The 49,623-nt window shown below is 60.5% G+C and carries 37 protein-coding genes; 26 read left to right on the top strand and 11 right to left on the bottom strand.

Translation table 11 applies throughout. The features are described from left to right. Positions 1 to 233: 233 nt before the first annotated feature. The 3 genes from B3Q33_RS06955 to B3Q33_RS06965 all read right to left on the bottom strand — a co-directional run bounded on the left by B3Q33_RS06955 (position 234) and on the right by B3Q33_RS06965 (position 5,050). A complete protein-coding gene (locus tag B3Q33_RS06955; RefSeq protein ID WP_035245662.1) occupies positions 234 to 2,048 on the bottom strand; it encodes an acyl-CoA dehydrogenase C-terminal domain-containing protein in 1,815 nt (604 codons plus the stop codon). Positions 2,049 to 2,416: 368 nt separating this feature from the next. Beyond that, on the bottom strand, positions 2,417 to 3,226 hold the full coding sequence (locus tag B3Q33_RS06960) for an SDR family NAD(P)-dependent oxidoreductase (protein WP_272963007.1): 810 nt from the start codon (positions 3,224 to 3,226) through the stop codon (positions 2,417 to 2,419). 123 nt (positions 3,227 to 3,349) lie between these two features. After that, complete coding sequence (locus B3Q33_RS06965) at positions 3,350 to 5,050, bottom strand: potassium/proton antiporter (RefSeq protein WP_272963006.1); 1,701 nt, start codon at positions 5,048 to 5,050, stop codon at positions 3,350 to 3,352. 274 nt (positions 5,051 to 5,324) lie between these two features. Between B3Q33_RS06965 and mnmG the strand changes: the two genes are divergently transcribed. The 21 genes from mnmG to B3Q33_RS07070 all read left to right on the top strand — a co-directional run bounded on the left by mnmG (position 5,325) and on the right by B3Q33_RS07070 (position 29,647). Then, positions 5,325 to 7,220: a tRNA uridine-5-carboxymethylaminomethyl(34) synthesis enzyme MnmG gene (gene mnmG, locus B3Q33_RS06970; RefSeq protein ID WP_272963005.1), complete on the top strand. Its 1,896-nt coding sequence runs from the start codon at positions 5,325 to 5,327 to the stop codon at positions 7,218 to 7,220. Continuing rightward, on the top strand, positions 7,217 to 7,849 hold the full coding sequence (rsmG, locus tag B3Q33_RS06975; RefSeq protein ID WP_272963004.1) for a 16S rRNA (guanine(527)-N(7))-methyltransferase RsmG: 633 nt from the start codon (positions 7,217 to 7,219) through the stop codon (positions 7,847 to 7,849). Before mnmG ends, rsmG begins: the two co-directional genes overlap by 4 nt. 34 nt (positions 7,850 to 7,883) lie before the next feature. Then, on the top strand, positions 7,884 to 8,681 hold the full coding sequence (locus B3Q33_RS06980; RefSeq protein ID WP_035245651.1) for a ParA family protein: 798 nt from the start codon (positions 7,884 to 7,886) through the stop codon (positions 8,679 to 8,681). 13 nt (positions 8,682 to 8,694) lie between these two features. After that, on the top strand, positions 8,695 to 9,615 hold the full coding sequence (locus B3Q33_RS06985; protein WP_272963003.1) for a ParB/RepB/Spo0J family partition protein: 921 nt from the start codon (positions 8,695 to 8,697) through the stop codon (positions 9,613 to 9,615). Positions 9,616 to 9,646: 31 nt separating this feature from the next. Beyond that, positions 9,647 to 10,750 carry a hypothetical protein gene (locus tag B3Q33_RS06990; protein ID WP_272963002.1) on the top strand — a complete coding sequence of 368 codons (1,104 nt, stop codon included), beginning with the start codon at positions 9,647 to 9,649 and terminating at the stop codon, positions 10,748 to 10,750. Positions 10,751 to 11,003: 253 nt separating this feature from the next. Next, positions 11,004 to 11,432 carry an ATP synthase subunit I gene (locus tag B3Q33_RS06995; protein ID WP_272980109.1) on the top strand — a complete coding sequence of 143 codons (429 nt, stop codon included), beginning with the start codon at positions 11,004 to 11,006 and terminating at the stop codon, positions 11,430 to 11,432. Between the two features lie 35 nt (positions 11,433 to 11,467). Beyond that, positions 11,468 to 12,376: a F0F1 ATP synthase subunit A gene (gene atpB / locus B3Q33_RS07000; protein ID WP_272963000.1), complete on the top strand. Its 909-nt coding sequence runs from the start codon at positions 11,468 to 11,470 to the stop codon at positions 12,374 to 12,376. A 56-nt stretch (positions 12,377 to 12,432) separates the two neighbouring features. Further along, on the top strand, positions 12,433 to 12,654 hold the full coding sequence (gene atpE, locus B3Q33_RS07005) for a F0F1 ATP synthase subunit C (RefSeq protein ID WP_007151035.1): 222 nt from the start codon (positions 12,433 to 12,435) through the stop codon (positions 12,652 to 12,654). Between the two features lie 64 nt (positions 12,655 to 12,718). Beyond that, on the top strand, positions 12,719 to 13,189 hold the full coding sequence (locus B3Q33_RS07010; RefSeq protein WP_035245638.1) for a F0F1 ATP synthase subunit B: 471 nt from the start codon (positions 12,719 to 12,721) through the stop codon (positions 13,187 to 13,189). Positions 13,190 to 13,204: 15 nt separating this feature from the next. After that, positions 13,205 to 13,741: a F0F1 ATP synthase subunit delta gene (locus B3Q33_RS07015; protein WP_272962999.1), complete on the top strand. Its 537-nt coding sequence runs from the start codon at positions 13,205 to 13,207 to the stop codon at positions 13,739 to 13,741. A gap of 16 nt (positions 13,742 to 13,757) precedes the next feature. After that, on the top strand, positions 13,758 to 15,302 hold the full coding sequence (gene atpA / locus B3Q33_RS07020) for a F0F1 ATP synthase subunit alpha (protein ID WP_272963053.1): 1,545 nt from the start codon (positions 13,758 to 13,760) through the stop codon (positions 15,300 to 15,302). A 23-nt stretch (positions 15,303 to 15,325) separates the two neighbouring features. Beyond that, a complete protein-coding gene (gene atpG, locus B3Q33_RS07025) occupies positions 15,326 to 16,186 on the top strand; it encodes a F0F1 ATP synthase subunit gamma (protein WP_035245635.1) in 861 nt (286 codons plus the stop codon). Positions 16,187 to 16,244: 58 nt separating this feature from the next. After that, the gene (atpD, locus tag B3Q33_RS07030) at positions 16,245 to 17,627 is read left to right on the top strand and encodes a F0F1 ATP synthase subunit beta (protein ID WP_272974851.1); all 1,383 of its coding nucleotides are present in this window, start codon (positions 16,245 to 16,247) and stop codon (positions 17,625 to 17,627) included. 21 nt (positions 17,628 to 17,648) lie between these two features. Further along, entirely contained in the window at positions 17,649 to 18,071 is a 423-nt protein-coding gene (locus B3Q33_RS07035) for a F0F1 ATP synthase subunit epsilon (RefSeq protein ID WP_273009176.1), read from the top strand. Between the two features lie 156 nt (positions 18,072 to 18,227). After that, on the top strand, positions 18,228 to 19,595 hold the full coding sequence (gene glmU / locus B3Q33_RS07040) for a bifunctional UDP-N-acetylglucosamine diphosphorylase/glucosamine-1-phosphate N-acetyltransferase GlmU (RefSeq protein WP_273009174.1): 1,368 nt from the start codon (positions 18,228 to 18,230) through the stop codon (positions 19,593 to 19,595). Between the two features lie 90 nt (positions 19,596 to 19,685). Continuing rightward, positions 19,686 to 21,515 (top strand): glutamine--fructose-6-phosphate transaminase (isomerizing), encoded by a 1,830-nt coding sequence (gene glmS / locus B3Q33_RS07045; RefSeq protein WP_273009172.1) that lies wholly within the window; start codon positions 19,686 to 19,688, stop codon positions 21,513 to 21,515. Positions 21,516 to 21,609: 94 nt separating this feature from the next. Then, entirely contained in the window at positions 21,610 to 22,029 is a 420-nt protein-coding gene (locus B3Q33_RS07050) for an RDD family protein (RefSeq protein ID WP_063509869.1), read from the top strand. Positions 22,030 to 22,061: 32 nt separating this feature from the next. Beyond that, positions 22,062 to 22,685, top strand: coding sequence for a YceK/YidQ family lipoprotein (locus B3Q33_RS07055; protein ID WP_146063395.1), 624 nt, complete (start codon positions 22,062 to 22,064; stop codon positions 22,683 to 22,685). 209 nt (positions 22,686 to 22,894) lie between these two features. After that, a complete protein-coding gene (locus B3Q33_RS07060) occupies positions 22,895 to 24,379 on the top strand; it encodes a carotenoid oxygenase family protein (protein WP_272963051.1) in 1,485 nt (494 codons plus the stop codon). A gap of 262 nt (positions 24,380 to 24,641) precedes the next feature. After that, positions 24,642 to 27,911, top strand: a complete 3,270-nt coding sequence (locus tag B3Q33_RS07065) for a carboxyl transferase domain-containing protein (protein WP_272963050.1) — start codon at positions 24,642 to 24,644, stop codon at positions 27,909 to 27,911. Positions 27,912 to 28,321: 410 nt separating this feature from the next. Continuing rightward, positions 28,322 to 29,647 carry a Na+/H+ antiporter NhaC family protein gene (locus tag B3Q33_RS07070; RefSeq protein ID WP_272963049.1) on the top strand — a complete coding sequence of 442 codons (1,326 nt, stop codon included), beginning with the start codon at positions 28,322 to 28,324 and terminating at the stop codon, positions 29,645 to 29,647. Here the strand turns inward: B3Q33_RS07070 and msrB are convergent. Further along, on the bottom strand, positions 29,630 to 30,691 hold the full coding sequence (gene msrB, locus B3Q33_RS07075) for a peptide-methionine (R)-S-oxide reductase MsrB (protein ID WP_272963048.1): 1,062 nt from the start codon (positions 30,689 to 30,691) through the stop codon (positions 29,630 to 29,632). The two genes, B3Q33_RS07070 and msrB, sit on opposite strands and share 18 nt — an antisense overlap. A 151-nt stretch (positions 30,692 to 30,842) precedes the next feature. Here msrB and B3Q33_RS07080 point away from each other — a divergent pair, with 151 nt between their 5' ends. The 4 genes from B3Q33_RS07080 to B3Q33_RS07095 all read left to right on the top strand — a co-directional run bounded on the left by B3Q33_RS07080 (position 30,843) and on the right by B3Q33_RS07095 (position 34,822). Further along, on the top strand, positions 30,843 to 31,733 hold the full coding sequence (locus B3Q33_RS07080) for a DNA ligase (RefSeq protein WP_272963047.1): 891 nt from the start codon (positions 30,843 to 30,845) through the stop codon (positions 31,731 to 31,733). Between the two features lie 128 nt (positions 31,734 to 31,861). Further along, entirely contained in the window at positions 31,862 to 33,256 is a 1,395-nt protein-coding gene (locus B3Q33_RS07085) for a phospholipase D family protein (RefSeq protein WP_272963046.1), read from the top strand. 149 nt (positions 33,257 to 33,405) lie between these two features. Continuing rightward, positions 33,406 to 33,849 (top strand): acyl-CoA thioesterase, encoded by a 444-nt coding sequence (locus B3Q33_RS07090; protein WP_272963045.1) that lies wholly within the window; start codon positions 33,406 to 33,408, stop codon positions 33,847 to 33,849. Positions 33,850 to 34,381: 532 nt separating this feature from the next. Continuing rightward, positions 34,382 to 34,822 carry an acyl-CoA thioesterase gene (locus tag B3Q33_RS07095; protein WP_272963044.1) on the top strand — a complete coding sequence of 147 codons (441 nt, stop codon included), beginning with the start codon at positions 34,382 to 34,384 and terminating at the stop codon, positions 34,820 to 34,822. Positions 34,823 to 34,987: 165 nt separating this feature from the next. On the opposite strand, the gene pta is transcribed toward B3Q33_RS07095, so the two are convergent. The 7 genes from pta to B3Q33_RS07130 form a co-directional block, all read right to left on the bottom strand. Then, positions 34,988 to 37,084 carry a phosphate acetyltransferase gene (gene pta, locus B3Q33_RS07100; RefSeq protein WP_272963043.1) on the bottom strand — a complete coding sequence of 699 codons (2,097 nt, stop codon included), beginning with the start codon at positions 37,082 to 37,084 and terminating at the stop codon, positions 34,988 to 34,990. Between the two features lie 245 nt (positions 37,085 to 37,329). Continuing rightward, complete coding sequence (locus tag B3Q33_RS07105) at positions 37,330 to 38,529, bottom strand: acetate kinase (RefSeq protein WP_035245602.1); 1,200 nt, start codon at positions 38,527 to 38,529, stop codon at positions 37,330 to 37,332. 192 nt (positions 38,530 to 38,721) lie between these two features. Further along, positions 38,722 to 39,702, bottom strand: a complete 981-nt coding sequence (locus B3Q33_RS07110; RefSeq protein WP_272963042.1) for an NADPH:quinone oxidoreductase family protein — start codon at positions 39,700 to 39,702, stop codon at positions 38,722 to 38,724. 202 nt (positions 39,703 to 39,904) lie between these two features. After that, entirely contained in the window at positions 39,905 to 42,994 is a 3,090-nt protein-coding gene (locus B3Q33_RS07115; RefSeq protein WP_272963041.1) for a penicillin acylase family protein, read from the bottom strand. A 363-nt stretch (positions 42,995 to 43,357) separates the two neighbouring features. Next, complete coding sequence (locus B3Q33_RS07120; RefSeq protein WP_035245599.1) at positions 43,358 to 44,203, bottom strand: MerR family transcriptional regulator; 846 nt, start codon at positions 44,201 to 44,203, stop codon at positions 43,358 to 43,360. A 229-nt stretch (positions 44,204 to 44,432) separates the two neighbouring features. Further along, positions 44,433 to 46,178 carry an SDR family oxidoreductase gene (locus tag B3Q33_RS07125; RefSeq protein ID WP_273009169.1) on the bottom strand — a complete coding sequence of 582 codons (1,746 nt, stop codon included), beginning with the start codon at positions 46,176 to 46,178 and terminating at the stop codon, positions 44,433 to 44,435. Beyond that, positions 46,178 to 46,861: a hypothetical protein gene (locus tag B3Q33_RS07130; RefSeq protein ID WP_272963039.1), complete on the bottom strand. Its 684-nt coding sequence runs from the start codon at positions 46,859 to 46,861 to the stop codon at positions 46,178 to 46,180. Before B3Q33_RS07130 ends, B3Q33_RS07125 begins: the two co-directional genes overlap by 1 nt. Positions 46,862 to 47,103: 242 nt before the next feature. Between B3Q33_RS07130 and B3Q33_RS07135 the strand changes: the two genes are divergently transcribed. Then, a complete protein-coding gene (locus B3Q33_RS07135; protein ID WP_272974417.1) occupies positions 47,104 to 49,401 on the top strand; it encodes a mechanosensitive ion channel domain-containing protein in 2,298 nt (765 codons plus the stop codon). Positions 49,402 to 49,623: the final 222 nt, after the last annotated feature.

Raw genomic sequence — 49,623 nt, forward strand, 5'->3', positions numbered from 1 at the left:
CGCCGCTTGAGGCGCGAACCGAGCGCAGCGAGGCGACAAACCCATCCAGACGCGGACGAGTATTTCTGGAGAAGAGCGGGCGTGCCTTACTCGCTTCGCGAGGTTCGCGCCTCAAGCGGCGCTCCTACAGGGGCTATGTGATCGCGTATCAGAGTTGGCCACAAAAAAAGGGCGACCCGAAGGCCGCCCTTTTTTTGCGTCTGACGTCCGTGTTGCGACGTCCGACCTTCTCCTTACTCGTAATCGAAGGAGAAGTGTTCCGGCTTCAGCTGCATGGTGCTCTTGGTCGGCTTCAGCGCGGCATCCGCGTGGGCCTTGGCAGAGGGCAGCATGCGATCGAAGTAGAACTCGGCGGTGGCCAGCTTGGCCTGGTAGAACTCCGCCGGCTCTGCGCCGCCATTTTCCAGCTTGTCCTGGGCAACACCGGCTTGCAGGGCCCAGAAGTAGGCCATCATGGCGTAGCCGCTGTACATCAGGAAGTCGTAGCTGGCGGTGGAAACGATATCGCGGTCCTTGGAGGCCACCAGCATGATGCGGGTAGTCAGGTAGTTCCACTCGGCGGCGATCTTCAGCAGCTTCCAGGCGAACGGACGCAGCTTGGGATCACGCAGGTTCTTGGTGCCGAAATCCACCAGCTTCTTGCTGAAGTCACGAACACACTTGCCCTTGGTCAGCAGCAGTACCTTGCGGCCCAGCAGATCCAGTGCCTGGATGCCGGTGGTGCCTTCGTACAGGGTGGAGATGCGCGCGTCACGGACGATCTGTTCCATGCCGTGCTCTTTGATGTAGCCGTGGCCACCGAATACCTGCATGCCGTCGTTGGCCACTTCCAGACCTTTCTCGGTCAGGAAGCCTTTCAGGATCGGGGTCAGGAAGCCCAGCTCGTCATCCCACTTCTGGTACTCTTCATCGTTGTCAGCCTGGGCTGCGCTGATCATCTTGTCCGCGTACTGGGCGGCGAAGTAGATCATGGCGCGACCGCCCTCGGCGATGGCCTTCTGCTTGAGCAGCATGCGGCGTACGTCACCGTGGTGAATCAGGCTGTCGGCGATGGCATCCGGCTCTTTCTTGCCAGACAGAGCGCGCATGGACTTACGCTCCTTGGCGTAGGTCAGGGCACCCTGATAGGACAGCTCGGCGTGAGCCAGACCCTGGATGGAGGTACCGATACGCGCGGTGTTCATGAAGGTGAACATGCACTCCAGGCCCTTGTTCTCGGGACCGATCAGGAAGCCGGTGGCTTCGTCGAAGTTCATCACGCAGGTGGCGGACGCCTTGATGCCCATTTTCTTTTCCAGGGAACCACAGTGCACACCGTTATCTTCACCGATCTTGCCCGGCAGGTACTTGGGCACGATGAACAGGGAGATGCCGCGGGTGCCTTTCGGCGCATCGGGCAGGCGGGCGAGAACGATGTGGACGATGTTCTCGGTCAGGTCGTGCTCACCGGAAGAGATGAAGATCTTGGTACCGGAAATCTTGTAGGAGCCATCTTTCTGCGGCTCGGCCTTGGTTTTCACCTGGCCCAGGTCGGTACCGCACTGCGGCTCGGTCAGACACATGGTGCCGCCCCAGGTACCTTCGGTCATGGGGACCATGTAGTCCTGGAGCTGCTGCTCGGAACCGTGCATCTGGATGGTGTTCATGGCACCCATGGACAGGCCCGGGTACATGGTGAAGGACCAGTTAGCGGTTGCCATCATTTCGGATTTGATCAGACCCAGGGACGCGGGCAGGCCCTGGCCGCCGAATTCCACCGGGTGGCTGAGACCTTGCCAGCCGCCGGCCACGAACTCGTCGTAGGCTTCCTTGAAGCCTTTCGGCGTGGTCACCACACCGTCTTCAAACTTGCAGCCTTCTTCGTCACCGCTCTGGTACAGGGGCGCGAGGGTGTTTTCACACAGCTTGGCCATTTCGCCAATAATCGCTTCGACCATATCCGGGGTGGCTTCTTCGCCTTCCGGGAAAGTCTTGTAGTGGCTTTCGAAATCGAGCACTTCGTTCATCAAAAAGCGCATATCGCGCACGGGAGCCTTGTAAGTCGGCATAACAGTTACCCTCGTCAGGCAGAAATCGATTCAACTGTCAGTAACGGACAGCGCAACAGGGCGGGCATTGTTGGGCAATTCAAGGGCAAACACATTGACTGCCAAGGCGGGCGCGGGCGGGCGTTAGGGTGAATGGGCGTTCACGGGACATTGAGCGGCAAGCAACGGGATTGCTACGGAGCCACTGTAGGAGTTCCCTTCCAGGGGACGAACCGCACGCAGTGCGGAATCGACCGCAGGGCGGGCAGGGGGTTCGGGTTTCTGGAACGACTTTCTGGGAGCGGGGCGAGAAGCCCCACCGATTTCCTCGCTGCCGCTCGGTTCGTCCCCTGGAAGGGAACTCCTACGACAGACGACAGATCCTGCTCCTACTTCTTCCCCTTCCAGCTATACATGGAGGTGGAGACGCCCATGCGCAGCGCCACTTCGTCCCAAACCCCCTGGGGTAAAACCGCCTTGAGCAGTTCGGTGGATTTGGCGATGGGCGGCTCGATAACAAAGCTGTCCTTTTTCTGCATGCCCCTGATGATGCTATTGACCACTTTCCCAGGCGTGAGCATGGGCGTGAACATCGGGGTTTTCACGCCATCAAACATGCCGGTGGAGATATAGCTGGGGCAGACCGTGGTCACATGCACATGTTTGATCTTGCGCACGTCCAGCTCCAGGCGGATGGATTCGGAGAAACCGACCACCGCCCATTTGCTGGCCGCATAGGTGCTGCCATAGGGCAGGCCCACAAAGGCAGAGGCGCTGGCAATATTGACCAGATAACCTTCCTTCGACTGGATCAGGTCTTCGATAAAGGCATGGCTGGTGGCCATCAAGCCTTCGGTGTTGATGCGGAAGGTGTTCAGGTGCTGCTCCAGCGAAACCTGCTCGAACTCGCCACCGAACACCACGCCGGCATTATTGATCAGACCGGTGATGGGGCCGACCTCCGCATGAAGCTTGTCGCGAAACTTGGCAATGGAGGCAATCTTGCTCACATCCAGCACATAGGGGTGCGCCTTGCCACCGGCAGCCTTGATGCGATCGGTGACTTCGCGAGCTGCACTGATGCGCCGGGCGGTAACGATCACTTCTGCGCCCTGTTTGGCAAATTCCTCTGCCATCAGGGCGCCAATCCCGGCACCGGCGCCAGTGATCAGAATGCGATGATTATCAAAACGGGCCATGAGTCATCCTTGTGTGAGTCAGAGATTCAGTGAGGAGTTGCGAGTAACGAGTTTCGAGTTGCGAAAAGCCAAAACGGTTTTGCTTTTCGAAACTCGCTTCTCGCAACTCGACACTTACATGTCTTACCCCGGCAGCTTCAAGCCGACCAGCACCACCTTGCCATCTTCCACCGAGCGGGCCCGCAAGCGCAGGCCGCTGACACGAACCGTATCACCGACCACGGTCTGCTTCCCTACCTGTTTGGTGAACATCTCGGCCACGGTGAGTCCCTGCCAGAGGGGCGGCGGTGCTTCCACACCATAGATGGCAATCAACTGCGCCACCGGCGTCTTGCCGAGCACGGTGAAATCGCCGTAATAGCGTTTCTCGTCGTTGCTCATCTTGTGGCACAGGTCGGACAGGGCGGACTTGTGGGACAGGGGCGCGAGCCAGGCGATCAGATCGCCGGCTTCGATATCCGGGTTATCACTGAGACTGAGCACCTGCTGGTTGCGGTACAGGATCAGCGGGGTGCGTTTGTCCTCGCTCAATTCGCCCATTGGCTTGCCCACGGCCCGGGCGCCGGCCTCTACCTCGAACTGCATCAGATAACGATCACGGGGGGCGGCCAGCGGGACGGTCTGTTTGGGTTCGGTGGTGGGCGGCACCGACACTTTCAGTTTGCGCGCTACATAGCGCAGGCTGGCGCCCTGGCCGAGCAGGGAAATCAGCACCACCACCAGGGTGATATCGAACAGCAGGTAGGTCTGCTCCACTCCGGCCAGCAACGGGAACACCGCCAGGACAATGGGCACCGCGCCGCGCAGGCCGGTCCAGGCGATAAAGGTTTCCTCGCGCCAGGTAAAACGGAATGGCAGCAGGCTCACCCACACGGCGATGGGGCGCGCCAGCAGCATCAGGAAGGCGGCGACCGCCAGCGCCCAGGGCAGGTTTTCGGTGAGTCGGGAGGGCGTCACCAGCAGGCCAAGGATCAGGAACATGCCGGACTGGGCCAGCCAGGCCATGGAATCCATTGCCTTGAGCACGTTATCACCGGTACCGCCACGGCGATTTCCCGCCACCAGGCCGGTGAGATAGATGGCCAGAAAGCCGGAGCCACCCACCAGGTTGGTGAGGGCAAACACCATGGCGCCACCACTACACAGCAGCAGGGCATGCAGGCCTTCGTTGCTGCGCACCCGTAACAACAGCTCACTGATCACCGCACCCAGCAGCAGGCCGAGCAGGGCGCCCAGGCCGAACTGTTGCAGCAGAGTCCACAGCATGCCGACACCCCAGTCGGCAGCGGGGTCCACCAGCATCCCCACCAGCATCAGGGTGATAAAGATGGCCATGGGGTCGTTAAGGCCGGATTCGATCTCCAGGGTGCTGGCCACCCGTTCATTCAGCGTCACCCCGGCGCCCTTGATCACGCTGAACACCGCCGCCGCATCGGTGGAGCCAATAATGCCGCCCAGCAGCAGCCCCACCCGCCAGTCCACGCCCATCATCCAGGTGGCAAAGGCGCCCACCAGGGCGGCGGAAATGGCGACGCCAAAGGTGGCCAGGCTGAGAGCCGGCTTCAGACCCAGCCTGAAGGTACTGAGGCGGGTACGCAGGCCGCCGTCGAGCAGGATGACCGCCAGGGCAATATTGCCGATCACATAGGCGGTGGAGAAGTCATCGAACTGGATACCGCCGATGCCGTCCTCGCCGGCGAGCATGCCCACCACCAGGAAAATCAGCAAAGACGGCACCCCGAACCGGGCACTCAGGGAGCCCAGCAGCAAGCCGGTAAACATCAGGCCGGTGCCGATAAGAAGAAACAGGTTCAGAGAGTCCAAGCGGAATCCATGCCAAGAGAATCAGGGTTCTATAGTAGAATAGCTTACACGCAACGCGCTGCGCGCTACATGACGGGACGATGATCTTTGCGTAGGAGCGGCGCTTGAGCCGCGAAGGGCATTGGGAAAGTGTTCGCGAGCAGGTTCGCGGCTCAAGCGCCGCTCCTACGGTAAATCGCGTGCGCGGAGCTTGCAGCGTGTGATGTTGGCATTATACTAGCGCGCCCTTCTGGCTATATTTTGAACAGCAGACCCCTGCAAGGCGAGTGTTGAGATGGATTTTTCCCAGCGATTTGGCGTGATTGTGATCGGCGGCGGCCATGCCGGCACCGAGGCGGCGTTGGCGTCCGCCCGCATGGGCGTCTCCACCCTGCTGCTGACTCACAACATCGAAACCCTGGGTCAGATGAGCTGCAACCCGGCCATCGGCGGCATTGGCAAGAGTCATCTGGTGCGCGAAATCGACGCCCTGGGCGGCGCCATGGGCCGGGCCACCGATAAAGGGGGCATCCAGTTCCGAGTACTCAACGCTCGCAAAGGTCCCGCGGTGCGCGCTACCCGCGCCCAGGCGGATCGGGTCCGTTACAAGGCTGCCATCCGTGCCACCCTGGAAAATCAGCCCAACCTGACCCTGTTCCAGCAGGCCGTGGACGACCTGATCGTGGACAACGGTCGCTGTGTGGGGGTGGTCACCAATATGGGCCTGCGCTTTGTGGCCGATGCGGTGGTGCTCACCGCCGGCACCTTCCTGGGCGGCGTCATTCATATCGGCCTGGATAACCACCAGGGTGGCCGTGCCGGCGATCAGCCCTCCAATGCGTTGGCCCGTCGCCTGCGCGAACTGCCGTTCCGGGTCGACCGCCTGAAAACCGGCACGCCGCCGCGCATCGACGGCAAGACCGTGGATTTTTCCGTGATGCAGGAGCAGTGGGGCGACAGCCCGCTGCCGGTGATGAGCTACCTGGGCAAGGTGGAAGAGCACCCGCAACAGGTGTGCTGCTATATCACCCACACCAATGCCCAGACCCACGACATCATCCGCAGCGGCTTTGATCGCAGCCCCATGTTCACCGGGGTTATCGACGGGGTCGGGCCGCGCTATTGCCCGTCCATCGAGGACAAGGTGAACCGCTATCCGGACAAGGACAGCCACCAGATCTTTGTGGAGCCGGAAGGGCTGGATACCCACGAGCTGTACCCCAACGGCATCTCCACCAGCCTGCCGTTCGATGTGCAGCTGCAGGCGGTGCGTTCCATTCGTGGTTTCGAGAATGCCCATATCACCCGGCCGGGCTACGCCATCGAATACGACTATTTCAATCCCCAGGATCTCAAGCACAGCCTGGAGACCAAGCACATGCCGGGCCTGTTCTTTGCCGGCCAGATCAATGGCACCACCGGTTACGAAGAAGCTGGCGCCCAGGGGTTGCTGGCGGGCCTGAATGCGGCGCGGTTAAGTCAGGAGAAAGAGGCCTGGACGCCCCGTCGCGATGAAGCCTACATCGGCGTGCTGGTGGATGACCTGATCACCATGGGCACCCAGGAGCCCTACCGCATGTTCACCAGCCGGGCGGAATACCGCTTGCTGCTGCGTGAAGACAACGCCGACCTGCGCCTCACCGAAAAAGGCCGTGAGCTGGGTCTGGTGGACGATGAGCGCTGGGCCGCCTTCAATGCCAAGCGCGAGGGCATGGTGAAAGAAGAGCAGCGCTTGAAAAGCACCTGGGTGCAGCCGAAAACGCCTCAGGCCGAAGCGGTGAACACCCTGATCGAGAAGCCGCTGACCCACGAATACAGCCTGTTGGATCTGCTCAAGCGCCCGGAGTTGAGCTATGCCACCCTGGCGGACGCGGTGGCGCTGGAAGATCGTCCGGACGCGGCGGTGATCGAGCAGATGGAAATCCTCGCCAAGTATGCCGGCTATATCGATCGTCAGAGCGACGAAATCGAGAAGCTGCGGGCGGCGGAAACCACCCGGCTGCCGGACGACTTCGATTATGGCCAGGTGAAAGGCCTGTCCAACGAAGTGAAGCAGAAGTTGGGGGATATCCGCCCCGAAACCCTGGGGCAGGCCGGCCGGATTCCCGGGGTCACCCCGGCGGCGATTTCCCTGCTGATGATCTATCTGAAGAAACACCAGCACCAGCAGAAGTCGGCCCAGCAGGCATGAGCCTTTCCACAACCTTATCCGACACCCTGGCCCGGGGCGTCGATGCCCTGGGCCTGTCCCTCAGTGATGACCAGCAGCGCCTGCTGCTGGCGTACGTGGACCTGCTGGTGAAGTGGAACCAGGCCTACAACCTCACCGCCATTCGCGATCCGGCAGAGATGGTCACCCGTCATCTGCTCGATTCCCTGGCGGTGCTGCCCTACGTGGCAGACACCGACACCCTGGACGTGGGCACCGGTGCCGGTATACCAGGGATTATTCTCGCCGTATCGCGGCCGTATCAGGCCTTTACCCTGCTGGATTCCAACGGCAAGAAAACGCGCTTCGTGCGCCAGGCCCGCCGTGAGCTGGGGCTGGATAACGTGGAGGTTGTGCACGCCCGCGTGGAACAGTACGGTAAGAGCCCATCACAGATAATTTGCCGTGCCTTTGCCTCCTTGTCGGACATGCTGGCACTCATGGCGCCGATAATTACCGATAATACCCGGGTACTGGCCATGAAAGCGGCCAGCACAGAGCGGGAATTGGCGACCATGCCGCCGCACTGGCAAGGCAACCACCATAGTCTGAACATTCCCGGGCTCGATGAGCCCAGGACACTGGTGGTGGTACAACAGCGCAGCGATTGAAGGCCATCTCAGTGGCCTCCATAAGGAGACAGCAGTGACCACCGTATTTGCCGTAGCGAACCAGAAAGGCGGCGTGGGGAAGACCACCAGCAGTGTGAACCTGGCGGCGTCGCTGGCAGCCACCCGCAAGAAAGTGTTGCTGGTGGATATCGACCCCCAGGGCAATGCCACCACCGGCTCCGGGGTAGACAAGTTCGAGACGGATTACACCATCTACGATGTGCTCTGCGATGATGTGCCCATCGAGCAGGCGGTGACCGGTACGCCGGAAGAATCCGGCTTCGCCCTGATCGCCGCCAACGGCGACCTGACCGCCGCCGAAGTCCAGTTGCTGGACCTGAAGTCCAAGGAATTTCGCCTGCGTAATGCGCTGGCGCGGATCCGCGACGACTATGATTACATCCTCATCGATTGCCCGCCGTCCCTGAACATGCTCACCGTGAATGCGTTGACGGCGGCGGATTCGGTGATCGTGCCGATCCAGTGCGAGTACTACGCCCTGGAAGGTCTGACCGCGCTGATGAACACCATCGAAAAGATCCGCTCGGTCCTCAATCCCAAGCTGCACATCGGCGGCCTGCTGCGCACCATGTACGACCCGCGCAACAGCCTGTCCAACGATGTGTCCAACCAGTTGATCAGCCACTTCGGGGACAAGGTGTATCGCACCATCATTCCGCGTAACGTGCGGCTGGCGGAAGCCCCCAGCCACGGCGCGCCGGTGATCACCTACGATCCGAAATCCCGCGGTGCGGTCAGCTATCTGGCATTGGCCGGTGAGATCCTGCGTCGTGAGCAGGCGCTCAAGGCCCAGCCTGCAGCAGCTTCATAAGGAACGAAACATCATGGCGGCAAAGCGTAAACGCGGTCTCAGCAAGGGCCTGGATGCCCTGCTCAGCAGCAGCGAATCCTACCAGCAGCACCAGGACGAAGTGCGGATCCAGCAGCAGGAGGAAGACAGGGTCAGCGGTGTGGAGTATCCACCTCGTGATGGCGAGTTGCGCCACCTGCCGGTGGACTGCATGGAACGCGGTCGTTACCAGCCGCGCCGTGACATGTCCCCGGATGCCCTGGAAGAGCTGGCCGAGTCCATCCGTGCCCAGGGGGTGATGCAGCCCATCGTGGTGCGCCCGCTCGGAGAAAAGCGCTACGAGATCATTGCCGGTGAACGCCGCTGGCGTGCCGCCAAGATGGCCGAGCTGGACACCATCCCGGCGGTAATCCGCGAGGTGCCCGACGAAGCCGCCATCGCCATGGCGCTGATCGAGAACATCCAGCGGGAAAACCTCAACCCCATGGAAGAGGCCATCGCCCTGGGCCGCCTGAAGGAAGAATTCGGCCTTACCCATCAGCAGGTGGCCGACGCGGTGGGTAAATCCCGCGCCATGGTGACCAACCTGCTGCGCCTGATGAGCCTGGAATCCGACGTCAAGAAGCTGCTCGAGCACGGCGACCTGGAAATGGGCCATGCCCGTGCGCTGCTGGCGCTGACCGGTAATAAACAGGTGGAAGCGGCCCGCACCGTGGTGGCCAAAGGGCTGTCCGTGCGCCAGACCGAAGAGCTGGTCCGTGACTTCGAAAAAGCCAAACCCGCCAAACCGGCACCGCCCAAGGAAGACCCCAACGTGAAAGCGTTGATCGGCGACTTGTCCGATCGTCTGGGGGCACCGGTGCAGATCCAGCAGGGCCAGGGCAACAAGGGCAAGCTGGTGATCAGCTATAACAACCTGGATGAACTGGACGGCATCCTGGCCCATATCAAGTAACACGTCCGACGCAGGATCCATGGAGGGTGTAGTGGGGCGGTTTCTTTACCGGGCCGAGGCCGACGGTAAACCGGTTTCCGGTATTCAGGATGCGGCTAGCGCCGCTGAAGCACTGACCTTGCTCAAGGAGCAGGGTCTGCAGTCCGTGCGTCTGCAGAACGATGCCATGACCGCCGCCATGCCTCTGGATACCGGCGGACTGGCAGATCGGGACTACGCCGAACTACGCCACTATTTCCAGGCCCGCCACGGGCTGCGCCCCTTCCTGTTGATGCTGCTCAAGCAAACCTGGCTGCTCTGGCTGTTGGCCGTGCCCGGGGCGGTGTTCCTGTGGCTGGCCGACTATCGACTCTGGGCCGGTCTGTTGTTGCTTCTGCCCCTGACAGCGGCGGCCATCGGCCTGTGGAAATACCGCGACGCCCGGGATTTTGATGCCATGCTGTCCGCCATTGCGCTGGGCCACTGGCAAAAGGCCAGCTCCCTGGCTGACCGCCTGAGTCGCCGTATCCGTGATGAATCCGTGGCCATGGAGCTGTCCGTCCAGAGGGCCTGTCTGCAGGCCCGGAGCGGGGATCTGGATCGCGCCCTGGCGGAACTGACGCAGTGGCAGCCGGTAATGGATATGCTGATGCCGGGCATGTTTTCTGCTCAGCAGGCGCGGGTCTACCTGGCAGCCCGGGACCATGACAGGCTGCTGCGCTGCCATCGCGATGCGGTGGCGGCCTCAGACCAGGACCCCAGCCAGACCCTGGACTATGCGTTGATGGAAGCCCGTTATGGCTCCGCTCCCCGTGCCCATTGTCTGCTGCTGGAGGTGGACCCGACGTTGCTGCCGGAATATGGCGATGGTTTTGTGCCCTGGGTGGAAGGTGTCGTGGCATTGCGCCAGGGCCGGAATGAAGCCGCGATAGTCTGTCTTCGCGACGCCCTCGACCGGCTGCAGTCGCTAGCCAGTAATCCAGCGGTGTGGTGCACGCTGGCCATGGTCGGGGGTGATGCCGCCTGTGCCCTGTTGCGGCTGAGGCACACCGATGAAGCCGCAGCCATGGTGGAGGCCGTCTGGCCGGTGTTATCTGTCCATGGCGATAAGGAACAGCTGGCAGCGTTGGCGCCGGTTTTGCCCGCAAGGGCATAGGCGATGGCTCCTGCCGCAGGGTAAACAAAAATATTTTAATGTTTATTTCTTTTTGTGAATTGAATTCACAAAGCGCATGGCCCCGCTCTCATCACTTTTCCATCTCGTGTTTACACTGACATTGACGAACAATCCGCCATGCACGGTTGCCAGTAGCGCGCCAACTACATATACTTCGCCGCGCTAAAGATCAGGGGTGCCATGACCTTGCGCCTGGTGCGGCATCAACTTGCATCGGCCCAGAGGCTTTACGGTGACCAGCAACGAATTTCAGCCCAACAGAACCTTGTTCTGGGGCTTAATGCGCGCCCAGCTCGTAACGCTGGTGCTATTCGCGCTGCTGGTAACCTCCCTGGCCGGTACGCTGGCCGGTCTGGTAGCGGCCTGGGGAGGCACTATCAGCCTGATCGCATACGCCTGGGGCGGCTTTCAGTTATGGCTGCACCCCGGTAACCGCGCACCGAAACGCATGGCGACGGCAGCGATTCGGGCAGAGATGGGCAAGATCGCAATTATGTTGTTGCTGTTCTGGCTCACTTTCTCCAAGGTCCCTGAAGCGCGGGAAATGAAAATCGCAATGGTTCTGCTGCTGGGCTTCATGCTGACCCAGATTGTGGGCTGGGTTCAGGTGGCACGCCTGGACGGGCAAGCAGCGGCAGAACAAGACAGTCAAGACGACTGAGACTGTAGGCATCGGCTCTCTAACAGAGGTTTGACATGGCAGCGAACTCCGCCGGCGAGTATATCAAGCACCATCTGGGTAATCTGACCTATGGCAAACTGCCCGAAGGGTATGTCCGTGAATGCCATGGTCACGCGGAGACGCTGACCGAGACTACCTGGACCTTCGCCTGTAACGGTAACGAAGCCAAAGACATGGGCTTTGCCGCCTTTCACGTGGATTCCCTGGTCTGGTCTGGTGGCCTGGGCATTATCATGTGCCTGCTTTTCTGGCTGGGCGCTCGCAAGGCAACTGCCGGCATTCCTTCCGGTTTCCTTAATTTCGTAGAAATCATTATCGAGTTCATTGATACCCAGGTTCGCGACTCTTTCCATGGCAAGAGCAAGCTGATCGCCCCGCTGTCACTGGTGATCTTCTGCTGGGTCTTCCTGATGAACCTGATGGATCTGGTCCCCGTGGACTTTATCCCGAAGACATTCGAGTGGGTAATGGTGAGCTTCTTCGGCTGGAGCGCTCACGAAGCCTACTTCAAGATTGTTCCGACCACCGATCCGAACATTACTCTTGGCATGTCATTTAGCGTAATGTTCCTGATCATCTTCCTCACCATCAAAACCAAAGGTGTGGGCGGATTTGTCGGAACTCTGGCACTGCATCCTTTTGAATCCGGCAACCCGGTGGTCAAAGCACTTCTGATCCCGGTGAACCTGCTGCTGGAAACCATTGCTCTGCTGGCCAAGCCGGTATCTCTGGGCCTGCGACTGTTCGGTAACATGTACGCGGGTGAGTTTGTGTTTATTCTGCTGGCAGCCATGATGGGCACCTGGCAGTTCATAGGTGCCTGGCCCTGGGCGGTATTCCATATTCTGGTAATCACCCTGCAGGCATTTATCTTCATGGTTCTGACCATCGTGTATCTGAGCATGGCGGTCGAAGAGCACTAAGTTTTTTTAAACCGGTTTTTAATTAAACCAACCAAGCACTTAACGGGAGTGTAAAGATGGAAGGCATTCAATTTCTTGCTGCTGCTATCGTAGCTGGCCTGGCGGCCATCGGCGCAGGTCTGGGCTTCGGCATGATGGGTGGTCGTTTCCTGGAGTCTGTGGCTCGTCAGCCTGAACTGGCTCCGATGCTGCAAACTCGCATGTTCATCATCGCCGGTCTGCTGGATGCTGTGCCGATTATCTGTATCGCCATCGCGTTCCTGCTGATTTTCCAGTAAATCGCGCTTTACTTTTTAAGCCCCGATTTTGGGAAATCTAAGCAACGCGGATTGAGGTGTTGGCATGAATATTAATGCGACACTAATTGGCCAGGCCATTTGGTTTGCCCTGTTTGTGTTCTTCTGCATGAAGTTCGTTTGGCCTCCGATTTCTCGGGCGCTCGAGGAACGTAAGCAGAAGATTGCCGAGGGCCTGAGTGCCGCGGATCGGGCAGAGCGTGATCTGGAACTGGCGCAGGAAAAGGCGACCGCCAATCTCAAAGAAGCGAAAGAGAAGGCGGCCGAAATTATTGATCAGGCCAATCGCCGGGCTAATCAGATTGTGGAAGAGGCTAAAGATGCAGCGCGCACCGAAGGTGAGCGTCTGGTAGCCAAAGCCCATTCTGAGATTGACCAAGAGGTTAATCAGGCTCGTGAGCAACTGCGGAAAGAAGTGGCGGCCCTGGCGCTGAGCGGTGCCGAGAAGGTACTGGCTGGCGAAGTAAACCAGGACGCGCACAAGCAGATGCTTGAGCAGCTGGCGGCTGAACTCTGAGACTACGGGTAACCCATGGCTGAACTGACCACCATCGCACGCCCCTACGCCAAGGCCGCCTTTGTTTTTGCAAAGGAACAAGGCGACCTGGGTAAGTGGGAAAAGATGCTGGGCTTGGCAGCGGCAGTGGCAGGTGATGCCACCATGCGTGCCTACCTTGACCAGCCGGAACTGGATGACGCTGCCAAGGTTTCTGCTTTTGCAGAAGTCTGTGGCGATGAACTCGACGAAAGTGGCTGCAACTTTGTTGCCCAGCTGGCGCAAAACAAGCGCCTGCCGCTTTTGCCGATCATCCTGCAACTGTTCCACGAGCTTCTGGCCCAGGAGCAGCGGTTCACCGATGTGGAGCTTATCTCCGCATTCGATCTGGACGACGCTGCAACCGAGAAGCTGGTAACAGCGCTGAAGAAACGCCTTGGCACGGATGTGAATGTCACCACGTCCGTGGACCAATCCCTGATTGGGGGCGTGCTGGTGCGAGCCGGCGATACCGTAATTGATGGCAGTGTGCGCGGCCGACTGAATCGTCTGGCAGAGCAACTGAACTCTTGAGTTTGAGGGATTAGAGATGCAGCAACTCAACCCGTCCGAAATCAGCGAGATTATCAAATCGCGCATTGCGAAACTTGATACCTCCACCGAAGCACGCAACGAGGGCACGGTCGTATCCGTATCCGATGGTATCGTGCGTATTCATGGTCTGGCCGACGTGATGTTCGGCGAGATGATCGAGTTTGAGGGCGGCATCTTCGGCATGGCCCTTAACCTGGAGCAAGACTCTGTGGGTGCCGTGGTCCTGGGTGATTACCTGGGTCTGGCCGAAGGTCAGAAGGTACGTTGTACCGGCCGCATCCTGGAAGTCCCTACTGGCCCGGAACTGCTGGGTCGTGTTGTGGACTCCCTGGGTAACCCGATCGACGGCAAAGGCCCGATCGATGCCAAGCAGACCGACGCAGTTGAAAAGGTAGCGCCTGGCGTTATCTGGCGTCGTGAGGTTAACGAGCCTGTCCAGACCGGTTACAAGTCCATTGATGCCATGGTGCCGATCGGCCGTGGTCAGCGTGAGCTGATCATTGGTGACCGTCAGATTGGTAAGACCGCGGTAGCGGTTGATGCGATCATCAACCAGAAAGACTCCGGCATTAAGTGTGTCTACGTCGCCATCGGTCAGAAGCAGTCCACCATTGCCAACGTGGTGCGCAAGCTGGAAGAGCACGGCGCGATGGAAAACACCATCATCGTTGCGGCCTCCGCTTCCGATCCCGCTTCCATGCAGTTCCTGGCACCGTTTGCCGGTTGCACCATGGGCGAGTACTTCCGTGATCGCGGCGAAGATGCACTGATCGTTTATGATGATCTGACCAAGCAAGCCTGGGCATATCGTCAGATTTCCCTGCTGCTGCGTCGTCCTCCGGGTCGTGAAGCTTATCCTGGTGACGTGTTCTACCTGCACTCCCGTCTGCTGGAACGCGCCGCCAAGGTAAACGAAGATTACGTTGAGCAGTTCACCAACGGTGAAGTGAAAGGCAAAACCGGTTCTCTGACCGCACTGCCGATCATCGAAACCCAGGGTGGTGACGTTTCCGCTTTCGTACCGACCAACGTAATTTCCATTACCGATGGTCAGATCTTCCTGGAAACCGACCTGTTCAACTCCGGTATTCGTCCGGCGATGAACGCGGGTGTATCCGTATCCCGTGTAGGTGGCTCCGCGCAGACCAAGATCGTTAAGAAGCTCGGCGGCGGTATTCGTCTGGCTCTGGCTCAGTACCGTGAACTGGCGGCATTCGCCCAGTTCGCATCCGACCTGGATGACTCCACCCGCGAACAGCTGGAGCATGGTCAGGCGGTTACCGAGCTGATGAAACAGAAGCAGTACAGCCCCATGAGCGTTGCCGAAATGGGTGTTGTTCTGTACGCAGCGAACGAAGGCTACCTGAAAGGGATGGAAGTCGAGAAAATCGGCGCCTTCGAAGCGGCTCTGCTGGATTACATGAACAGCGAAAAGAAAGCGTTGATGGACAAAATCAACGAGAAGGGTGACTACAACGGCGAGATCGAAGCCGAGATTAAAGAATCTCTCGATCAGTTCAAAGCCACCCAGACCTGGTAATTCGCTGAAAAAGGGTACTTCCTATGGCCAGCGGTAAAGAGATCAAAGGCAAAATTGCCAGCGTCCAGAGCACGAAGAAGATTACCCGTGCAATGGAAATGGTGGCAGCCTCCAAGATGCGTAAAGCGCAGGAGCGTATGGCGGCAAGCAAGCCCTACGCAACTCGTATGCGTCAGGTGGTTGCACATCTGGCCAATGCCGATCTGGAATACCGGCACAGCTACCTGCAAGAGCGGGAAGTGAAGAACGTTGGCTACATCGTAGTGACCTCCGATCGGGGTCTCTGCGGTGGCCTCAACGTAAACCTGCTCAAGAATGTCGTCAAAAGCTCGCGAGAGTGGGAAGAAAAAGGCGCCAAGGCCCAGTACTGCGTAGTGGGCTCCAAGGGTGTTTCTTTCTTCAAGAGTGTTGGCGGCAATGTGGAAGCGACAGTGTCCGGTCTGGGGGATTCCCCGCACCTGAACGACCTGATCGGTTCCATCAAGGCGATGCTGGATGCCTACGATAATGGTGAGATCGACCGCTTGTACATCGTGTACAACGAGTTCGTGAACACCATGACCCAGGCGCCCAAGAACATTCAGATGCTGCCGCTGGAAGCAGCAGATGATGAAGAGTTCAAGCGCCACTGGGACTATATTTACGAGCCGGCTCCGAAAGCACTGCTCGACGAGTTGCTGGTGCGGTTCATCGAGTCCCAGGTGTATCAGGGCGTGGTAGAAAACAATGCCTGTGAGCAGGCAGCGCGAATGGTAGCGATGAAAGCGGCCAGTGATAACGCCGGCGACATCATTCGTGATCTGCAGCTGGTGTACAACAAAGCACGCCAGGCTGCTATTACGCAGGAAATCTCCGAAATCGTTGGTGGTGCTGCTGCGGTCTGATTTGTCAGCAGACTGGTAGAAAGAACGCGGCAAAAACGCAAGTTAAGAGGATGCAAGCATGAGTAGCGGTCGTATTGTTCAGATCATCGGTGCTGTGATCGACGTGGAATTCCCGCGCGACGGCGTACCGAAGGTATATGACGCCCTCACCGTGGACGGTACTGAAACCACGCTGGAAGTTCAGCAACAGCTGGGCGACGGCGTTGTCCGTACCATTGCCATGGGCTCCACCGAAGGTCTGAAGCGTGGTCTTGACGTGGTCGACACTGGTGAGCCGATTCAGGTTCCGGTGGGCACCAAGACCCTGGGCCGTATCATGGACGTGCTGGGTCGACCCATCGACGAAGCCGGCCCGATCGGTGAAGAAGAGCGCATGCCGATTCACCGTGCTGCTCCTACCTATGCGGACCAGGCAGCCACCAACGAACTGCTGGAAACCGGCATCAAGGTAATCGACCTGGTTTGTCCTTTCGCCAAAGGCGGTAAGGTTGGCCTGTTCGGTGGTGCGGGTGTAGGTAAAACCGTAAACATGATGGAGCTGATCCGGAACATCGCGATCGAGCACTCCGGTTTCTCCGTGTTTGCCGGTGTGGGTGAGCGTACTCGTGAGGGTAACGACTTCTACCACGAAATGAAGGACTCCAACGTACTGGATAAGGTATCGCTGGTTTACGGTCAGATGAACGAGCCGCCAGGTAACCGTCTGCGTGTAGCGCTGACCGGTCTGACCATGGCCGAGAAGTTCCGTGACGAAGGCCGTGACGTACTGTTCTTCGTGGATAACATCTACCGTTACACCCTGGCGGGTACCGAAGTATCTGCACTGCTGGGCCGTATGCCTTCAGCGGTAGGTTACCAGCCGACCCTGGCGGAAGAGATGGGCGTTCTGCAGGAGCGTATTACTTCCACCAAGACCGGTTCCATTACTTCCGTTCAGGCCGTATACGTACCTGCGGATGACTTGACTGACCCGTCTCCGGCAACCACCTTTGCTCACTTGGATGCCACCGTGGTACTGAGCCGTGACATCGCCTCCAAGGGTATCTACCCGGCGATCGATCCGCTCGATTCCACCTCTCGTCAGCTGGATCCGCTGGTGATTGGTCAGGAACACTACGACGTGGCCCGTGGCGTGCAGTCTGTACTGCAGCGCTTCAAGGAACTGAAGGACATCATTGCGATCCTGGGCATGGACGAACTGTCTGAAGAAGACAAGACCATCGTTGCCCGTGCTCGTAAGATCGAACGTTACCTGTCCCAGCCGTTCTTCGTGGCCGAAGTATTTACTGGCTCTCCGGGCAAGTATGTTTCCCTGAAGGACACCCTCACCGGTTTCCGGGGCATCCTTGACGGTGATTACGATCACATCCCGGAGCAGGATTTCTACATGAAGGGTTCTATCGACGAAGTGGTAGAAGCCTACAACAAACGTAGCAAGTAACCTGCACCGGGAGACAAGCAAATGGCGATGACCGTGCATTGCGACATTGTTAGTGCAGAACGCCAGCTGTTCTCCGGTCTGGTTGAAATCGTGGTGGCCTCCGGTGTGGAAGGCGATCTCGGTATCATGCCGGGCCACGCCCCACTGCTGACCCGGCTCAAACCGGGTCCGGTACGGGTGAAGAAGCAGAATGGTGACGAAGAAGTGTTCTACGTATCCGGCGGCTTCCTGGAAGTGCAGCCGAAGCTGGTAACTGTGCTGGCCGATACCGCAGAACGTGCCGACAACATGGACGAAGCTGCTGCCGAACAGGCAAAACAGCGCGCCAAGGAAGCATTGGAAGGGAAGAACTCCGAAATGGATTACTCCCGTGCCGCCGCCACCCTGGCCGAGTCCGTGGCTCAGTTGCGAGCAATACAACAGTTGAAGAAGAAAGGGCGGTAAGCACCTTTTGCAATTCTTCAACACAGAAGGGGGTAGCCAAGTGCTACCCTTTTTTGTTTCTGTCATGGATTCAGGTCAAGAGACAGAAATGTCACGATGTGATGCTATAAAGCCGCACGGTACATCGCGACAAGGGTAAAAACATAAGGACAGGGTATGAGTTCAGGGTCTATTGCAGTCGTTATTCTCGCCGCCGGCAAAGGCACCCGCATGAAAAGTGCGTTGCCCAAGGTGCTGCATGAAGTGGCCGGCAAGGCCATGGTCCAGCATGTGGTGGATGCCGCCACCAGCCTGGCTGCCGACAACACCATTATCGTTTACGGCCACGGTGGCGATCAGGTCAAGCACATCGTCAACGGCGATCACCTGCAATGGGCAGAGCAGGCCGAGCAGCTGGGTACCGGCCATGCGGTGGCCCAGGCCATGCCCCTAGTGAAGGAAGATATCGTACTGGTGCTGTACGGCGACGTGCCCCTGATCCGCCCGGAAACCCTGCGGGATTTTGTCGCCTCCGTGGATGACAAAACCCTGGCACTGATGACCCTGACCCTGGATGACCCCAGCGGCTATGGCCGCATAGTCCGTGATGGTCAGAACAACGTGCAGCGTATCGTCGAGCAGAAAGACGCCAGCGAAGCGGAGCTGGGTATTCCGGAAATCAACACCGGCATCCTGGCCTGTACCCGTAGTTTCCTGGATGACTGCCTGCCGAAGCTATCCAGCAATAATGCCCAGGGCGAATACTACCTGACCGACGTGATCGCCATGGCGGTGCAGTCCGGCCTGACGGTGGAAACCCTGCAGCCGCAATTCGCCTGGGAAGTGGATGGCATTAACGACCGGGTGCAGCTGTCCCGCCTGGAGCGTATTTACCAGTTGGCCCAGGCCGAATCCCTGATGCGCGACGGTGTCACCCTGCGCGACCCGAACCGCCTGGATGTCCGCGGCAGCGTGCAGATCGCCACGGATGTGATCATCGATGTGAACGTGGTGCTGGAAGGCGATGTCACCATCGAGGAAGGCGTGGTCATCGGCCCCAACTGCATTATCCGCGATACCAACATCGGTGCCGGCACCGTCATCGAAGCCAACAGCCTGGTGGATGGCGCCATCGTCGGCGAGCAATGCACCATCGGCCCCTACGCCCGCCTGCGCCCCGGCACCGAACTGGCCGACAACGCCAAGATCGGCAACTTTGTGGAAACCAAGAAGTCCTATGTGGGCGAAGGTTCCAAGGTGAACCATCTGACCTACATCGGCGACAGCCAGATCGGCAAGGGCGTCAATGTGGGCGCCGGCACCATCACCTGCAATTACGATGGCGCCAACAAATTCCAGACAGTGATGAAAGACGGTGCCTTCATCGGCTCCAATTCGTCACTGGTGGCACCGGTTACCATCGGCGAAAATGCCACCGTGGGCGCCGGCAGCACCATCACCAAGGACGTGGACGACAACGGCCTGGCTGTAGCCCGTGGCCAGCAGCGCAACGTCAGCGACTGGAAACGCCCGCAAAAGAAGTAATCGAATTCGTTGGAGCCATGCTCGCATGGCGAATAGACACGGCAGAGAATCCGCAAAGACTGCCGGCAAGCCATATTCAAGGAAACCAACATGTGTGGAATCGTCGGGGCCATTGCCCAGCGTAATGTGACCAATATCCTGATCACTGGCCTCAAGCGCCTGGAATACCGGGGCTACGACAGTGCAGGTGTGGCGCTGCTCAACGATTCCGGCATTACCCGGGTGCGTCGCCAGGGTAAAGTCGCTGGCCTGGAAGCCGCCACCACGGAAGAGCATGCCAGCGGCTTTACCGGCATCGCCCACACCCGCTGGGCCACCCACGGCAAGCCCTCCGAAGCCAATGCTCACCCGCACATGTCCGGCAGCGATCTGGCCCTAGTGCACAACGGCATCATCGAAAACTTCCAGGAACTGAAAGACGAACTGGAAGCCGCCGGTTATGACTTCCAATCCCAGACCGACACCGAAGTCATCGTGCACCTGCTCCACCAGGTACTGGCCACCGGCGTGGATCTGTTCACCGCCGTGCAGCAAGTGGTGAAGAAACTGGATGGCGCCTACGCCTTGGGTGTCATCCACAAGGACGAGCCCCACAAACTGGTCGCCGTACGCTCCGGCAGCCCGCTGGTCATCGGCCTGGGCATCGACGAAAACTACATCGCCTCCGACCAGCTGGCCCTGCTGCCGGTGACCAACCGCTTCATCTTCCTGGAAGAGGGTGACCAGGCGGAAATCAGCACCGACAACATCCGCATCGTCGATGCACAGGGCAAGCCGGCCAACCGTGACACCCACGAATTCGACGGCAGCCACGAAGACGCGGAAAAAGGCGAGTACCGCCATTACATGCAGAAGGAAATCTTCGAGCAGCCGGCGGCGATCCAGAAAACCCTGGAAGATCGCATCGACAGCCCGGCGAGCCTGATCGACGCCTTCGGCGAAAAAGCCCCGGCCATTTTCGACAAGGTGAAAACCGTCCAGATCGTCGCCTGTGGCACCAGCTACCACGCCGGCATGGTGGCCCGTTACTGGCTGGAAGATATCGCCGGCATCCCCTGCCAGGTAGAAGTGGCCAGCGAATTCCGCTACCGCAACCATGTGGTACCGGAAGGCACCCTGTTCGTCACCATCTCCCAGAGCGGTGAAACCGCCGACACCCTGGCCGCCCTGCGTGACACCGCGTCCCCCAACTACGTGGGCCGCCTGGCCATCTGCAACGTGGACAGCTCCTCCCTGGTGCGCGAATCCGAACTGGTGTTCCTCACCAAGGCCGGCCCGGAAATCGGCGTGGCCTCCACCAAGGCCTTCACCACCCAGCTCACCGGCCTGCTTATGCTGGTGCTGGCCCTGGGCCGCCAGAAAGGCCTGGACGATGCCCGCATCGAAGGCATCCTCGACGAACTGCGCCAGCTGCCCAACCTGATCGAACAGACCGTTGCTTTGGACAAGCCCATCGAAAAACTGTCCGAAGCCTTCGTGGAAAAACACCACACCCTGTTCCTGGGCCGTGGCGTGCAATTCCCGGTGGCCCTGGAAGGCGCCCTCAAGCTCAAGGAAATTTCCTACATCCACGCCGAAGCCTACCCGGCCGGCGAACTCAAGCACGGCCCCCTGGCGCTGGTAGACAGCGACATGCCGGTGGTGTCCGTGGCACCCAACGACGAACTGCTGGAAAAACTGAAATCCAACCTGCAGGAAGTCCGTGCCCGCGGTGGTGAGCTCTATGTGTTCGCCGACAAGCACGCCCACGTGAAAGAAGGCGAAGGCATCCACGTGCTGAACATGCCCGCCGTGCCGGAAACCATTGCCCCCATCGTCTACACCGTGCCGCTGCAGCTGCTCAGCTATCACGTGGCTGTCTTGCGCGGCACCGATGTGGATCAGCCGAGGAATTTGGCGAAGTCGGTGACGGTTGAATAAAAACAGTTAACAGTTAATAGTGAATAGTTAACAACGAGCCCGGCGTCGCCGGGCTTTTTATTGTCTTGAACAAAGAATAAAAAGGAATCGGCATATGGAAATGAAGACAGCGCTGCTCAGGATCCCGGCATTCATCATTGATTTGGTGCTGGTTGCAGGCGTGATCATGCTAGGCAATAAAATCGCCGTGGACGCCGGGCTAGTGGCAGGTTTCATGCCTGCTGAAGCCCTGATGCTGCTGGCTATACCCCTGGGCTTCTTTGTGTACTGGTTGACAGGTCTGCATCTGGGGAAACGGCTATTTGGCTTGAAGGTTGTGGATGCGCAAACCGGCCAGCCTCCATCCGGCTTTCAATGGTTCCGCCGCTGCTTGCTGTTCTCGCTGGTGGTGTCTCTGAATGTCTTCCTCTTTATTCCCGTGCTTGTTTCCCGGGAGCAGAAAGGGTTTCATGACATGATCGCTGGGACACGGGTTGTCTGCGCGGGGGAACCCGCCGATAAAAAGAAAGAATAGTAATCGGGGACACGCATGAATTGGGGGATATCTTGCGAAAGTTAATTTATCTGGTTTCTTTTACGCTTATGCTTCTGTCCGGATGCGCGACAAAGTCTGTTTATTTCAAAGATGGAACTGAGAAAAGCGTTAACAGCGCACGATATAAGGTAATGGCTCCGGGCCTTTATGCTGCTACACAACAGAATTTTCTATGGTTTGGTGATGCTGCAACAACTGATTCAGAGTTTGGCGGACTCTTTATGTTCTGGCTCCCATTCAATCTTGTAGATGTTCCAATAAGCCTTGTTTCAGATTCTTTCGCGCTGGCTATTCCAGGAACATGGATAAATCAAAGTCGGAAAGAGACTGAGGGGGGATGGGGACCATATATCACGTATGTTAACCCGAACTATGAAGCTCGCTTCGAGTCATTGGCGGAGTTTAATGAATTTATCAGAGCTGTTAATGACACTAGTGGGAAAGGAGGAATGGGCGGTGCTGCGGAGCTGTTGTTTCATGGTTTTGAGTGTGTTGATTGTAGCGATCATACAGACGTCAAATTCATACGTTATGTAGGCCATGGAAGGTGTTCACAGAAGCAAACTATTTATGTTAGTAAGCAGTATTATTCAGGATTTGAATATGAGATCTCGATGAATGAAATCTGTCAGTGAAATGGCAGAAACCAACGACACGCATGAATTACCAAGGATCACGGTGGTCAGGTCTTCCCTCGTATCCAACAGCACAACCGTCCATCCCAACCCCCCCCCATCATCCACACAGTGAAACACCAAACAATTAGCTGTTTAACCCACCTTGCACACCACCCCATCGAGGCTTAGAAAGGGAGCTCTGACAAGAAAAATGCAGGGGTTATCCCATGACGGCAGAAGTGAGTTCGCTACGGACGTCTCCCGGTAAGCCGGTAACGCATCACGGTGGTTTTGAAGCGCTCAACGAAGAGCTGGACTACCTTGTTCCTCTCAACGCAGTAAAGGGCACGATCCCGGATGCCGTGAGCGGCACCTTTTTCCGTATCGGCCCGGGGCGCAACAAGATCGGGGGGCAGGAGTTCGGTCACTGGTTTGATGGCGATGGCATGCTGCATTCCGTGTCCTTCACGAGTTACGGTGTGGTCTACCGCAACCGTTATGTGCGCACTCCCAAGTACCTGGCGGAAACCAGGGCCAACAAAATCGTCATGCGAAGCTTCGGCCACAATGCGCCCGGTGGCATCCGCAAAAACATGGGCCGCCTGCCGGCCAACTGTGCCAACACCAACCTGATCTATCACGGCGGCAAGCTGCTGGCGTTGTGGGAAGGCGGTCGTCCGTGGCAGCTCGACCCGGCCACCCTGGAGACTATTGGCGAGTACGACTACGACGGCAAGCTGGGCAAGTTCAATGCCTTCAGTGCCCATGGCAAGGTCAATCCGCGCACCGGTGTCTGCTACAACTTCGGTATTCGCCCGTCGTTCAATCCAAAGGGCATGCTCACTGGCAAGGGCGCCATTGATCTCTACAAGATCGCCCCGTCCGGGCATCTGGTGGAGAAGGGGTTTTTTGAGGTGGATTTCCTCAGCTTCTGCCACGACTTCGCGCTTACTGAAAACTATATGGTCTTCTTTCAGTCCCCCATCGCCATGACGTCACCGGTCCCCTGGCTGGCGGGACTGATTCCGTTCGATCAGGCCATTGCCTGGCGCCGGGAGCTGGGCATGAAAATCTATGTGGTGCGCACAGCAGATTTTCAGGTGGAAAAGGTGTTCACCGTTGACGATCCCTTTGTGGCGATTCACTTCTCCAATGCCTGGGAAACCGACGACGGAAAGATCGAAGTGGATCTGACCCGCTACGAGGATTTTTCGGTGAATGAGCAGTTGCGCAATGTGCTCCACAGCAATGGCGATACCGCTGCCGGGCGATTCATGCGCTACCGCCTGGATCTCCACAGTGGCACGATTGAGGCCAACGAATACAAGGAGGCCCTGGGCGGCGAGTTTCCCCAGTGGGATCAACGCTACACTACCCAGCCCACCTCGGTGATGTATGCCGCCTGCATGATGAGTGGCAATTCTACTTTCTTCGATGGCGTGGAACGAATTGATCTGCAAACCGGCAAGGTGAAGGCGCACGCACTGGGTGAAGGCCGTTATACCTCTGAAGCCATGCATGTGCCGCCCCGTGAGCAAGATGAAAATCAGGAAGGCTGGCTGGTGAGCATGCTCTATGATGCCCGAGATCACAGCAGCGAAGTGGTGATCTTCGATGCCCGCAATCTGGAAGAAGTGGCCGTGGTGCCGCTGAAGAACCATGTGCCGTTTGGTTTTCATTGTGGTTACAGCCCGGAGTCGTTTGTGGGCTAGGCGGGTGATGGCAGAGGTCTGTCGCGAGAATAGACAAGGGTTGTGGGAGCGTGCCTGCACGCGAATTTCCCACCGCCGGTTTCCCGTGTAGGTACGCTCCCACAGAAATCCTTCCTTTCTTGCTGGCGCCGGCGGTGAAGGGCAGTAAGGTCACGAAGCCCGATTAACCGGATGCATGGCGGCCCATGCATGCCAATCAATGTCATCCCCCCTGCCAGCTGGCTACACTGTGGTCTTCGCGTTTCACCGCCTGGAGTTCGCCGTGTCTGTTTCGTTTACTGCCATCCTCATCGCCAACCGTGGCGAGATTGCCATTCGTATTGCCTCTGCCTGCGCGGATCTGGGGGTGCGTTCCGTGGGTGTGTATGCCCAGGACGATGCGGCCTCTCTGCACGCCCGTCAGGCGGATGAAGCGGTGGCGTTGCCGGGCCGGGGTGTGCCTGCCTACCTGGATGGGGTGCAGTTGATTGCCATTGCCAGGGAGCAGGGTTGCGAGGCGATTCATCCCGGTTATGGCTTTCTGGCCGAGAATGCGGACTTTGCTGAGCAGTGTGCTGAGGCGGGCATTACCCTGATCGGGCCGGGGGCAGAGACATTGCGCCTGTTTGGCGACAAGGCGGCGGCCCGGGCGCTGGCAGCGCGCTGTCAGGTGCCGCTGGTGCAGGGCACGGCGCAGGCGGTGTCGCTGGAAGCGGCGAAAGCGTTCATGGCGTCACTGCAGGGGAGTGGGGTAATGATCAAGGCGCTCAGCGGTGGCGGCGGGCGTGGTATGCGAGCGGTGACTGACCCGGCAACGCTTGAGGCGGCCTATGCCCGTTGTCAGTCGGAAGCCAGGGCTGCCTTTGGTAATGACGCCGTTTACGTGGAGCAACTGGTCGAGTCTGCCCGGCATATCGAAGTGCAGGTATTGGGCGATGGAAGTGGCGTGGTGAGCCATTTGTGGGAGCGGGACTGTACCCTGCAGCGCCGTCATCAAAAGCTGGTGGAATTCGCGCCGGCGCCGGGTCTGGATCCCGCCCTGCGTGATCGCATTATCGACAGCGCCATGACCCTGGCTGCGGCGGTGAACTATCGGGGGATCGGCACCTTCGAATTTCTGGTGGAGCCAGACCAGGACCGCTTCTATTTCATGGAGGCCAACCCGCGGGTGCAGGTGGAGCATACCGTCACCGAGCAGGTCACCGGGGTGGATCTGGTGCAGACGCAGATTCATCTGGCGGCGGGGGCGAGTCTCGCAGACCTGAATCTGGAAACCGCCCCGGCCTGTGAGGGCATGGCAGTTCAGCTGCGCCTCAACCTGGAAACCCTCGCGGCCGATGGTAGTACCGCGCCGGCGGCGGGCACCCTCACCGCCTATGAGCCGGCCAGTGGCCCGGGCATCCGCGTGGACGGTTATGGCTACGCCGGGTACCCGGTGAGCCCGGCCTACGATTCCCTGCTGGCCAAGCTGATCGTCACCGGTTCGGATTACGGGTCAGTATTGCAGCGGGCCCGCCGGGCGCTGAAACAAACCCGCATTGACGGTGTGCAAAACAATCTGCCGCTGCTGCAGGCCTTGCTGGCCAGTGACGCGGTGCAGGCCAATGCGATAACCACGGGCTATGTGGAAAGCCATCTTGCCGAGTTGCTGGCGGCCCTGCCCGATGCGTCTGCGGCATTACCTGCGTCTGCCTCGGCTCTAGCCATGGAAACCGTGGCGACGCCGACAGGCTGCGATGTCTTGCTCAGCCCCACCACCGGAGTCTTGGTGTCCCTGCTGGTGCAACAGGGTGACACCGTGCAGGTGGGTCAGGTGGTGGCGGTGCTGGAAGCCATGAAGATGGAATTCGAGGTGCGCGCTGCCACATCCGGTCGGGTGCATAGCCTGGCCGCCGCAGAGGGGGATGCCCTGAACGACGCTACGCCGCTGCTGTTTGTGGAACCCGGTGAAGTGGAAGGCGATGCCATCGCCACGGAAGAAAGCGTGGATCTGGATCATATCCGCAAGGATCTGGCGGAGGTGCTGGATCGCCATCAGGCCATCAGCGATGAAGGCCGTCCCCAGGCGGTGGCAAAGCGCCACCGCAAGGGCAAGCGAACTGCCCGGGAAAATCTCGACCATCTGCTCGATGCGGGCAGCTTCCAGGAATATGGCGCCATGGCCCTGGCGGCCCAGCGCCGCCGTCGCAGTGCCGAGGAACTGCAGGCCATGAGTCCGGCGGACGGGTTGGTTGGCGGCACCGGCACGGTCAACGCGGATCAGGTGGGCGAGCAGGCCGCGCGGGTGATGGCCATGAGTTACGACTACACCGTGTTTGCCGGTACCCAGGGAATGATGAATCACAAGAAGACCGATCGCCTGTTGCAGTTGGCCGGTCAGTGGAAGATGCCACTGGTGCTGTTTGCCGAGGGCGGCGGCGGGCGCCCGGGGGATACGGATTTTGTCGGCGTGGCCGGACTGGATTGCCATACCTTTGCAGCCATGGCGGCGCTGTCTGGTCAGGTGCCACTGGTGGGTATCGGTTCGGGCCGCTGCTTTGCCGGTAACGCCGCCCTGTTGGGCTGCTGCGATGTGATCATCGCCACCGAAGATGCCTCCATCGGTATGGCCGGGCCGGCCATGATCGAAGGCGGTGGCCTGGGGCGCTTTACCCCGGAAGAGGTGGGGCCGGTCAGTGTGCAGGCGGCCAACGGGGTGGTGGATGTGCGAGTCCGCGATGAAGCCGAGGCGGTGGCCGTGGCCAAACAGTACCTGTCCTATTTCCAGGGCTCGGTGGCGGCCTGGCAGGCGGCGGACCAGCGCGAGCTGCGTCACCGCATTCCGGAAAAACGTACCCGCGTGTATGACATGCGTCGGGTCATCGAGACGCTGGCTGATACCGGTTCAGTGCTGGAACTGCGGCGGGCGTTTTCCCCCGGCATGATCACCGCGCTGGTGCGCATCGAAGGCAAGCCGTTCGGCCTGATCGCCAACGATCCTCAGCACCTGGGGGGTGCCATTGACGCAGTGGGCGGCGACAAGGCGGCGCGCTTTATGCAGCTGTGCGAAGCGTTCGGGTTGCCCATGGTGTCCCTGTGCGACACCCCCGGTTTCATGGTCGGGCCGGAAGCAGAAAAGCAGGGCACGGTGCGCCATGTGTCGCGCATGTTCGTCACCGCCGCCAGCCTTACCGTGCCGTTCTTTACTCTGGTGCTGCGCAAGGGCTATGGGCTGGGCGCCCAGGCCATGGCGGCGGGCAGCTTTCATTCGCCGTTGTTCACCGCCGCCTGGCCCAGCGCCGAGTTCGGCGCCATGGGGCTGGAAGGGGCGGTGCGATTGGGCTTTGCCAAGGAGTTGGCGGCCCAGCCGACCCCGGAGAAACAGCAGCGCCTGTTCGACAAGCTGGTGGCCAAGGCCTACCAGCAGGGCAAGGCGCTAAACATGGCCAGCTTCCTGGAGATCGATGCGGTGATCGATCCCATGGAAAGTCGCCAGTGGTTGTTACGCGGGTTGAATGCGTCCGGCTTCAAGACCGGCCACCACGGCGGCCGGCCGTTTGTGGATACATTCTGAAAAGACCAGCAGCGAGCCACGAGTTTCGAGCTGCGAAAACATGGATACGATGCCGCTGTAGGAGTTCCCTTCCAGGGGACGAACCGAGCGTAGCGAGGCGACAGAGATTCGAGCGGCAGCAATAATTTTGAAACCTGTCGAGCTCTGCCGTCCCTGATCGCCCTGCGGTCGATTCCGCGTTCGCACGCGGTTCGCCCCTCAAGCGGGGTTATTCGCTTCGCTCACCCTTCGGGCCGCACGGAACTACGTGCGTTACTCCGCTGCGCTCCGTTCCTACAGCGGCTTCGTAGATGACACCGGGACATCCTCCGGCTTTCGCTTGCAGGCAAGCTCCTACAGGTAGCGCAGGTACCGCCCCCGAGCGGGAATCTCTACACTGTGCGGAATTCACCGCTGATCCGGATTGATCCATGACTCAAGCCCCTGCCCGCGCCTGGCCCTTGCTGCCGCTGCTGTTCTTTATGGCGGTGTTTTTCGGTAGCGGCATTTACTACAGCCTGCAGGGCACCGAGTTCGCCTTCTACCAGATCAAGGCGCCGGTGGTGGCCATGGCGGCCATCGTGCTGGCCTGTGTCCTGGCGCGGCAGGCATTGAGCCGCAGTGTGGAGCGCCTGCTGGCGGGGATCGGCCACCCCAATATCATTCTCATGTGCCTGGTGTTCCTGCTGGCCGGGGCGTTTGCCAGTGTCAGCGAGAGCATCGGCAGTGTGGATGCCACCGTACAGTTCGGTCTGCGCATCATTCCTTCCGACTGGGTGCTGCCGGCCCTGTTTCTGATCGCGGCCTTTATCGCCACGGCCATGGGCACCTCCATGGGGACCATCGCCGCCACCGCGCCCATCGCCGCCGGCTTTGCCCAGGCCACCGGGCTGCCCTTGCCGCTGGCGGTGGGGGCTGTGGTGGGCGGCGCCATGTTCGGTGACAACCTGTCGATGATTTCCGATACCACCATCGCCGCCACTCGCAGCCAGGGCGTTTCGTTGAAGGACAAGTTCCGGGTGAATATCTGGATTGCCCTGCCGGCGGCGCTGGTGACCGTGGCGGTGCTGGTGATGCTGGGCGGCGGTGAGCATCAGGTGCAGGCGGAGCCATTACAGCCCTGGCTGGTGCTGCCTTACCTGCTGGTCTTCGCCCTGGCCCTGAGCGGCCTGAATGTGTTGGCGGTGTTGGTGATCGGTATCGTCGTGGCCGGTGTCACCGGCATGGTGCAGGGGACGGACTACGGGCTGGCCCAGGTGAACGGGGCGGTCTACAGCGGTTTCGAAAGCATGTTCGAGATCATGCTGCTGTCCATGCTGATCGGCGGCCTGTCGCAACTGATGACGGATCAGGGCGGCACCCGCTGGTTGATCGAGCGCATTCACGGCCTGACCCGCTGGCTTAAACTACCGCTGCAACGGGCGGGGGAAGTGGGCATTGCCTTGCTGGTGGTGGTGGCCAATGTGTTCGTGGCCAACAACACCGTGGCCATCGTACTCACCGGCGAGATGGCCCGGGACATCGCCGAAGACCATGGCGTGGACCTGCGTCGTTCCGCCAGTGTGCTGGATATCTTTTCCTGCGTGGTACAGGGGCTGATTCCCTACGGCGCCCAGGTGCTGCTGGCCTGCTCCATTGCCGGGCTGTCGCCGCTGGCGCTGGTCGGTGCCATCCATTACTGCTGGGCGCTGGCGGTGGCCGGGGTGATCGCCATTGTCATCAACCGGCCACGGCTGCCATCACTCAAACAGGGATAGGTATTCCCCGTAACCCTGTTTCTCCATTTCGGCCTTGGGCACAAAGCGCAGCGCGGCGGAGTTCAGACACCAGCGCTGGCCGGTGGGCTCCGGACCGTCACTGAACACATGGCCCAGGTGGGAATCCGCGTAGCGGCTGCGCACTTCCGTGCGGGTGGCCCATAGCTTGTTGTCTTCCGCCAGCGTTACGAATGCCTTGTCGATGGGCTGGGTAAAGCTGGGCCAGCCGGTGCCGGATTTGTACTTGTCCGTGGAGGAAAACAGCGGCTCACCGCTGATCACATCCACGTAGATCCCCTCGGCTTTATGATCGAAGTATTCATTCTGGAAGGCCCGCTCGGTGGCGTCTTCCCGAGTCACCTGGTAGACCAGCTTGGGCAGGGATTTTTTCAGCACCTCATCGCTGGGCCGCTGGAACTGGTCCGCTCCCTGCCAGCGCTGGGTGACCTGGTCGGTGAGCCAGGGGCGATGCTTCGGGTCGTCCCAGTGCTCTTGCAGAAACTGGTCGCGACCGGAGCGGTAGCGGTAGTACTTGTACTTGAGGCTGTGGGTCTTGTAGTAATCCTGGTGGTAATCCTCCGCCGGGTAGAAAGCGTCCAGCTCGGTAATCTCGGTGATCACCGGTTTGTCGAAGCGGCCGCTTTCCTCAAGTGTATTGCGGGAGGCCAGGGCAGCGGTTTTCTCTGCCTCGGTCTGATAGAAAATCGCGCTGCGGTATTGCTGGCCGCGATCCACGAACTGGCCGTTGGGGTCGGTAGGGTCCACGTGCTGCCAGAACCAGGTGAGCAGGTTGTCATAGCTCACCATCGCCGGGTCATAAATGACTTTTACGACTTCCGTATGGCCGGTGCGGCCATGGGCCACATCCTCGTAGCTGGGATTCTTCTCGTCGCCCCCGGCAAAGCCGCTAATGGCTTCGCTGACGCCATCCAGCTCTTCAAAATCCGATTCGGTACACCAGAAACAGCCGCCGGCAAAGTAGGCCTCGGCGGCCAGTACGGGGGCGCTCAATGTGAGAGCCGCCAGAAATAATAGTGTGCGCATAGTTGTTACCTCCTGAAGATTGGATGCCCGGCCAACGGATTTGTTGCAAAACCGGTGATTTCTTACGCACTGGCGCTGCGATGGCGCACAGAGCCGGGCCCCTCCTTCAGGCACAGTCTGGGACCGCGAGCGAGAATAAAGGGAGAAGACCGTGAAAATACCGGTAAGACAAGGATGTCTGCGGGTTGGCTTGATGGTGCTCATGTGCCTGCTGGTGGCCGTGGCCCGGGCCAGCGAGCCCCCTTTGCAGCTGGCCAGGGTGTATCAGGCGGGCATGGATCTGCAGGGCTACTGGGTCAGCGAAAAGCTGGATGGGGTGCGGGCCTACTGGGACGGGCAGCAGTTGCTGTCCCGGGGCGGCAATATTATCGCCGCGCCGGGCTGGTTCCTGCGCGATTTTCCCGCGCAGCCCCTGGACGGAGAGCTGTGGATGGGCCGTGGCCGGTTTGCCCAGGTGTCGGCAGCGGTGCGACGGCTGCAACCAAAGGCGCAAGAATGGCGGCAGATCCGCTTTATGGTGTTCGACCTGCCGGCCAGCGGCGTGCCATTCAGTGAACGGGTGAAAAGGATGCGTGAGCTGGTGGGCAAGACCTCTTCCTATCACCTGGCCCTGGTAGAACAACGACCGGCCACGGACCACGGTGCCCTGCTGGCGCGTCTGGACCGGGTGCTGGCGGTCGGCGGTGAAGGGTTGATGCTGCATCATGGTGAGAGCATCTACACTGCCGGTCGCACGGCGACGCTGCTCAAGGTGAAAACCTCCCAGGATGCGGAAGCAACAGTGGTGGATTACAGCGAAGGTAAAGGCAAGTACCAGGGCCAGGTGGGGGCGCTGGTAGTGGAGACTGGGGACGGTCGACGTTTCAAACTGGGCAGCGGCCTCAGCGATAACGATCGGGCGGACCCGCCGCCCGTGGGCAGCACCGTGACCTACAAATTCTTCGGGCTCACCGCCAACGGCCTGCCGCGCTTTGCCAGCTTTCTACGGATACGAAATGACCAGCCGCCGGCGCGGAGTCGTAATGTGTCCCAGTTCGACTGATTCAGTTAGGGGTTGGCTTCTGCTACCTTGCAGGACAACGAAAACGGCAACGCCGCTCATGGGTCGGGTTGTCACAAGGTTGCAGGAGCGTCAGTCATTTCCCTATCACACCGTTTCCAGGAGCCGGCATGAGCGCCGGGGCTACGGCAATGACGCTGTCGTCCCTGTCGCTGGTGGCTGACAGCGAGCAGGCCTTTACCCTGCGGATCACGCTGGCCCGCCTGGCCCGGCGGACGCTGGATGTGCAGTACTACATCTGGGATGACGACACCACCGGCAAGCTGCTGATTTACCGGGTGCTGGAGGCGGCACGCCGGGGCGTGAAAGTGCGCATGCTGCTGGATCACGCCAACCAGTTGGGCCGGGACGTAAAGTGGGCGGCGCTGGATGCCCACCCCAATATCGAGGTGCGCCTGTTCAACGCTTTTCATGGGCGTTACAAGCATGTCCTGCAATGGCTTCATCACATGCCGCTGCTGAATCACCGCATGCACAACAAGGCCTGGATCGTGGATGGTGAACGGGCGCTGGTAGGCGGCCGCAATATCGCCGATCACTATTTCGGCGTGAATGCGTCCACCAACTTTCGCGATCTGGACCTGTACGCCCGCGGCCCCATCGTCGCCGATACCCAGGCGGCGTTTGACTGCTACTGGGACAGCCCGCTGGCCATGCCCATGAAGACCCTGCGTCGTTATCGGGAAGCAGCGGCGGAGCGTGTCTGGCAGTGGCTGCGGCAATGGCGCCGCTCCCTGAAAAACTACCCCTACCTGTTTCCCCAGCACGAAGCGTTCTTCACCGATTACCTGGCAGGGCAGGATCGCCAGTGTGTGCAGGCCCATGCGGTATTGCTGTTCGATAGTCCCGACAAGGCGGCCGGGGTCAAGCAGACCCTGATGGGCGACCAGCTCGCCCACCTGCTGGCCCGGGATGATCATCAGGAGCTGCTGATGGAGGCCAGCTATTTTATTCCCGGTGATGCCTTTGTGGCGGAACTGGCAGAAATGAAACAGCGGGGAGGTCGCGCGGCGGTGCTCACCAACAGCCTGGCCACCAATGATGTGATTGCGGCCCACGGTGCCTATGCCCGTTATCGCGATGGTTTGCTGGAAGCCGGGGTGGAGCTGCATGAATTGGCGCCCAACGCTCGGGCCCTGCATCGGCAGGTGCGGTTATTCAAGGGGCGCTCCCGGGCCAGTCTGCACACCAAAGCCATGGTGCTGGATCGGCGAGAAGTGTTCGTGGGCTCATTCAATATCGATCCACGTTCGGTGCATCTGAATACCGAGATGGGCTACTACGTGGCGTCTGCGGAACTGGGCCAGCAGGTAGCAGCCTTTATCGAAGAGGGGCTGGCGCCGGAAAACAGTTATCGAGTCGACAAAGAGCAGGGCAAACTGACCTGGGCCGGTGATGGCCATGACGGTCGTCCACTAGTGCTTCACAACGAACCCGGCGTGACGGTATGGCGGCGGATGCTGGCATGGTTACTGTCGCTATTGCCCATTGAGCGGATGTTGTAGGCGCGGCATGCTCAAGCAGCGCCAATGGCCATTTTATTTTCACTGTAGGAGCTATGCTTGTATGGCGAATGGTGCGTTGTTCGCCATGCAAGCATAGCTCCTACAGTGAGCTTCGGCCCGCCCTGCATTAAAACGTTTTGGAGAGAGTTATGTCCCAGCCGTTCTGTTTTCGCTTTCGGGTTCGTTACAACGAATGCGATGCCCAGCAGGTGGTTTTCAATGCTCGTTACGGCGATTACGTGGATCTCGCCATGACCGAATTCATGCGCGCCATGGGTTGTGACTACAACCAGTTGCTGGCGCAGGGGCTGGATAATCAGGTGGTGAAGTTGACCACCGAATGGCAATCCTCGGCACGCTTTGACGATGTGCTGGACGTGTTCGTGTCACTCCAGCATCTGGGTAATACCTCGTTCACTCTGGAAGCGGATATCCGCCATGCGGACGAAGGACGAGCTATCGCCCGTGCGGAAACGGTGTACGTGATGATGACCACGGAACCGTTCGCAAAAACCCCGGTGCCCGACGAATTTCGCGAGTTGCTGCAGACCGGAGCGCCGGGGGTGGTGATTGATCAGAGTGGGCGCCCGTAACTAAGCAGGATTACGCCTTAGGCTAATCCTCACTACGCCAGGCTCTTGGTGTTTCGCAGGACTCATTGGTTACCAATCGGACTATGGGCGAGGGGGGGGCCGGCACGTACTGAAAGCCAAAGCCCTCGCCCTGCATCACCGCGAGATATTGGTGGGCGCGTTCAATATCGATTCTCGCTCGGAGCACCTGAATACCGAAATAAGCTACTATGCGGCGTCTGACGTAGTGGGCCAGCAGGTAGATGCCTTTTTCGAAGAAAAGCTGATACCGCAAACCGCTATGGGTGGACATAGGGCGGAGAAAATTGACCTGGGCTGGCGATGGTCATGATGGTCGTCCGGTAGTGCATCACAACGAACCCGATGTGACGGTATCGCGGCGCCTGCTGGCATGTTCGAGCAGCGCCAAGGACCATTTTATTTCCGCTGTAGGAGCTATGCTTGCATGGCGAAGGGCGGGCTGTTCGCCATGCAAGCATAGCTCCTACAGTAAGCTTCGTGCAGGCCTGCATTAAAATTTTTGGAGAGTGTTATGCCCCAGCCGTTCTGTTTCCGCTTTCGGGTTCGCTATCAAGAATGCGATGGCCAGCAAGTGGTTTTCAATGCCCGTTACGCGGATTATGTGGACCTCGCCATTAAGGAATTCATGCGTGCTCTGGGGTGTGAGTACAGCCAGTTGCAGGCACGAGGGTTGGATAATCAGGCGGTGAAGCTGACCATAGAGTGGCAATCTTCGGCGCGTTTCGACGATGTGCTGAACGTGTTCGTGTCAGTGAAGCAACTGGGCAACACCTCCTTCACCCTGGAAGCGGAAATCCGCCATGCTGACGATGGCCGCGCCATTGCGTATTCGCAAGCGGTGTACGTGATGATGACCAACGAACCGTTTGAAAAGACACCGGTGCCCGACGACCTGCGTGAATTGTTTCAGGTCGGGGCACCGGGTGTGGTGATTGATCAGAGTGGCCGATAAGAGCAGTTGCAAGTTACAAGTTGAAAGTTTCAAGGCGCGGGCCTGGGCCGAAGGGTTTTAGGTTCCGTGCCCGCGCTCAGGTTGAATCGCGGGCACAAACTCATCCGTCGTTGATGCCGTGCCCGCGTTGAAACTTGTTACTTGCAACTTGAAACTCTGCGCTCCTCACAGGTCCGCCGCCTGGATGGCGGTGAGGGCGATGGTGTAGACGATGTCGTCCACCAGGGCACCCCGGGACAGGTCGTTCACCGGTTTGCGCAGGCCCTGCAGCATGGGCCCCACGCTGATGCAGTTGGCGCTTCGCTGCACCGCCTTGTAGGTGGTGTTGCCGGTGTTCAGGTCCGGGAAGATGAACACGGTGGCGCGGCCGGCCACCGGGCTGTCCGGGGCCTTGGCCTTGCCCACGCTGTCGATGGCGGCGGCGTCGTACTGCAGCGGGCCATCCAGTAACAGATCCGGGTTGGCCTCGCGGGCCAGGCGGGTGGCGTCGCGGACCTTCACCACATCGTTGCCGGTACCGGAATCGCCGGTGGAGTAGCTGAGCATGGCCACCCGTGGGGTGATGCCGAAGGCTTTTGCCGAGGCGGCGCTCTGCCGGGCGATTTCCGCCAGCTGCTCAGCGTCCGGGTCCGGGTTTACCGCACAGTCCCCGTAGACCAGCACCTGCTCCGGCAGCAGCATGAAGAAGATCGACGATACCAGGTTGTATTCCGGGGCGGTCTTGATCAGCTGCAGGGCCGGGCGGATGGTGTTGGCGGTGGTGTTGATGGCGCCGGACACCAGACCGTCCACTTCGTCCAGAGCCAGCATCATGGTGCCCAGCACCACGGTATCTTCCAGCTGGGCGCGGGCCATGGGGGCGTTGAGGCCCTTGTTACGGCGCAGTTCCACCATGGGTTCCACGTACTGTTCGCGAATGCTGTCCGGGTCGAGAATTTCCAGGCCTTCCGGCAGGGTAATGCCCTGGGTGCGAGCCACGGATTCCACCGCTTCCCGTTTGGCCAGCAGTACGCAGCGGGCAATGCCCCGTTCCTGGCAGATGGCCGCTGCCTCGATAGTGCGCGGTTCGCTGCCTTCCGGCAGTACGATGCGCTTGTTGGCTTCGCGGGCCCGTTGCACCATGCGGTAGCGAAAGGCGGGCGGTGACAGGGTCAGCTCGCGGGGGCTGCCGCAGCGCTCGCGCAACCATTCATGATCCAGATGGCTGGCCACAAAGTTGGTTACCTTTTCCACCCGCTCGCGGTCGTCCACCGGGATTTCCCGGTTCATGCGATTCAGGTTGGTAGCGGTTTCATAGGAACCGGTGTCGACCGTCATCACCGGCAGGCCCGCATCCAGGGCACTCTGGCACAGACGCATTACCCGCGGGTCCGGCTGGAAGCCAGTGCACAGCAACAGCCCGGCCAGGGGCACGCCGTTGCTGGCGGCCAGGCTGGCGGCAACGATGATGTCGTCCCGGTCGCCGGGGGTCACCACCAGCACCCGTGGCTGGAACAGCTCTACGGTATTGGGCAGGGCGCGGGCGCAGAGCACGATTTTCTCCATGCGCCGGTGCTCGTCATCGCCGGCGTGCAACACGTTGGCGCCGAGCAGCTTGGCCACATCGCGGGTGCGCGGCGCATTCAGCTCCTCCTGCCAGGGCACGCAGCCGAGCAGGCGCAGGTCGCCTTTCTCCAGGGCCGGAAATTGCTGCTTGAGTTGCTCTGGCAGGCTGTCGTCATGGACCTTGTTGAGCACCACCCCCAACACTTTGTCGTTGCGACTGCCGCCGAACTGGCGGCAGTGAATTTCCAGGCTGTCGGCCAGGGCAGACACGTTGCCGTCTTCCGGCGCCGCCACCAGAATCACGTCCGCCCCCAGGCTGCTGGCCAGTGCCGCGTTCAGGCGAGCGGCATAACTCACCGTGCGGGTGGGCACCATGCCTTCCACTACCATCACGTCCTTGCCTTCGGCGGCCTGATGAAAGCGCTGCACGATCTGCTCCAGCAGGTCGTCGAGCTGGCCGTCGCCGAGGTACTTTTCCGTCTGCTCCAGGGGCATGGGTGCGGGCGGTTCGATGGAGAAGGTGCGGGTGATCAGTTCACTGGATTGTTCCGGGCCGGTGTCGCCGGGGTGGTGCTGGGCGATGGGCTTGCAGAAGCCGATCTTCAGGCCGCCCTGTTCCAGGGCCCGCAGCAGCCCCAGGCTGGTGGAGGTGAGCCCTACGCCGAAGCCGGTGGGGGCAATAAAGTAGATCTGCATTGGGGGCTGTTGACGCTTCATTCTCGCCTCTGCTGGAGTTCATTTTTTCGCCCGGCAAGGCGAAGGGAGTGTGGCATAGTTTTTCTATGTGAACGACCGCCAACGCAGCTGGGCGGGAAAAGGAGCCCAGCCCTTCGGGTTGCGTCTAAAAAAGCGCCACTCGTTGTTACGACTCGTTCATTTGGAGTAACCAAACATCTCTCCTCGTGCCTAGATTGGCGCTTTTTTAGACGCAACAGAGGCGAGAATGAAGCGTTAACAGTCCCCTACCTCTCCTTTTCGGCGCCGATGGCGGCCAGGGTTTCCAGGGCGATCTGGCGTTCCTCGTTGGTGGGCACCACCAGAATACGTGGGCTGTTGTCGGCCTGGATTTCGCCGCTGTTGCCGCCCACGCAGGCACGGTTGGCATCGTCGTTGATGGCCAGCCCCATGAGCCCTAGATGGGCCACGGTCTTGGCGCGCACCAGGGCTGAATTTTCGCCAATGCCGCCGGTGAAGATCAGGCCGTCCAGCCGGGTCAGGGCACAGGCCTGGCCGGCCAGGGATTTGGCCAGCCGATAGCAGAACACCTCAATGGCCAGGGTGGCGCCCTCATGGCCTTCGCTGCTGGCCTGCTCAAGGGTGCGCATGTCGTTGGACAGCCCGGACAGGCCCAGCAGGCCGCTCTCCCGGCTCAGCACCTGATCGGTGTGTTGGGCGGACCAGCCCCGTTCCCGTTCCAGAAAAGCGTGCAGGCTGGGGTCCACATCGCCACTGCGGGTACCCATCACCAGCCCTTCCAGCGGCGTGAAGCCCATACTGGTGTCGCGGCTGTGGCCATCCTGCACGGCGCAACTGGAGCAGCCGTTGCCCAGGTGGGCGGACAGCCAGCCACTGGTGTCCACCGGTAACCCGGTGAGGCTCGCAGCCCGTCGGGTCACATAGCAATGGCTGGTGCCATGGAAGCCATAACGACGAATGCGCTGCTGCTGATACAGCTCGATGGGCAGCGCATAGCGGTAGGCGTGTTCGGGCAAGCTCTGGTGAAAGGCGGTATCGAACACGGCCACCTGGGGCAGGTCGGCAAACAGGGCCTGGGCGGCGTCGATGCCCAGCAGGTTGGCCGGGTTATGCAGGGGCGCCAACGGGCTGGCGGCACGGATCGCTGCCAGGGCGTCCTCATTCAGTAACCCGGCCGCGGTGAACTGCTCGCCGCCGTGGACCACCCGGTGGCCAATGGCGGCCAGCCGGTCTCCGGCGTAGGCCTGTACCCGGGGCAGCAGGGCTTCCAGGGCCTGGCGGTGATCCGCGTCTGCCAGCGGCTCTTCCTGTTGCTCGCCATCCTGCTCCCAGCGCAGTACCGCCTCGGGGCTGTTCAGTCTTTCTGCCAGCCCTTCCAGGGGAAACTCGCTGCTGTCTTCATCCACCAGGGCGAACTTGATGGACGAGCTGCCACAGTTGATTACCAGTACCAGCGGTGTGGTCATTCCTGCCTCCTTGCCATTGCGAGGTTCCACTATATACAAGGTAAGGCGGGGCTGTATCACCGGGTTGGTGGCGTTAATGTATGCAGGGTGCGGCGAAGGGGTAGAGCGCAGAAAATGCGCTGGCGCCGCCGCGATTATCGGGGATGACAATCGCGGTGGAACCATCGCACCTACAAGTGCAGGCGGGGCGTATCAGGCGCCGGCAATATCCAGTACGACCTTGCCTTTGGCGGTACGTGAGGTGAGCGCGGCCAGGGCCTGCTCGTACTCCTCGAACGGGAACACCTGGCTAATGCGCGGGTTGATCTTGCCCTGATTGAACAGCTGCATCAGTTCCATGATGTTCTGGATGTTGGTTTGTGGTTCCTTCTGGGTGAAGGCACCCCAGAACACGCCGATGATGGAGCAGCCTTTCAGCAGCGCCAGGTTGGCGGGGATTTTCGGAATGTCGCCGGCGGCGAAGCCGACAATCAGCAGGCGACCGTTCCAGGCCATATTGCGGATGGCCGCTTCGGTAAACCTGTCGCCCACCGGGTCGTAGATCACGTCCACGCCCTTCGGGTAACGCTGCTTGAGGGCGTCCTTGAGATCCTCGTCGGCGTAGTTGATCAGGTCATCGGCGCCGGCTTCCTTGGCCACTTCCAGTTTCTCGGCGCTGCTGGCGGCGGCGATCACGGTGGCGCCCATGGCCTTGCCCAGTTCCACGGCCGCCAGGCCCACGCCGCCGCTGGCACCCAGTACCAGCAGGGTTTCCCCGGGCTGGATGTTGGCGCGCTGCTTGAGGGCGTGGTAGCTGGTGCCGTAGACCATGGAGAAGGCGGCGGCAGTGTGGTCATTCATACCGTCCGGCACCGGAATCAGCTGGTTTTCCGGCACCAGAATTTCTTCCGCGAAGGCGCCGTAGCCGGTCAGGCCCATGACCCGCTGGCCGGCTTTGAAGCGCTGAACGCCGTCGCCCACGGCCAGCACTTCACCGGCCATTTCACCGCCCGGTGAAAACGGCAGCTCCGGCTTGATCTGGTACTTGCCTTCAATGATCAGGGTGTCGGGGAAATTCAGCCCGGCGGCCTTTACCCGTACCTTCACCTGGCCCTTGCCCGGCTCGGGGGAAGGGATGTCGTCGATGACCAGCGTGTTCGCCGGCCCCAGTTCCTTGCACAAAATCGCGCGCATGTGGTGCTCTCCCGGAAATCTGTTTTTTATGTGTAGGAGACGCTAACGCCGTTGGGGGGATTAGACAAATGCATGGGGTGGATGGGGGGGAATAAAGATGACTTATAAAGAATTGTAGGAGCCATGCTCGCATGGCGAATAGCCCTGGGATGGGCTATCGCGAGCAGGTTCGCCATGCAAGCATGGCTCCTACAGAGGGGGCTTACCGGTGCCCGGTGAACTCCACCACCTGCTGGAAGGTGGGGCGGTTTTGCCAGTGGATGGCGGGGACCGTGGCCAGGCCGATGGCGCGGTGCTGGATCTGGTCCTGGCTTTCGTCCACGTTCCAGCTGTCCATGCTGGCAATGCCGCCGAGTTGCTCGATGGCCTGGTTGAGGCTGTTGGCCAGCGCGCTGCGGCAGGTTGCCAGGTCATCGCTGTCCGCGCAGCGCAGGGCCCGGTAGGGGCTGGCGCTGTTGCCTGCGGCCTGTTCCAGCACCCGTTCCAGATAGCCGTAGTAGCCATTGTTGTAGGCGGAGCCGCCGGCACCGGGTTTGTTGTCCCGGCCCATCAGTGACAGGTTGCGGCCGTCCACGTCTTCCACGGCGGTGATCTGCGGCAGCAGGATGTCGATCATCAGCGGGTACCAGGCATCCATCAGGGCCACGGCGGCTTCCTCGTCGTAGTTGCCGTCACCGTCCCGGTCCCGGCGCAGGGCACCGTTACCGACCCAGTCCTGCATCAGGCGGATGGCGCTGTCCTGATCGCCGGTAACCGGCGCGCTTGCCAGCAACGCCAGAGCGGCGGGGACGATTTCCTGGCCGCGCAGATCCACGGTGGCGGCATCGCCCATGGCTTCCACCATGCGCGCCCGGGTCACGCTGCCTTCCTGCACCAGTTGCTGCAGGCGCACGTCGAGGATGTCGTTGCGGTGTGCGGAGCCATAGGGCGCATGGGCATCGGCAGCCCACCAATCGCGGGCCGGACGGTTATTCCAGCTGGCCAGGTAGCCGCGGTCCGGGTTGCTCGCTTGAGGGTGTGCCTGCTGCGGGATAAAGCCGTTCCAGTCGTACTGGCCGTTACCCCAGCTGGGCAGTTCCGGGTGGATGCCGTTGGCCCGTTGCGGGTAATCACCGGAGTGGAAAAAGGCGATGTCCCGGTCGTCGATATAAAACCAGTTGAAGCTGCCGGTGGTGTTGTGGAACACATCGTAGAAGCTCTCTACATCGTGCACGTCATTGCGGCTGGCCTGCAGGAACGGCAGGGCGGTATCCAGTTCGGCGAAGTAGGTGCTGCGCTGGCGGGTCACCGCCACGGGCATGCCGGACACGGTGGCAAAGCCGATCACCGGGCCGTATTCCTCGGTGCGGATCACCCGGCGAGTGACCGCTTCGTTCTGACCCACTGCCTCCGGATCGGTGGAGGAGGCCAGGTTCCAGCGGGCCACCCATTGCTCGTCGATCACATCGAAGGGCTGACACTGGCCGTTGACCTGGTAGCCGCCTTCACCATGGGCCGGCGGCTCGGCCGGTTCACAGCGTTGCACCACCCGTACGTCGGTGAGGTCGGAGCTGCCGGAGGTGGCGCTCCAGGCGAAGTCCGGTCCACGCCCGATGACCACATAGGGCAGGCCGGTGAAGGTCATGCCGCGGGTGTTGATGTCGCCACCATGGACGGCCATTTCCAGCAGCAGCTGGGGCACAAAGTAGCTGGTCTGCGGGCCGAACACGGCCAGTGGCTGGCCGCTGGCGGAATGCTCCGCATTGAGCAGCAGGGCATTGGACATGACGCTGGGGAAACCATCGCGCAGCCCCTGAATGCCGGTTTCGATGGCGGCGATACGTTGCATGGCCTGTTGTTGCTGTTGCTCGGTGAGAGTGTCTTTGCGGGTCCACAGTGCGGGCAGCTGACGGGTCAGGCTGGCCCATTGCTGTGACAGGGCCTGGCCGCCATCGTCCAGGAAGGACAGGGACAGGATGCCGCCGAGCAGGTCGCCCACGGTATCCACCAGGCCGCCGACCACACCGGTACCGGGCAGGGCGGGGGCATTGCCCAGGGCTTCGGGACACTCGGGCTGGCCCGGGCGGCCACAGGGTTCATGGCTGAGCGGGTCAAAGGTCTGGAAGGAGCCGGCATCGAACATCACCGCACCGGGGAACTGGCCGGCCAGCTCGCCGCTGAGTGGGCAGATGTCCGGCAGGGTCGGTGGTGACTGGGTGGCGAAGGATGTGGTGGTGGTCACGGAGGATTCCGGATCGGTGCCGTGGCGCAGGTCTTTCCACAGATCGCAGGCGATCTCCTTGCTGCCGGTCTGGGCTTCCAGGGCCTGCAACAGCAAGACATTGTTGTGCTCGTTGCCGCCGCCACCGGCGAAGATGCCCTGGATCAGGGTGGCAATGGCGACCACGTCTTCAATCACGAAAGGTTCCAGTTGCACCCCCAGGGCCACGTATTCCACCGGCACTTGCAGCAGCCCGCTGCGGGCGTCGGCCACGTACTGGTTGAGGCCGGCCACATAGTTGGTGGCATCATCGAACACCTGGGCGCCATCATCGCCGAAGCGGGCGATGGTATTGGCGATCATGGTGGTGCGATCCTCTTCCCGGTAGGGCGCATTGACGGCGATATCCTCATCGAAGGAGAAGTCCGCCGGTCCCAGAAAACGAGACAGCTCGCCACGGCCGGCGCGGCGCAGCACATCAAGCAGGAACAGGCGGTCGGCGGCGGTCACATAACCGACCCCGAACAGGGCATCGCGGCGGGACTCGCCGAAAATGTGCGGCACCCCGAAGTTGTCGCGTTTGATATCCACCTGATAGCCGGCGGCATCCAGGGTCTGCTCGCTTTCCCAGTTACCTGCTTCCGGAGCCAGTAGTGGGGCCGCTTTGAAGTAGTCGCCGAGCTGGTCATCAGTCAACCCGGGTTCGCTGCGTACCAGGGCATCGTAGAGACCCAGCTGATCGTCGAAGTGGGGTTCCTTGCTGAGGGCCGGCACCAGACCGGTTTCTGCCACCAGGTCGTCGAACAGGGTGCTGAGCAGATCCCCGAGACCGGGAATGTCTGCGCTCAGATTGGCAACGCCGCCGATGTCATCCTGACCCGGGGGCAGGATGTTCAGTACCGTGCCGTAATCCGCAAAGGGAGCGGTGACATTGGATGGGCGCGGTTCCGGGCCAGTGGGCGTTTCCGGCGTCGGCGGGTTGCTGGGTGTGGGGGTGTTGCTGACGGGTGCCGGGTTGCTGGAGCCTCCGCCGCCACAGGCGGCAAGCAGGCTGGCGCTCAGCAAGGCACTGAGTAACAGGCCGGGTTTCATGATGCTCTCCTCGGGGACATTATTGTTTTGGTCGGCGAACACTGTTCGCACTAACGTCCCAAGATTGGCATTCCCGCGAGTATGAAAGGAGCCCCGGCAACAAAACAGCAAGAAAAGCCTACCAAACGCAAAATATAGCTACTAGCTATGAGCTATGAGTCGCGGGGGAGGGTGTCAGGTACGGACAGGATGTGCCCGCGATTCCGGGAATGAGCTACAAGCCACAAGCTTCAACGCGGATCAGGCCGGGGGTTTTGAAAGGCCGTTCCCGCGCACCCAGGTAATTGCGCGGGCACTGAGGCGCAGAACAGGAAAATCTGTCTCGCGCCTTGTAGCTCGAAGCTTGTGGCTTGCAGCTGCTTTTCAGATATTCTTTTCGATATGCGCCAGCACGTTGGCGAGGCGGTCGACGAGAATCTTGTTGATGCTTTTTTCCAGTACCCGGCCCAGTTCGTCGCTGACTACCGCGTCGGCCAGTGGGCGGATGCGGGTGATGAAGTCGGCCAGCTTGGGCACGTCTTCGCCTTCCGGCAGGGCTTCGTCACCGTACTTCTCGTCCACCAGGTGATGGATGATCATGCCGATAAAGCGCTCTGCCAGCTTGTCCACTTCTTCGCGAACCAGGCCGACATGGGTGAGTACCGCATCCAGTGGCACGCCGGCCTCGCTGAGTTCCTTGCCCGCGTTGTAGATGCGCGGGTAGGGAATGCGCAGGCGCATGCCTTCGGGAATGATGTAGCCCAGCTTCACCGCCTTGGTCATCACTTCCGGGGTGATGTCTTCGCCGAAGTCATCCAGCAGTTCCTGGTAGTCCAGGTAAGACGGCACACTGGGGTTCTGCCAGGAGGTCACTGCCACTTCCAGGCCGAGTACATCGTTCAGTTCGCGGCCCTGTTCCCAGGCGCTGAGCAGGTCACGGATATTATTGAGGGTGTAGCCACGTTCCAGCAGGGCGCCGATGATTTTCAGGCGTGCCAGATGCACATCGGTATAGATACCGGTACGACCGCGTTTCTCCGGCGGCGGCAGAATGCCCCGGTCCTGGTAGGCACGCACGTTACGCACCGTGGAGCCGGCCTCGCGGGCCAGTTCGTCGATGGTAAATTCCTTGTGGTTGCCGGCTTCGGCCTGAAGCGCGCCTGTCACAGGCTGAGTATATTTCTTCAGGCTGCGCAGGATAGCGGCGGGATTGCGGTCACTGGTTTTCATGCCCGCGATGATAGCCCGCTTTTTGCACAGGCGCCACAGCTCGCAGTGGTTGTGAGTTGGTGATTTAGGACATAAACGTGACGGTCGTCACTTGCGAAGAGGTAGTAATGCAGAGGCAGGAGCTTGCCTGCAAGCGAAACGTCGTTGGCCGAAGGATGATCGCCAGCAACAGAGCTTGGCGTGTGTGGGAAGCGATGCCTGGCATCGCTTCCCACAAGAACCATCTGGCTCAGGGGGTAATTTCCACCTGGGCCAGATTGCGGGCCAGGGAGGGGGTAAAGCGTCCCAGCCATTGCATGCCACGCGCTTCCGGGCTTACCGGTACCACCGCGCGGTTTTTCTCCACGGCCTCGACGATGGCCTGGGCCACCCGGTCCGGGGTAAAGGCACGGCGTTGATAGAACGTGTGGGCGTGCTGGCGGCGCCGTTCCTGTTCCTCGTTGTCGACGCCCACAAAACGGGTGTTGCGAGTAATGGGGGTATCGATGATGCCCGGGCAGATGGCGCTGACGCCGATGCCATGGTCGCCCAGTTCGGCGCGCAGGCATTCGCTGAACATCAGCACCGCGCTCTTGCTGGTGGCATATGCGGGCAGCATGCGCGAGGGCATGAAGGCGGCGGCAGAGGCCACGTTGACGATATGTCCGGCGCGGCCCTGATCGATCATCTGGCGAGCGAACAGGCGGCAGCCATGAATGACGCCCCACAGGTTCACGCCCAGCACCTGTTGCCAATCCTTCACGCTGGTGTCCAGCAGCGAACCGGACAGTCCGATGCCGGCATTATTGACCACGATGTCAGGGGCGCCCAGTTCCTTTTCCACCCAGGCGGCCAGGGCTTCCATGGAGCGGGTGCTGCTCACGTCGCACTTGCGGCTGAGGGCCTCGCCGCCTTCGGCGGCGATGATGCGGGCGGTGGCGGCAGCGGCCTCGGTGTTGATATCGGTGCAGACCACCAGGGCGCCACGGCGGGCGAAGGCCAGGGCGGTTTCCCGGCCGATGCCGGAGCCGGCGCCGGTAATCACCACGCGCTTGCCGCTGTCCGGGCCTTTTATCTGGCTGGTAGTGACTTCACTGCGTTGCAGAGGACCGGAAGCGGGGGCCCCGTCGATGTGCTGAATAAATTCGCGAATCCAGTCGGCGGTTACGTCCGGGTGTTGCAGTAGTGGGCCCCAGTGACCGCAATCCAGTTCCCGGCGCCACAACCGATCGGTCCACTGGGACAGGTCTTCCAGCATGGCCGGTCGCACATAGTTGTCCTGGCGGGCGACAATCAGCTGCACCGGCACTTTGGTGTGCCGCTCGCGTGGCTTGAGCAGACAGGGCAACATGTTGGCCCGGTACAATTCGATGCCGTGGGTGCCGTCCTGTAACTGGGTGGCGCTGGGCTCACTGTCCAGGTTTTCGGTACGGCGCAGGACTTTCGGCCAGGCCTTGGCCAGGCCGGCTTTCCACAGGGCCGGGGCCAGTACCGGTAATTGAAACGCGCCGATGTACCAGGAGTGGGACAGCTGGTTGAGCACGGCGCCAATTTTCTGTTCGCGCAGCCGGGCTTTCATCCACTGGCCCACGTGGTCCAGGCAGGGGCCGGACAGGGTGGTGTAGGAGGCGATACGGTTTTCGGCACCCGGGTCGGTGACCGATTCCCAGGTCTGGATGGAGCCCCAGTCGTGGCCCACCAGCTGGACCTTCTCATCGGGGCTGACCGCGTCCATGACGGCATGCAGATCGTCGCGCAGTTCCCGTAACTTGTAGGCGGCACGACCTTGTGGCACGGAAGAATTGCCGGCGCCGCGTACGTCATAGGCGACCACTTTGAAATCCCGGCTCAGTCGCTCGGCGACTTTTTCCCAGACGTGATTGGCGTCCGGGTAGCCGTGCACCAGTATCACTGTAGGGCTCTTGTCCGCACTCCAGGTGCGTACGGCCAGATCTACGCCATCACGGCTTACGGTTGTATCGCACCACTGCACCATCAGGCTGCTTCCTCTTGATTGTCGTTATGGCTGTTGTCGAGCAGGTGAGCCGGGGTGGCGGTCAGCCAGCGCGGGCCCTGGTCGTCCATCAGCAGAAATTCACTGCTGGCGACACTGTGTTGGCCATCGCTCAGGGTCAGTTGCCACTGCCACAGTCCCGGGATCAGCGGCGCTTCGTCGATGCGATTGCCCTCCGGCAGGGTGCCGGTGAGCGGCACCAGCCGGTAATGCTGGCGCAGGCCGGGGAAATGGCTGGCCAACTGTTGCGGCGTTTCGCCCTGCTGGAGAGTCCGCGGCAGTTGTTCGCGAATGTCACACAGCTGCGCGTGCAATGGTGCCAGCACGGAGGCCGGACCACTGAGGCTGGCCTTGGCGACATAGCCGTTCTGCACCGCATCGCAACGCAGTATATAGCTCATACCGATCCGGTAGCGGCGCTTTCCCGGTCTGTTCAGGCCAAAGCGACGGCGTGGCGGCTGGCCGGCAAAACGCACCCTGGGCGGGCGGGCCGGATCAAACAGTTGATGGGCTCGCAGCCAGTCGCGGATCAGCAGCTCGCAATCCTGTTCGCTCATCCCCGGTTGCAGGGACGCGGCGATAATCTGCAGGCATTTGTCGGCCTGTTCCCGGTTGTGGAGATAGGGGGTCAGAGCCTGGGAAGCCGGGGTCCAGAATGCGCTCATGAACGCCTCCGCCATGTTGTTATGGAATGGGTTCCGATAATTACAGTGGACAATGTCACGGTCAACCGCTGCGATTGGCATTCCTTTGCCGGTGATGCCTCCCCAGGGTCAATGCGGCGTGACAATTCGGGTACAGAGCGTTCGCGTGATCTTCACAAATTTCCGGTGCTCACTTGTTAAGGTATGCGTCTGAATAAGCTTCAAACATAGCGGTTGACCCGGCAAAAGCCGGCACTAAGGAGATGAGTGTGCGCCATCAAGCCCAGTCTTTACGGGGCCTGACAGCCCTGCTTTCCCTGTTGTTAGTGATGCTGACGACGGCGTTGCCTGCCCAGGAGGCGCCTCCCTCGGGCCAGGACTATGCTGAGCTGGCCACGCTGCTGGAGAATGATGCCACCCGCCAGCAGTTGATTGATCAGCTGCGCGGTCTTCAGGCTGCTGCCAATCCTGCCCCGCTGGGGCTTCAGGGTGAGGTTCCGGCCAGCGAAATCGCCGCCCAATCCCCCAGCGGTCAAACCGCCGAGCAGGTATCCCTGGCCCGCCGCATGGCGGCGGCCACTGGCAGCTTGGCCGGTGACATGGGTCGCCAGTTTGCGGCATTGAGCGGTCTGGTTACCGGCTGGTTCGCCAGTGATGACAGTGCTGTAGAAGCGGCTGCCACCACCTCGGTGAATATGAAAGCGGTCACCGCTGCGCTGTTGAATCTGGCCATTCTGGTGGTGATCACTTTTGTCGTGTTCTGGGCGCTGCGAATGCTGGCGGGTTCCGCCTTTGGCCGGCTCAGCAACTGGGCCCGAGGCGGCTCGGAAAAGCTGGCGATTCTGCGCACCACAGTCGGTGTGGCGGTTGCCGCGCTACTGGATGTCATTGTGGTGGCGCTGGCCTACCTGGCCGGTACCTTTGTGGCGCCGCTGCTGACGGAACAGCTGGGAGCAGATGCGACCCGGCTGGCCCTGTTCCTGAATGCCTTCCTGATCGTGGAACTGGCCAAAGCCGGTCTGCGCATGTTCTTTTCCTCCCAATATGAGGGCCTGCGGATGCTGCCGGTGGCGGCGGAGCAGGCGCGCTACTGCAACCGGTTTCTGGCCCGGGAAGCGGGATTGATCGGCTACGGCATGCTGGTGTTGGTACCGGTGCTGAACTTCAATGTGTCCCAAGCTGTGGGCAGTGGCGCCGGCACCCTGATCATGCTGGTGGCGCTGGCCTATGCCGCCGTAGTGATTGTCCGCAAGCGGCAGGTGCTGCGCGACGCACTGACCGAGCGTGCCAATGCCAGTTACGGCCCCATGCGTCTGGCACTGCTATTGCTGGCGCGCATTTGGCACTGGTTGGCTCTGGCCTATGCCCTGCTGGTGTTTGCGGTCACCGTGCTGCATCCGGAAACCGCGTTGCCCTATGTGGCTATGGCGACGCTGGAGACCCTGATTTATGTGGGTGTCGGGCTGCTGGTGTCGGTGGCGCTGGGACAGCTGATCGGCAAGGAAATCCAGCTCTCCGACCGTCTCAATGCCAGCATGCCGCGCCTGCAGGCCCGGGTGAACACCTATGTGCCCAGCGGGCTGAAAGTGATCCGCGCGCTGATCCTGATCCTGGTGGTGGTGCTGTCGCTGGATGCCTGGGAGCTCTATGACCTGGCCGGTTGGTATGCCACCACGGCGGGGGCGCAGACGGTTTCCGCTCTGATCGATATCCTGATTATTCTGGCGCTGGCGGCCCTGGTGTGGGTGGTGCTGGCAAGCCTGGTGGAGCATAAGTTCAGCCCGCGCGAAGACAGCACGCCAGCTGAGGCGGCCCGCGGAGAGACCCTGCTGGGACTGTTCCATACCACCATGGCCATTACCATCATCATCATGACGACGATGATCGTGTTGTCCGAGATCGGTATCGAGATCGGCCCGCTGATTGCCGGCGCCGGTGTGCTGGGTCTGGCCATTGGTTTTGGTGCCCAGAAGCTGGTGCAGGACGTGATCACCGGGATCTTCATTCAGCTGGAGAATGCCATGAACACCGGCGATTTCGTCAGCGTGGGTGGCAATTCCGGTACCGTGGACCGGGTGGGGATCCGCTCGGTGGCCCTGCGGGATCTGTACGGCACCTACCACATCGTGCCGTTCTCCTCGGTGGATGCGGTGTCCAACTTCACTCGCGAATTCGGTAACCATGTGGGCGAATACGGCATTGCCTATCGGGAGAGCATCGATGATGCCATCGTTCAGCTGGAAGCTGCTTTCGAAGAGCTCAAGGAAGGGGCCCACAAGGACAATATTCTGGCGCCGATGACGGTTGCCGGGGTTACCGCGCTGGCGGACAGCTCGGTGAATATCCGGGTGGTGATCAAGACCACGCCGGGTAACCAGTGGGCCGTGGGTCGTGCCTTCAATCGTCTGGTGAAGATCTACTTCGACAAGGCCGGCATCGAAATTCCGTTCCCCCATACCACCCTGTACTTCGGCGAAGACCGGGACGGCAAGGCCCCGGCGGGCAACATCCGCCTGGCCGACCAGCGGGTGGTGTCCACGCAGGATGGCAACGACGGGTAAGACTGGCGCCTGCCACGGCAGGCGTTGTTGAACATCAATTTTTCACCACAGAGGGCGCAGAGTTCACGGAGGAAAAGACTTTTCTCTGTGAACTCTGTGCCCTTTTTGGTGATGGTGTCTTTGAATACCTGACCGCCGCCATTGATTTCGTAGGGTGCTACTGAGCCTAAGGCGAACTGCACCATCAAACGCCGGATCGGTGCAGTTCGCCTTAGGCTCAGT

The sequence above is a fragment of the Alcanivorax sp. UBA3183 genome, from assembly GCF_002364155.1.
In the GTDB taxonomy this organism is placed as follows: Bacteria; Pseudomonadota; Gammaproteobacteria; order Pseudomonadales; family Alcanivoracaceae; genus Alcanivorax; species Alcanivorax jadensis.

Coding starts and splice junctions, on each gene's coding strand:
- glmS (WP_273009172.1), top strand. CDS start 19,686: ATGTGTGGAATCGTCGGGGCCATTGCCCAGCGTAATGTGACCAATATC.
- glmU (WP_273009174.1), top strand. CDS start 18,228: ATGAGTTCAGGGTCTATTGCAGTCGTTATTCTCGCCGCCGGCAAAGGC.
- rsmG (WP_272963004.1), top strand. CDS start 7,217: ATGAGCCTTTCCACAACCTTATCCGACACCCTGGCCCGGGGCGTCGAT.
- B3Q33_RS07015 (WP_272962999.1), top strand. CDS start 13,205: ATGGCTGAACTGACCACCATCGCACGCCCCTACGCCAAGGCCGCCTTT.
- pta (WP_272963043.1), bottom strand. CDS start 37,084: ATGAAGCGTCAACAGCCCCCAATGCAGATCTACTTTATTGCCCCCACC.
- B3Q33_RS07120 (WP_035245599.1), bottom strand. CDS start 44,203: ATGAAAACCAGTGACCGCAATCCCGCCGCTATCCTGCGCAGCCTGAAG.
- B3Q33_RS07010 (WP_035245638.1), top strand. CDS start 12,719: ATGAATATTAATGCGACACTAATTGGCCAGGCCATTTGGTTTGCCCTG.
- B3Q33_RS07035 (WP_273009176.1), top strand. CDS start 17,649: ATGGCGATGACCGTGCATTGCGACATTGTTAGTGCAGAACGCCAGCTG.
- B3Q33_RS06985 (WP_272963003.1), top strand. CDS start 8,695: ATGGCGGCAAAGCGTAAACGCGGTCTCAGCAAGGGCCTGGATGCCCTG.
- B3Q33_RS07135 (WP_272974417.1), top strand. CDS start 47,104: ATGAGTGTGCGCCATCAAGCCCAGTCTTTACGGGGCCTGACAGCCCTG.
- B3Q33_RS07070 (WP_272963049.1), top strand. CDS start 28,322: ATGACTCAAGCCCCTGCCCGCGCCTGGCCCTTGCTGCCGCTGCTGTTC.
- B3Q33_RS07095 (WP_272963044.1), top strand. CDS start 34,382: ATGCCCCAGCCGTTCTGTTTCCGCTTTCGGGTTCGCTATCAAGAATGC.
- B3Q33_RS07060 (WP_272963051.1), top strand. CDS start 22,895: ATGACGGCAGAAGTGAGTTCGCTACGGACGTCTCCCGGTAAGCCGGTA.
- B3Q33_RS07050 (WP_063509869.1), top strand. CDS start 21,610: ATGGAAATGAAGACAGCGCTGCTCAGGATCCCGGCATTCATCATTGAT.
- mnmG (WP_272963005.1), top strand. CDS start 5,325: ATGGATTTTTCCCAGCGATTTGGCGTGATTGTGATCGGCGGCGGCCAT.
- B3Q33_RS07110 (WP_272963042.1), bottom strand. CDS start 39,702: ATGCGCGCGATTTTGTGCAAGGAACTGGGGCCGGCGAACACGCTGGTC.
- B3Q33_RS07125 (WP_273009169.1), bottom strand. CDS start 46,178: ATGGTGCAGTGGTGCGATACAACCGTAAGCCGTGATGGCGTAGATCTG.
- B3Q33_RS07085 (WP_272963046.1), top strand. CDS start 31,862: ATGAGCGCCGGGGCTACGGCAATGACGCTGTCGTCCCTGTCGCTGGTG.
- atpG (WP_035245635.1), top strand. CDS start 15,326: ATGGCCAGCGGTAAAGAGATCAAAGGCAAAATTGCCAGCGTCCAGAGC.
- B3Q33_RS07130 (WP_272963039.1), bottom strand. CDS start 46,861: ATGAGCGCATTCTGGACCCCGGCTTCCCAGGCTCTGACCCCCTATCTC.
- atpB (WP_272963000.1), top strand. CDS start 11,468: ATGGCAGCGAACTCCGCCGGCGAGTATATCAAGCACCATCTGGGTAAT.
- B3Q33_RS07090 (WP_272963045.1), top strand. CDS start 33,406: ATGTCCCAGCCGTTCTGTTTTCGCTTTCGGGTTCGTTACAACGAATGC.
- msrB (WP_272963048.1), bottom strand. CDS start 30,691: ATGCGCACACTATTATTTCTGGCGGCTCTCACATTGAGCGCCCCCGTA.
- B3Q33_RS07115 (WP_272963041.1), bottom strand. CDS start 42,994: ATGAAACCCGGCCTGTTACTCAGTGCCTTGCTGAGCGCCAGCCTGCTT.
- atpA (WP_272963053.1), top strand. CDS start 13,758: ATGCAGCAACTCAACCCGTCCGAAATCAGCGAGATTATCAAATCGCGC.
- B3Q33_RS07105 (WP_035245602.1), bottom strand. CDS start 38,529: ATGACCACACCGCTGGTACTGGTAATCAACTGTGGCAGCTCGTCCATC.
- atpD (WP_272974851.1), top strand. CDS start 16,245: ATGAGTAGCGGTCGTATTGTTCAGATCATCGGTGCTGTGATCGACGTG.
- atpE (WP_007151035.1), top strand. CDS start 12,433: ATGGAAGGCATTCAATTTCTTGCTGCTGCTATCGTAGCTGGCCTGGCG.
- B3Q33_RS06955 (WP_035245662.1), bottom strand. CDS start 2,048: ATGCCGACTTACAAGGCTCCCGTGCGCGATATGCGCTTTTTGATGAAC.
- B3Q33_RS06960 (WP_272963007.1), bottom strand. CDS start 3,226: ATGGCCCGTTTTGATAATCATCGCATTCTGATCACTGGCGCCGGTGCC.